A 57,671-nucleotide genomic window follows, 5' to 3' on the forward strand; every position below is an offset into this window, starting at 1 on the left:
GCCCTGCAGGCCGGGCACGATCTGAGCGTGCGGGAGTACTCCCTGCTCGATGTGCTCAGCCGACAGCACGACGGCGAGGGCGGCCATCTGCAGATGAAGCAGGTCGCCGACGCGGTCGTGCTCAGCCAGAGCGCCACCACGCGCCTGGTGACCCGGCTAGAGGACCGCGGACTGCTGGAGCGCTATCTGTGCCCCACCGACCGGCGCGGCATCTACACGAACGTCACGGAGGCGGGCCTGAAGCTCCTGGAGGAGGCCCGTCCGACCAACGACACGGCTCTGCGTGAGGCGCTCGACGAGGCTGCCAAGAACCCCGAACTGGCCCCGCTGGTCCGCGTGGTGGAGACACTGAAGGTGCCCGCATAGGGTGCGGTCATGGGAGATCTTGAAATACGGCGCGCGGTCGCCGAGGACATCCCCGCGATCGTCGCCATGCTCGCGGACGACCCGCTCGGGGCGCAGCGGGAGTCACCGGACGACCTGACCCCGTATCTGACGGCGTACGAGCGGCTCGCCGCGGATCCGAACCAGCACCTGGTCGTGGCCGTGCGCGAGGGCCGCGTCGTCGGGACGCTCCAGCTCACGATCGTTCCGGGGCTGTCCCGGCGCGGCGCCACCAGGTCGATCATCGAGGGCGTACGGGTCCACGCCGACGAGCGAGGCAGTGGGCTCGGCACCCGGTTCATCGAGTGGGCGGTCGAGGAATCACGGCGCCAGGACTGCCGGCTGGTCCAGCTGACGTCGGACGCGACCCGCACGGACGCCCACCGCTTCTACGAGCGGCTGGGATTCACCGCCTCGCACGTGGGCTTCAAGCTCCAGCTCTGAGGGGTGAGGGGCCGTGCCGCACGGTGTTTCACGTGAAACACGGCCCCCATACCGTCCGCTCCGGCCTCAGCCGATCCCCCGCCAGCCGTCCGGGTCCACCCCGCCGGGGACATCGGCACTCTCGTCGTACGGGGTGCGGGTGAACACGAACGAGCCCAGGTCCAGATGGCTCACGGAGCCGTCGGGCCGCCGCACGGCCCGCAGCGTCTCTCCGGCGAAGTAGCCCTCCAGCCCCGTCCAGGTCCCGTCGCCGTCGGCCCGGAAGCGGGAGCGCCGGCCCGCGTTGGCCAGCGGAGCCAGCGAGAGCAGACCGTCGGACGTCAGGCGCAGGGCGAAGGCGCTGGTCCCCCAGTACCACGGCCCGGCCAGCTCCAGCAGCTCCGGCGCGACCTCCCGCAGCGGCTTCCAGGGCTCGGGGATCCGGGGTTCGGCCTCGGCGACGATCCGGACGAGATCGGCGCCCACCGCGGAGATCAGGGGTGCCGAGGTGCAGTTGGTGAGCACCACCGCCGCCACGTCGTCCGCCACGCTGATCGTGAGGTTCGCCAGAAAGCCGGGCAGCGAACCCGAGTGGCCGACGAGCAGCCGGCCGTCCCGATGCTGAACCTGCAGTCCCAGACCGTAGGTGGCCCCGTCGGCGAGATCCGCGGCCTCGGCGGGCGCCGCGGGCGCACGCATCTCTGCAAGGCTCTCGGCGCTCAGCACACGGTCGTCGCCCCGCATCAGGAAGGCCGCGAACCGGGCGAGGTCACCGCTGGTGGACCAGAGCTGGCCGGCGGGCGCCATCAGGCCCAGGTCCTCCAGTGGTTCGGGCAGCATCGCATCGGCCCAGGGGTGCACCGCCCAGCCGCCCGCGTGGGGTGCCTGCTGCCGTCCACCGGTCCGGGTCAGGCCGAGAGGTTCCAGCACCTCGCGCCGCAGCACATCCTCCCAGGGAGCGCCGCGCAGCTTCTCGACGAGCGCGCCGAGCATCGTGTAACCGGGGTTGGAGTAGTGGAACCGCCGGCCCGGTGCGTGCAGGAACGGCCGCTCGCCCAGCACATCCGCGAGCTCGGGGCGCAGTGTTCCCGGAGTGCGCTCCCACCACGGTCCCGGTGTCTCCGCGGCCAAGCCGCCCGTGTGCGCGAGCAGTTCGCGGATCGTCGCCTCTCCGGCGCCGGTGCCCGGCAGGTGCTTCTCCAGCGGATCACCGAGGTCGAGCGCACCCTCGTCCCGCAGCCGGAGCACGAGCACCGCGGTGAACGTCTTGGTGATCGACCCGATCCGGTACTGCACGTTCTCGTCCGGGCCATGGCCGTCGACGCAGGTCCGCGCACCGTGCCACACGGCACGCCCGTCGCGTACGACGGCCGCCACGAGGGACGGGGCACGTCCCTCGGCCTGGGCGACGGCCACACGGTGCAGCAAGGCACGGCGGGTGGCGGGGAGCAGCTCTTCCTGAGGTGGTGTCATGACGCCCAGTCCACCTGCCCGGACCAGCGCCGTCCAGCCGGTTTCGCCGTGAGCGCGCAGCGGCGGCGGGTCAGGTCTGGGCCATGTCCACGAAGCGTGAGTAGTGGCCCTGGAAGGCCACCGTGATGGTCGCGGTGGGACCGTTACGGTGCTTGCCCACGATGATGTCGGCCTCGCCGGCGCGCGGCGACTCCTTCTCGTAGGCGTCCTCGCGGTGCAGCAGGATGACCATGTCGGCGTCCTGCTCGATGGAGCCGGACTCACGCAGGTCGGACACCATCGGCTTCTTGTCGGTGCGCTGCTCGGGGCCACGGTTGAGCTGCGAGAGCGCGATCACCGGGACTTCCAGCTCCTTGGCGAGGAGCTTGAGGTTACGGGACATGTCCGAGACCTCCTGCTGGCGGCTCTCGGCGCGCTTGGAGCCGCCGGACTGCATCAGCTGGAGGTAGTCGATGATCACGAGCTTGATGTCGTTGCGCTGCTTCAGCCGGCGGCACTTCGCGCGGATCTCCATCATCGACAGGTTCGGGGAGTCGTCGATGTAGAGCGGCGCCGAGGACACCTCGGGCATCCGGCGCGCCAGCCGGGTCCAGTCCTCGTCCGTCATCGTGCCCGAGCGCATGTGGTGCAGGGCGACCCGGGCCTCGGCGGACAGCAGACGCATCGCGATCTCGTTGCGGCCCATTTCGAGGGAGAAGATGACGCTCGGCAGGTTGTGCTTGATGGAGGCGGCGCGGGCGAAGTCCAGCGCGAGCGTGGACTTACCCATCGCGGGACGGGCCGCGATGACGATCATCTGGCCCGGATGCAGCCCGTTGGTGAGCGAGTCGAGGTCGGTGAAGCCCGTGGGCACGCCGGTCATCTCGCCGCTGCGCGAGCCGATCGCCTCGATCTCGTCGAGGGCGCCTTCCATGATGTCGCCGAGCGGCAGGTAGTCCTCGCTGGTGCGCTGCTCGGTGACGGCGTAGATCTCCGCCTGGGCGCGGTTGACGATCTCGTCGACGTCGTCGTCGGCCGCGTATCCCATCTGGGTGATGCGGGTGCCCGCCTCGACCAGTCGGCGCAGCACCGCGCGCTCATGGACGATCTCGGCGTAGTACTCGGCGTTCGCGGCCGTCGGGACGGTCTGCACGAGCGTGTGCAGATACGAGGCGCCGCCGACCTTGTTGATCTCGCCGCGCTTGGTCAGCTCGGCGGCGATGGTGATGGGGTCGGCCGGCTCGCCCTTGGCGTAGACGTCGAGGATGGCCTGGAAGATCGTCTCGTGGGCGGGCTTGTAGAAGTCGTGGCCCTTGAGGATCTCCACGACGTCCGCGATGGCGTCCTTGGACAGGAGCATGCCACCGAGGACGGACTGCTCGGCGTTGAGGTCCTGCGGCGGCACCCGCTCGAATGCCTGGCCCGAGCCGTCCCACTCACCGCGGTCGTGCTGCTCGTCGCGGCCGCGCGCCACGTCGCCCCGCCTGCGGGAGGCCGGGAGACGATCACCCGGCCCGCTGTCGGCCCACGGGTCGTCCAAGGGCTCGGAAATGCTCACCGAGCCACCTCCTCCCGTCCGCCGAGCGGACCTCGCCATGCCCCTCTTTTCTACGGCACGGCACTGACAAAACGAGAAGCCCAACTCCGTTTCTGCGCGTCGTTTTTGTGACGGTTTCACGGCCGGCGGACGGAGCGGGCGCCGGACCACGGTAGGCCCCCGGGCAGCGTCAGCCAATCTGGTTATCCACAGGCCATGTGGACGACGGCCCAGATGCTGTGGACAACTCCGCGAAACCTGTGCACGACCCGGTGGACAGCCCTGTGAACAAGCCCCCACCCCTTCCGCGATCAGGCTTCTGACCTGCTGTTTTGCCATCCACCGGCTGTGCAGAAGAAAAACTTCCCCACTCGGCCCAAGATCAGGGCTAACTCTGTGGGCAAGCACACCCACAGTGACGGCGAGTAAGGGTCACACTCCCATTGCATCTCTTACCTGTGGACGATTACATTGGCACGCATGACCCAGGCTCCCGAGATACCCCGGGCCACCCGGCGCCGGCACGACCGAGAGATTCTCGCGCTGGCCGTCCCGGCCTTCGGCGCGCTCGTCGCCGAGCCTCTCTTCCTCATGGCCGACAGCGCGATCGTGGGCCATCTCGGCACCGCCCACCTCGCCGGTCTCGGAGTCGCCTCCGCACTGCTCGCGACAGCCGTCAGCGTCTTCGTCTTCCTCGCCTACGCCACCACCGCCGCCGTCGCCCGCCGGGTCGGCGCGGGCGACCTTCCGGCCGCCATCCGCCAGGGCATGGACGGCATCTGGCTGGCCCTGCTGCTCGGAGCGGGGGTCATCGCCGCCGTCCTGCCCACCGCGGCCCCCCTCGTCGATCTCTTCGGCGCCTCCGAGACAGCCGCCCCGTACGCGACCACCTACCTGCGGATCTCGGCGCTGGGCATCCCGGCCATGCTCGTGGTCCTCGCCGCCACCGGGGTCCTCCGCGGACTGCAGGACACCAAGACACCTCTCTACGTCGCCGTCGCGGGCTTCGTCGCCAACGCCGCCCTCAACGCCGGCCTCGTCTACGGCGCCGACCTCGGCATCGCCGGTTCCGCCTGGGGCACCGTCATCGCCCAGTGGGGCATGGCCGCCGTCTATCTCGTCGTGGTCGTCCGCGGGGCGCGCCGGCACGGAGCCTCCCTGCGCCCCGACGCCGCCGGGATCAAAGCCTCCGCCCACGCCGGTGTGCCCCTGCTGGTACGCACGCTCTCCCTGCGGGCCATCCTGATGATCGCCACGGCCGTCGCGGCCCGCCTCGGCGACGCAGATGTCGCCGCCCACCAGATCATCCTGTCGCTGTGGAGCCTGCTCGCCTTCGCCCTCGATGCCATCGCCATCGCCGGGCAGGCCATCATCGGCCGCTATCTCGGCGCCGGCGACACTCAGGGCGCCCGCGAGGCGTGCCGTCGCATGGTCGAGTGGGGCATTGGAGTCGGCATCGTGCTGGGCGTCCTGGTCGTGGCCGCTCGGCCCGTCTTCCTGCCCCTGTTCACCAGTGATTCCACCGTGACGGACGCCGCACTGCCCGCCCTGATCGTCGTGGCCCTGTCCCAGCCGATCTGCGGTGTGGTCTTCACCCTCGACGGCGTACTGATGGGCGCCGGAGACGGCCCCTATCTCGCCTGGGCGATGCTGCTGACCCTGGCGGTCTTCACCCCGGTCGCACTGCTCGTGCCCACGCTGGGCGGCGGCCTCACCGCCCTCTGGGTCGCGATGACCCTGATGATGGCCGTCCGGATGGCGACCCTGTGGGTGCGCACCCGCTCGGGCCGCTGGCTGGTCACGGGCGCGACACGCTGAGGGCTTGGCCCCGGCGCCGATGAGAACCCCCCGGTCGGGGCCCTCATCCACCGCCGACTCCGGACGCCCCTCTGACAGCCCGCTCAGACGCCCCACGCGGCCGCCTCGAGCCGCACGTTTCACGTGAAACATCCGGCCCGCCCACCGGTCCACGCATGCGAGAGGGGCCGCACCCAGCGGGTGCGGCCCCTCCCTGTCAGCTGTTCAGCCGATCACGGCACTCAGGCCGCGACAACCTCGATGTTGACCTTGGCGGCAACCTCGGGGTGCAGACGCACGGACGTCTCGTGGGCGCCCAGGGTCTTGATCGGCGCGCCGAGCTCGATGCGGCGCTTGTCGACCTCGGGGCCACCGGCAGCCTTGATCGCCGAGGCGACGTCGGCCGGGGTGACGGAACCGAAGAGACGACCGGCGTCGCCGGAGCGGACGGCCAGACGGACCTTCACACCCTCGAGCTGGGCCTTGACAGCGTTGGCCTGCTCGATGGTCTGGATCTCGTGGATCTTGCGAGCACGACGGATCTGCTCGACGTCCTTCTCGCCACCCTTGGTCCAGCGGATCGCGAACTTCCGCGGGATCAGGTAGTTGCGAGCGTAACCGTCCTTGACGTCGACGACGTCGCCCGCGGCACCGAGGCCGGAGACCTCGTGGGTCAGGATGATCTTCATGTGTCGGTCACCCTTCCCTTATCGCGCGGTGGAGGTGTAGGGCAGCAGCGCCATCTCACGGCTGTTCTTGACGGCCGTGGCGACGTCACGCTGGTGCTGCGTGCAGTTGCCGGTCACGCGGCGGGCACGGATCTTGCCGCGGTCGGAAATGAACTTCCGCAGCATGTTCGTGTCCTTGTAGTCCACGTACGTGACCTTGTCCTTGCAGAACGCGCAGACCTTCTTCTTAGGCTTGCGCACAGGCGGCTTCGCCATGGTGTTTCTCCTGTGTGATCAAGAAGTTTGGGTACGGACCCACCCCTGACCCGAGGGTCTAGAAGGGGGGCTCGTCCGAGTAGCCGCCGCCGTTGCCGGAGCCACCGCCCCAGCCGCCGCCACCCTGCTGGCCGCCGGCAGGAGCGCCGGTGGCCCACGGGTCGTCGGCGGGAGCGCCGCCCTGCTGGCCGCCGCCGGAGCCGCCGCCCCAGCCGCCGCCCTGCTGGCCGCCACCGCCGCCGAAGCCGCCGCCACCGCCCTGCGCACCGCGACCGGCGGTCTTGGTGACCTTGGCCGTGGCGTTGCGCAGGCTGGGCCCGACTTCCTCGACGTCCAGCTCGAAGACCGTGCGCTTGACACCCTCGCGGTCCTCATAGGACCGCTGCTTCAGCCGGCCCTGCACGATCACGCGCATGCCTCGCTGGAGCGATTCGGCGACGTGCTCCGCCGCCTGACGCCAGACCGAGCAGGTCAGGAACAGGCTCTCGCCGTCCTTCCACTCGTTCGTCTGGCGGTCGAAGGTGCGGGGAGTGGACGCGACACGGAACTTCGCGACCGCCGCACCGGAGGGGGTGAAGCGCAGCTCGGGGTCATCGACAAGGTTGCCGACGACCGTGATGACGGTCTCGCCTGCCATGGGGGAACCTCTCGGCGGGTTTGCTGCTGGCTGCTTGCGGTACTACTCGAAACCCGAGATCCGTTGAGCGAAGAAGCTCAGTGGGTCTCGGGACGGAGGACCTTGGTCCGGAGGACCGACTCGTTCAGGTTCATCTGGCGGTCGAGCTCCTTGACGACCGCAGGCTCGGCCTGCAGGTCGATGACCGAGTAGATGCCCTCGGGCTTCTTCTTGATCTCGTACGCGAGACGACGACGGCCCCAGGTGTCGACCTTCTCGACCTTTCCGCCACCGTCACGGACGACAGAAAGGAAGTTCTCGATCAGCGGGGAGACAGAGCGCTCCTCGAGATCGGGGTCGAGGATGACCATCACCTCGTAGTGACGCATGTGGAACCCACCTCCTTTGGACTCAGCGGCCACGGTCGTTCCGTGGCAGGAGGGTTGTGATGCGTGAACAACGGTATCGGCCGCCACTGACAATCGGGGGCTCGAACAGAGATCCCCGGCCGCGGCCTGGGCAGACACCGGTGCAGACGGTACAGAGTACCCGCACACCGGCTTCCGGTTGAAATCAGGCCGCCAGGACCGTCAATCTGTACACATCGGGTGTGTATGGCGCTACGATGCGCCGCCTTCCGCAGGAGGTGCCCTCATGGCACAAGCATTGCGACCCAACACCGCCGGATCCCTCTTCGCCACGGACGGCAAGTCCCACCCCCTCCAGGACACGCTGCTCGCCGTGACCCTGGTGCTCGGGGCGATCTCGTTCATCACGGCGATGTTCCACAACCTCCATCTGCTCAGCTCCTGGACGGGTCTGGTGGGGATCTTCACCGGCGCCTACGGGCAGTGGATCTCCGAGACCACCCGTGAGCGCTTCGGACTGATCCTGGGCCTCGGCGCGTGCGCCATCGGCTTCTTCCTCGGCATGGCGCACGGCGGCCTCTTCGGCGGCCTGTGGTGATGCCGGGGACACTCTCCCGGCCCAACCCGGACCACCGCTGAACACCCCGGCAGCCCGCCAGGACCGGGGCGCGGCTGCCGTATGCCCCAGTCGGGGCGCTCGTCGGGCGCAGTAGGCTTCGCGCGAGAGCCGGAGCCCCTGTACCCATGGGGACACACCAGCCCGAGGAGCGCCCCGAATGAGCCTGACCCTGAGGACCATCAGCCGCGAGCAGCATCTGGCATACATCCAGAGCCTGCCGGCGGCGAGTCACATGCAGGTCCCGGCCTGGGCCGATGTCAAGGCGGAATGGCGTTCGGAGAACCTGGGCTGGTTCGACGAGCGCACGGGCGAGCTGGTCGGTGTGGGTCTGGTGCTCTACCGGCAGCTGCCCAAGATCAAGCGCTATCTGGCCTATCTGCCCGAGGGCCCGGTCATCAACTGGTTCGCGCCGAATCTCGACGACTGGATCCAGCCGATGCTGGCGCACCTCAAGCAGCAGGGCGCCTTCTCGGTGAAGATGGGCCCGCCGGTGATCATCCGGCGCTGGGATGCCTCCTCCATCAAGCAGGGCATCCAGAACCCGGACGTGAAGCGCCTGCGGGACATCGAGGCCGACTTCATCGAGCCGCGCGCCTTCGAGGTGGCCGACAAGCTGCGCCGCATGGGCTGGCAGCAGGGCGAGGACGGCGGCGCCGGCTTCGGCGATGTCCAGCCCCGTTATGTCTTCCAGGTGCCGCTGGCCAACCGCTCCCTGGAAGAGGTCCACAAGAACTTCAACCAGCTGTGGCGCCGCAACATCAAGAAGGCCGAGAAGGCCGGTGTCGAGGTCGTCCAGGGCGGCTACCACGACCTTGAGGAATGGCAGCGGCTGTACGAGATCACGGCGGTGCGCGACCACTTCCGGCCCCGCCCGCTGTCGTACTTCCAGCGCATGTGGTCGGCCCTCAACACCGAGGACCCCAACCGGATGCGGCTGTACTTCGCCCGCCACAACGGTGTGAACCTGTCCGCGGCGACGATGCTGATCGTCGGCGGGCACGTCTGGTACTCCTACGGTGCCTCCGACAACATCGGCCGTGAGGTCCGGCCCTCGAACGCGATGCAGTGGCGGATGCTGCGCGACGCCTACGCGCTCGGCGCGAGCGTCTACGACCTGCGCGGCATCTCCGACTCGCTGGACGAGTCCGACCACCTCTTCGGCCTGATCCAGTTCAAGGTGGGCACGGGCGGCCAGGCCGCCGAGTACCTGGGCGAGTGGGACTTCCCGCTCAACAAGCTGCTGCACAAGGCGCTCGACATCTACATGTCCCGCCGCTGATCCGGCTCGCGCCGCTGACCGGGCGTCACGCGCTTCGGTACGGTCGATAGCTCCGATAGCTCCCATACCTCTGATACACCGCAGCCACGAGAAAGGTTCCAGGTCCGGCCATGGCGCTCACGCTCTACGTCGACACCGCGCGCTGGCGGGCGCACCACAAGCACGTGCAGGAGCAGTTCCCAGGGCTCGTCCCGGTCTGCAAGGGCAACGGCTACGGGTTCGGGCACGAGCGGCTGGCGGAGGAGGCCACGCGGCTGGGTGCCGATGTCCTCGCCGTCGGCACGACGTACGAGGCCGCGCGCATCAAGGACTGGTTCGGCGGTGACCTGCTGGTGCTGACGCCCTACCGGCGCGGCGAGGAGCCGGTGCCGCTGCCGGACCGGGTCATCCGCTCGGTGTCGTCGGTCGACGGCGTGTACGGCCTGGTGGGTGCTCGGGTGGTCATCGAGGTGATGTCCTCGATGAAGCGGCACGGCATCAACGAGCAGGATCTGCCGCAGCTGCACGCCGCCATAGAGAACGTCCGCCTCGAAGGCTTCGCGATCCATCTGCCGCTGGACCGCACCGACGGCACGGACGCCGTCGAGGAGGTCATCGGCTGGATGGACCGGCTGCGCGCGGCCCGGCTGCCGCTGCACACCATGTTCGTCAGCCACCTCAAGGCCGAGGAACTGGCCCGGCTGCAGCAGCAGTTCCCGCAGACCCGGTTCCGCGCGCGCATCGGCACGCGACTGTGGCTGGGCGACCACGAGGCGACCGAGTACCGCGGCGCGGTCCTGGACGTCACCCGCGTGGCCAAGGGCGACCGCTTCGGCTACCGCCAGCAGAAGGCCGCCTCCGACGGCTTCCTGGTGGTCGTGGCGGGCGGTACGTCCCACGGCGTGGGCCTGGAGGCGCCGAAGGCGATGCACGGTGTCATGCCGCGCGCCAAGGGTGTCGCCCGGGCCGGTCTGGCCACGGTGAACCGGAACCTTTCTCCGTTCGTCTGGGGCGGCAAGCAGCGCTGGTTCGCCGAGCCGCCGCACATGCAGGTGTCGATCCTGTTCGTGCCGGCGGACGCCCCGGAGCCGCAGGTCGGCGACGAGTTGGTGGCGCATCTGCGGCACACCACCACGCAGTTCGACCGCCTCGTGGACCGCTGAGCCCCGCGCGCAGCGCCCGCTCCGCCGCCCTATAGCTGTACGCAGAAGGCCGTACACGGACGATCCGTGTACGGCCTTCGCGTTGCCGATGCCGATCTGTCAGGGCGAGGCGTCCTTGGTGAGGCCGTTGCCGACGGCCTTCCCGGTGCCCCACTCCACCTGCGGGCCCTCGGCGTGCGCCGCGTGCCGCGGGGGACGGGCCGCGGGGCCGAGGACGAAGACGTCGGGCGCTCCGTCGAGCACCCCGCCCGAGGGGTCGTCGGCGCCGTCACGGCGTACGATGTCCCGCTCCGGCATGAGGATGTCCCGCACCACGACGGCGCACAGATAGACCGTGCCGGCCAGGTGCACCCCGATGGCCCAGTGGTAGCCGTCGGTCGGCAGGCCCTTGTGGGCGTCGCCGCTGGTCGTGTACGCGAGGTACAGCCAGATACCGAGGAAGTAGGCGACCTCGCATGCCTGCCAGATCAGGAAGTCCCGCCACTTGGGCCGGGCGAGTACGGCGAGCGGCACCAGCCAGAGCACGTACTGGGGCGAGTAGACCTTGTTGGTGAGGATGAACGCCGCGACGATCAGAAAGGCCAGCTGGGCGAAGCGGGGCCGGCGCGGGGCGGCCAGTGCGAGGGCGGCGACACCGACGCAGCACAGCAGCACCAGCAGAGTGGCGAGGGTGTTGACGGTCTCGGTCTCCAGCGGGTCCTTGGAGTTCTGCGCCATGATCAGCCAGAAGGAGCCGAAGTCGACGCCCCGCTCCTGGCTGAAGCGGTAGAACTTCGACCACCCCTCGAAGGCGAAGACCATCACCGGCAGGTTCACCACCACCCAGGCCAGAACGGCGCCTCCCAGGGCCGTGCCGAAGTCCCGCCATTTGCCGGCCCGCCAGCACAGCACGAGCAGCGGGCCCAGCAGGAACACGGGATACAGCTTGGCGGCCGTGGCGAGCCCCAGGAGGATGCCGAAGGCGAGGGAGCGGCCCCGCGACCACATCAGCATCGCGGAGGCCGTCAGAGCGACCGCCAGCAGGTCCCAGTTGATGGTGGCGGTCAGCGCGAAGGCGGGCGCCAGGGCGACCAGCAGACCGTCCCAGGGCCGTCGGGCGTGGGTGCGGGTGACGCAGACGGCGATGACCGCCGCGCACGCCATCAGCATTCCGGCGTTGACCATCCAGTACCACTGCTCCTGGTCCTGGATGCTGCCGCTGCCGGGCGTCAGCCAGGCGGCGACCTCCATGAACACGCCGGTCAGCACCGGGTATTCGAGGTACTCCATGTCGCCGGGCAGCCGGTCGAAGTACGGCACCAGGCCGTCGGCGAATCCGCGCCCGTTGTACAGGTGCGGGATGTCGGAGTAGCAGGCGTGGGTGTACTGCGTGCTGGCGCCGAAGAACCAGCCGCCGTTGTAGCAGGGCGCCTTCTGGACCAGGCCGAGGGCGAACATGCCGATGGCCACGAGGGCGATGATCCGCACGGGCGTCCACCAGGACGTCCCCGTCTGGGCATGCCGCCCGAGCGGACCGCCGATCAGCTCGCTGCCGCTCGCGGCGACCGCGTCGGCATGGGTCGGCGACACCGGGTCCGGCCGGCGAGCTTGCGTTCCTTCTGCACTGGGCATGGGGCACATCCTGCCGTAGATGTCTGAGAAAACGGCGAGGGCCGCCGCCCCCGAGTGGGTGCGGCGGCCCGGTGTTTCACGTGAAACACCTTTGCCGGGCGAATCGGCTACTGCGTCTCGTCGCCGGTCGTGCCTTCGAAGAGGCCGCCTCCGTTGCCGTTCCCGTTGCCATTGCCCTCACCGCCGTCACTCGGCGAGGGGGACGGGGACGAGGTGATTCCGCCGTCCGCGCCTCCGATGTCGGTCCCGCCGGTGTCGGTGCCACCGGTGGGCGGCTCCTCATCGCACTTCCACCAGTTGTTGCACGTCTCGGTGGGCGTCGGGCTCGGGGAGGTCGACTGGCTCGGGCTGGGCGTCGGAGTCGGGGACGGGCTCTCCTTCTCCGTCTCGGTCGGCGAGGGAGTCGGCGTCGGCGTCGGCTCGGCGTTGACGACCTCACCGATGGGCTCGGGCTTGGGGAACTTCTTCGCCGGTTCGCCCTTCATCGCCTCGGTCATGTAGTCGTGCCAGATCTCCGACGGGAACGACGAACCGTGGATCGACTCCTGGTCACCGGTTCCGTACATGGGCAGGAACGTACGGTTCTTGATCTTCTCGTCGTCCGGGTACCGGAACATGGTGATCGCGGTGGACAGCTGCGGGGTGTAGCCGACGAACCAGGCCGACTTGTTGTCGTCGGTGGTACCGGTCTTACCGGCCGCCTCCCGGTCGTCCAGCCGCGCGTTCTTACCCGTACCGTCCTCGACCACGGTCTTCAGGACGTCCGTGACGTTGTCGGCGACCTTCGAGGTGAACGCCTGCTCCGTCTGGACCTCGTGCTCGAAGACCGTGCCGTCCTTGCTGGTGACCTTGGTGACCGAGAACGGGTCGCGCTGCTTGCCGCTGGCCGCGAAGGTGGCGTACGAGCCCGCCATGCGGATCGCGCTGGGGTCGGAGATACCGAGGGAGAACGACGGGACCGAGGTACCGGCCAGACTGTCCTCGTGGAGGCCCGCGGCGACCGCGGCCTCCTTGACCTTGTCCAGGCCGACGTCCATGCCGAGCTGCACGAAGGCGGAGTTCACCGACTTCTTCATCGCCCAGCGCAGGTCGATCTTGTAGTCGGGCGCCTCACCCACGGACTCCTTGCCGTCGTTCTCCTGGAGCCACTCCTTGCCCTCTTCGTTGTGCCAGACGGTGCCGTCGTAGTTCTTGATCTTGAGGTTGTTCTTGCCGCTGTACAGGCTCTTCGGAGAGACCAGGGTGCGCTCGTCCTGCGCCTGGACCGGGCCGAGCTCGGGGTCGCGCACGCCCCAGGTCATGGCCGCCGCGAGCACGAAGGGCTTGAACGTCGAACCGACCTGGGCACCGGTCTCGTCGGCGTTGTTGGTGAAGTGCTTGGTGGCGTCCTCACCGCCGTAGATGGCCCTGATGGCACCGGTCTCCGGGTCCACGGAGGCGCCGCCGAACTGGACGTGGGTGTCCTTGTCCGGGCGCTTCTTGGGGTCGATGTTCTCCTTGCGGACCTTCTTGACCGCGTCTTCCAGGGCCTTGACCTTCTTCTTGTCGAAGGTCGTGTAGATCGAGTAACCGCCCTGCTGGAGCTTGTCCTGGGTGATGCCGGTCTCTTCGCTGTGGTTGACGATGTAACCGTTGGCGAGGTCGACGAGGTAACCGATCTGGCCGCTCAGGGCGGTGTTGAAGCGCGGGTTCTGGGTCTTGGGGAGCTCGGTGTACTTGGCGCGCGTGGCCGGGTCGAGGTGGCCGTACTCGACCATCTTCTCCAGCGTGTCCTGCATCTGCCGCAGGGCGCGGCGCTTGTTGGCGTCGGGCGTGGCCGCCTTGTCGATGTTCACGGCGCCCGCCGGGTCGTAGTAGGTGGCGCCCTTCAGGGTGGCGGCGAGGAAGGCGCACTCGCCGGGGTTGAGCTCGGAGGCGTTCTTGTTGAAGTAGGCGCGGGCCGCCGCCTGGATGCCGTACGCGTTACGGCCGTAGTAGGCGGAGTTGAGGTAGCCCTCCAGGATCTTGTCCTTGGTGACCGACGTGCCCACCTTGATGGAGACGAACAGCTCCTTGAACTTGCGGGAGACCGTCTGCGACTGGTCGTTCAGCATCGCGTTCTTCACGTACTGCTGAGTGATCGTCGAGCCGCCCTGGGTCTCACCTCCACGTGCCATGTTGAACATGGCGCGGGCGATGCCCTTGGGGTCGATGCCCTTGTCCGTCCAGAACGTCTTGTTCTCCTGGGAGATGACGGCGTTCTGCATCTCCTTGGGGATCTGCGACAGATTGATGATCTGCCGGTTCGTCTCGCCGCCGGTGGCCACCATCTCGGTGCCGTCGGACCAGTAGTAGACGTTGTTCTGCGCCGTCGCCGCCAACTGCACGTTGGGGACGCTCACCATGGCGTAGCCGATGCCCGCGATCGCGACCAGGCTGCCGAAGAAGGCCAGGCACAGACCGGAGACGAGCTTCCAGGACGGCACCCAGCGCCGCCAGCCGTACTTGCCCGCGCGCGGGTAGTCGATGAACCGCTTGCGACCGGGGGCCGCACCGCGCGCTCGGCCGCGGCCGGGGCCGCCCGGGCCGGGAGCGGCGCGCCGCCCGCCGCGACCGGGGTCGGCCGCACGGCGCCGCCCGCCTCCGCTGCGCTGCGCCGCGCGCCGGGCTTCGGCCCGGCCACCGTACGTACGCTCCTCGCCTCCCGTCCCGTACGCGTCGGAGGGAGATCCGGTGGCGCCTCGCGGTGCCGCACGGCGGCCGGAGGACGAGCCGGACTGCCCGCGTCGGGCCGCGGCGCGTCCGCCTTCCTGCGGCTGCGGCGGTTTGCGGCGGTGCTCGCTCATCGAACGACTACTCCTCGGGCAGGCGCACCTTTCGCGCGCCTGGAAACGGCGGCTGGTTTCCGGTCCCCCCGAAGTACGGACGCGGTCGATGCCGCATTCACCCGTACTGCACCGGGGACCAGGACGTCCCCAGGCGTCACGCGGTTCCCGGCGGTATGCATGCCGCACAGACTACGCACCGCCAAAACCCGCCTAGCCCTGAAGTTCACCCCAAATCAGGCAACTTTCCGCCGACGAATCAGTGATGTGACGCCGCTCACCATTCCCCCTCTTGTCGCACCAGCAACGTCGTTCTATCGTCGTGATGTATCGAGTCGATACATCAGAGCGACATAAAGACCGTCACGGCACCCGTCCACCGGGTCGCGGCAGAGAGGAGGCGACGATGAGCCGGCGTTCCGGGATCCTCGAGTTCGCCGTACTCGGCCTGCTCCGCGAATCGCCCATGCACGGCTATGAGCTGCGCAAGCGGCTCAATACGTCGCTGGGAGTGTTCCGTGCGTTCAGCTACGGGACGCTCTACCCCTGCCTCAAGACGCTGGTCGCCAACGGCTGGTTGATCGAGGAGCCGGGGAGCGCCCCCGAGGACGCCCTGGCCGCGTCCCTCGCGGGCCGGCGCGCCAAGATCGTCTACCGGTTGACGGCGGAAGGCAAGGAGCACTTCGAGCAGCTGCTGTCGCAGACGGGGCCCGACGCGTACGAGGACGAGCACTTCGCCGCCCGCTTCGCCTTCTTCGGGCAGACCTCCCGCGACGTACGCATGCGCGTGCTCGAAGGCCGCCGCAGCCGCCTTGAGGAACGCCTGGAGAAGATGCGCGCCTCGCTCGCGCGCACCCGGGAGCGCCTCGACGACTACACCCTTGAGCTCCAGCGCCACGGAATGGAGTCCGTGGAGCGCGAAGTGCGCTGGCTGAACGAGCTCATCGAGAGCGAGCGGGCCGGACGGGACCTTCGTGGTTCCGGCACCGGGGAGTCCGCTCAGCAGGACACCACATCTGGAGCGACGGGCGGCCTGCCCCGGTCAGGGGACACGCCCCGACCGGATACGCCCGACGACACCGCCACGTGAAGGTCCCAAAAGGGCTTCACCGAGTACACACACAGGGAGCAACCGGAATGGGTTCGGTTCGCGTAGCCATCGTCGGCGTGGGCAACTGCGCCGCGTCGCTGGTGCAGGGCGTCGAGTACTACAAGGACGCCGACCCGGCGTCCAAGGTCCCGGGCCTGATGCACGTCCAGTTCGGCGACTACCACGTCCGTGACGTGGAGTTCGTCGCGGCCTTCGACGTCGACGCGAAGAAGGTCGGCCTCGACCTCGCCGACGCCATCGGCGCCTCCGAGAACAACACCATCAAGATCTGCGACGTGCCCTCCACGGGCGTGACCGTCCAGCGCGGCCACACCCTCGACGGCCTCGGCAAGTACTACCGCGAGACCATCGAGGAGTCCGCCGAGGCTCCGGTCGACGTCGTCCAGGTCCTCAAGGACAAGCAGGTCGACGTCCTGGTCTGCTACCTGCCCGTCGGCTCCGAGGACGCGGCGAAGTTCTACGCCCAGTGCGCCATCGACGCCAAGGTCGCCTTCGTCAACGCCCTGCCGGTCTTCATCGCCGGTACGAAGGAGTGGGCGGACAAGTTCACCGAGGCCGGTGTCCCGATCGTCGGTGACGACATCAAGTCCCAGGTCGGCGCGACCATCACGCACCGCGTCATGGCGAAGCTGTTCGAGGACCGCGGTGTCATCCTCGACCGCACGATGCAGCTGAACGTCGGCGGCAACATGGACTTCAAGAACATGCTCGAGCGCGAGCGCCTGGAGTCCAAGAAGATCTCCAAGACGCAGGCCGTCACCTCCCAGATCCCCGACCGGGACCTCGGCGAGAAGAACGTCCACATCGGCCCGTCCGACTACGTGGCCTGGCTGGACGACCGCAAGTGGGCCTACGTCCGCCTGGAGGGCCGCGCCTTCGGTGACGTCCCGCTGAACCTGGAGTACAAGCTGGAGGTCTGGGACTCCCCGAACTCCGCGGGTGTCATCATCGACGCCCTGCGCGCCGCGAAGATCGCCAAGGACCGCGGCATCGGCGGCCCGATCCTGTCCGCGTCGAGCTACTTCATGAAGAGCCCGCCGGTGCAGTACTTCGACGACGAGGCCCGCGAGAACGTCGAGAAGTTCATCAAGGGCGAGGTCGAGCGCTAAGGCTCCTCCCCTCCCAGGGCTGTTCGAGGGTCCCCGAGGCAATGCGCCCCGGGGACCCTCGCCGTATGTGAGGCTGTGCCCCATGGCCGTCGTACGCGATCTTCGGGTCCTGCTGCGCTTCGGGAACTTCCGGCGCCTGCTCGCCGTACGACTGCTCTCCCAGGGCGCCGACGGTGTGTACCAGGTCGGGCTCGCCACCTACGTCGTCTTCTCCCCGGAGAAGCAGACCTCGGCGACCGCCATCGCCTCCGCCATGGCCGTCCTGCTGCTCCCCTACTCCTTGGTGGGTCCCTTCGCCGGAGTACTGCTCGACCGCTGGCGCCGGCGCCAGGTGTTCGTGCACGGCAATGTGCTGCGCGCCCTGCTGGCGACGGTCACCGCGCTGCTGATCCTCGGCGAGGCGCCGGACTGGCTCTTCTACGTCTCCGCCCTGTGTGTCACCGCCGTCAACCGCTTCGTGCTGTCGGGGCTGTCGGCCGCGCTGCCCCGGGTCGTGGACGGCGAGCGGCTGGTCATGGCCAACTCCCTGTCCCCGACCGCCGGCACGCTCGCCGCGACCGCGGGCGCGGGGCTCGCCTTCGCCGTACGCCTGCTGGTGTCCGACTCCGACGCGGCCGTGGTGCTCCTGGGTGCCACGCTGTATCTGTGCGGGGCGCTCGCCGCGCTGCGCATCCCGCGCGAGCTGCTGGGCCCGGACCCCGCCCTCGTCCGGCCCCGGCTGACGGCTGCCCTCTCGGGCACGCTGCGGGATCTGGCCGCGGGCGTCCGGCACCTGGCCGAACCGCCGCGCCGGGCGGCCGCCTGGGCGCTCGGCGCGATGACCCTGATGCGGTTCTGCTACGGCGCCCTGACGGTGATGGTGCTGATGCTGTGCCGGTACGCCCTGACGTCCGACGAGGACGAGGGGCTGGCGCTGCTGGGCCTGGCGCTCGGCGTGTCGGCGGCCGGGTTCTTCGCCGCGGCCGTGCTGACGCCGTGGGCGGTGGAGCGGCTGGGGGCCGGCGGGTGGATCGCCGGGTGCGCCGCGGCCGCCGCCGTGCTGGAGCCGGCCCTCGGGCTCCCGTTCGCCACCGGTCCGCTGCTGGCGGCCGCCTTCGTCCTCGGGCTCACCACCCAGGGCGCGAAGATCTCCACCGACACCATCGTCCAGTCCTCGGTCGACGACGGCTTCCGCGGCCGGGTCTTCTCGGTCTACGACGTCCTGTTCAACATCGCCTTCGTCGGCGCCGCGGCCGTCGCCGCGCTGATGCTCCCGTCTGACGGCCGCTCCGTGCCGCTCGTCATCACCGTGGCCGCGATCTACGCGACCGTTGCGACGGCTATGACCCGCTTCGGACGCCCCTGAGTGTCACATCAGTGCCACAGAGCCTCTCCTGACCCTGGTGATGTCAGAGGCAGCCGATAACTTACGTGGGTCTTATCCGCTTCTTATGTGCGTCCGTACGACGTCACATCAAGGGGGACCCTCGCATGTCCACTCCGCCGCCCCAGGGCCAGAACCCCTTCGCCCAGGGCCAGAACCCGTACGCCCAGCCTCAGGGTTCCCCGACCCAGGCGCCGTTCCCGCCCCAGGCCGCCGCGCCGGTCCCGCCGCAGCCGCAGAGCCGCCGCTCCAAGTTCAAGATCATCAAGTTCGCCGTCATCGGTGTCGCGGCCCTCACCGCCATCATCGGCGGCTACCTCGGCAGCCGTGACGACGCCGACCAGGCCAAGGTCGGCGACTGCCTGAAGGCCGCTTCCTCCTCCACGGACCGCATGGAGGTCGTGGACTGCACCTCCTCCGAGGCCGAGGCCAAGGTCCTGAAGAAGGTCGACGGTCACTTCACGTCGTTCACCGCCGAGACCGAGTGCCGCAAGGTCAAGGGAGCCACCGGCTTCTACGCCGAGACGGGTGACGGCGACGAGTTCCTGCTCTGCACGTCGGAGGTCTGATCCGCCGACCTGGCTCGACCCCGGTCGCACGCCACGTTTCACGTGAAACATGTCCGTGAAACGACGGAAGGGGCGCCGTGTTTCACGTGAAACATGGCGCCCCTTCGCTGTCCGGACTCTCAGGAGCTCTGCTCCTGGGCCCACCACTCCTTCAACGCCTCCACCGCGGCGTCATGCCCCATCGGGCCGTGCTCCAGCCGGAGCTCCAGCAGATGCTTGTAGGCGCGACCGACCTCGGGGCCCGGCCTCACGCCCAGGATCTCCATGATCTGGTTGCCGTCGAGGTCGGGGCGGATGGCGTCCAGTTCCTCCTGCTCCTTGAGCTGCTCGATGCGCTGCTCCAGGCCGTCGTAGGCGCGGGACAGGGCGGCCGCCTTGCGCTTGTTGCGCGTGGTGCAGTCCGAGCGGGTCAGCTTGTGGAGGCGGTCGAGGAGAGGGCCGGCGTCGCGGACGTAGCGGCGGACGGCGGAGTCCGTCCACTCACCGGTGCCGTAGCCATGGAAGCGCAGGTGAAGCTCGACCAGTCGCGAGACGTCCTTCACCAGCTCGTTGGAGTACTTCAGCGCGGTCATGCGCTTCTTCGTCATCTTGGCGCCGACCACCTCGTGGTGGTGGAAGGAGACACGGCCGTCCTTCTCGAAGCGCCGTGTCCGCGGCTTGCCGATGTCGTGCAGCAGTGCCGCAAGGCGCAGGGTGAGGTCGGGGCCGTCGGTTTCGAGCGCCATGGCCTGCTCCAGGACGATCAGCGTGTGGTCGTAGACGTCCTTGTGGCGGTGGTGCTCGTCGCTCTCCAGCCGCAGCGCCGGCAGCTCGGGCAGTACATGGTCGGCCAGCCCGGTGTCGACCAGCAGGGTCAGGCCCTTGCGGGGATGGGCGGACAGGATGAGCTTGTTCAGTTCGTCCCGCACCCGCTCGGCCGAAACGATCTCGATGCGGCCGGACATCTCCCGCATGGCGGTGACGACCTCGGGAGCCACCTCGAAGTCGAGCTGGGCCGCGAACCGCGCCGCGCGCATCATCCGCAGCGGGTCGTCGGAGAAGGACGCCTCGGGCGTCCCCGGCGTGCGCAGCACCCGGGCCGCCAGGTCGGCCTGGCCGCCGTGCGGGTCGATGAACTTCTTCTCCGGGAGCGCGAGCGCCATCGCGTTCACGGTGAAGTCCCGCCGGACCAGGTCCTCCTCGATGGAGTCGCCGTAGGACACCTCGGGCTTGCGGGAGGTCCGGTCGTACGCCTCGGATCGGTAGGTCGTGACCTCGATCTGGTAGCCGTCCTTCTGCGCGCCGACCGTGCCGAAGGCGATGCCGACGTCCCACACGGCGTCCGCCCAGGGCCGCACGATCTTCAGGACGTCCTCGGGGCGGGCATCGGTAGTGAAGTCCAGGTCGTTGCCGAGCCGGCCGAGGAGCGCGTCCCGTACCGAGCCGCCGACCAGGGCGAGGGAGAACCCGGCCTCCTGGAAACGGCGAGCGAGGTCGTCGGCGACTGGCGCGACCTGCAGCGGCTCGGTCACCGCGCGGTCGTGCTCCGGGGCAATGAGGTGGTCTTCGTTGGCGTTCGGCACAACGTAAGAGGGTACGTGGCCCGAGCGCCGACGGGCGCCTCCATTAAACGGGCACCGGCCCTTCCTACGACAGCCACCGGCCCTTCCTCCGACGGGGCAGCGGTCCCTTCCTCCGACAGGCACCGGCCCTCCGTCCGACAGGACCGGCCCTTCGGCGGTTACAGGCCGTTACGTGCGGTACACGCCCAAAGCCACTGTTGTGATGCATCTCGCCGCAATCGGCGCTCCCGCTGGCCAAGCACCTATAAGGTGCCCGCGCCCGATGCCCGCTGATCTTGTGGAGCACTCCGCGGCACTTCCCCTCAGCGCGCATCGTTACCATGCGTGGACGCACATTGGGACGACCACTGACGACGACGAGGGACGGGCGAGCGCGTGGCCGAGGCGGCAGACTTCCAGGGGACCAGTCCCTCACCTGCCCGCCGCTGGTTGCGGCGCACCGGAGCCCTGCTCACCGCCGCCCCTCTGCTGGCCGGTCTGCTCCAGCTGACCGCCGGCCAGCCCGCACAGGCCGCGGGCCAGACGTCGGCCAAGGACGCCTCCGGCTCCCGTACGGTCTCCGTCTCCCTGGACTCGCTCAGCCCCGCCGTCCCGACCGAGGACGACACGCTGACCGTGTCCGGCACGGTGACCAACAACAGCAAGCAGCCGGTCACCGACGCCCAGGTGGATCTGCTGCTCGGACCCGAGCTGGACACGCGCTCGGGAATCGACGACGCGTACGAGGGCGGCGAGTACGTGGCCGGCGCGGACGGTTCGGAGATCGGCGACGACTACACCCAGAAGCTGCCCGACCTCACCCCCGGAGTCGCGGAGCACTTCAGCATCTCCGTGCCCGTGCAGGAGCTGAACCTGGACCAGGCCGGGATCTACCAGCTCGGCGTCGCGCTGTCCGGCGAGACCCCCGAGCAGCAGTGGGAGCAGGTGCTGGGCTTCCAGCGGACCTTCCTGCCGTGGCAGCCCGGCGAGGCGGACAGCACGACCCGGACGACGTTCCTGTGGCCCCTGATCTCCGACGCCCATATGACCGCGGAGACGGGCTCCAACGAGAAGCAGACCCCGGTCTTCCTCGACGACGGCCTGGCCAAGGAGCTCTCGCCCGGCGGCCGGCTGGAACAGCTGGTGTCGCTCGGCAAGGACCTCGACGTCACCTGGGTGATCGACCCCGACCTGCTGGCCTCCGTCGACGCCATGACCGAGCGCTACGACATCAAGGCGCCGGACGGCACCGTCACACCGGGCCGCAGCCAGGCCGTCGCCAAGCGGTGGCTGTCCGACCTGCAGAAGGCCGTGGAGGGCAAGGAGGTCGTCGCCCTGCCCTTCGGCGACCCGGACCTCGCGTCCCTGGCGCACAACGGCACGAACGTCACCGGTTCGCTCAGCCACCTCAAGGAGGCCACCGACGCCGCCGTGACGACGGTGGGGACGGTCCTGCATGTGAAGGCGTCCACCGACTTCGCCTGGCCGGTCAACGGTGCCGTCGACCCCTCGATCGTCAAGGTCGCCACCTCCGCGGGCGCCGACAAGGTGATCGCGCGCAGCGACAGCCTCCAGGAGACCGACAGCCTGACCTACACGCCGTCCGCGCCCCGCCCCATCGGCGGCGGCACCACCGCGATCGTGGCGGACGCCCGGCTGTCGACGGCGTTCCAGGGCGATCTGACGACGGCGTCGGCGGGCACGCTCGCCGTGCAGCGCTTCCTGGCGCAGAGCCTCGCCGTGAACCTCCAGATCGACAAGCAGCGCAGCATCGTGGTGGCCCCGCAGCGCATGCCGACCGCCAGCCAGGCCCACACCATGGCCCAGGCGTTCGCCGCGCTGCAGGGCAGCTCCTGGTACCAGGCGCAGACCCTCTCGGACACGGCGGCCACCAAGCCGGACCCGGGCGCCAGCACCCGGGTGCCCCCCGCCTCGGACTACCCCACCGCGCTGCGGAGGCAGGAGCTGCCGCGCAGCGCCTTCGTGGACATCGCCACCACGCAGGGGAAGCTCGACAACTTCAAGGTCATCCTCACGGACGAGTCCCGCGTGGTGACCCCGTTCGGCCGGGCCATGAACCGGGAGATGTCCACCTCCTGGCGTGGCCACCGCATCGCGGCGCAGAAGTTCCGCAACGGCGTCCAGAGCTATCTCGACGACCTGGCCGGTCAGGTCGTCCTGATCGAGAAGTCGGAGACCAAGCTCTCCGGGCGCAGCGCCACGATCCCGGTCACCGTGCAGAACAACCTGGTGCAGGACGTCGACAACCTCGTCCTGCGGCTCACCTCCACCAGCCCCAACCGGCTGGAGATCGGCGGCGAGGCGTACGACGAGCAGACGGTGTCCGTCTCCGGCGGCCACAGCCAGTCGGTGAAGTTCACCACCTCCGCCAACGCCAACGGCAAGGTCACGGTGATCGCCCAGCTGTTCACCGAGGACGGCCAGGCATACGGCGAGCCGGTCACCTTCGACGTGAAGGTCACCGAGTTCACCGCCACGGTCATGCTGGTCATCGGCGGCGGTGTGCTGCTGCTCGTCCTGGCAGGCTTCCGGATGTACACCCAGCGCAAGCGCGCGGCCGCCCGCAACGGCGAGGACGCCGACGAGGCGGGCGAGTCCGCCGACGCCGCGGAGAACCCCGAGGGCACCGAGGACCGTCTCACCGAGCAGACGCAGGACTCGGAGGAGTCGGACGCCCGCTCCCGGGCAGGCGAGCCGGAGCAGGCGAGTGACCCGACACCGGACACCGCAGCGGAAAACACGGACCCGTCCGGCACGGGTGAGAGAGTGGACCGTTGAGGATGTCGTGGCCGGTGGGCCCGGGACGATAAGGTGGGGTAACCATGAACGCGCCGTACGACGGTGACCGCGGCCAGGCCGTGGGCGGCCCGGGGCACCCCGAGGGCCCGCCGCCCGAGCACGGCCAGGTACCGGCGCAGCATCCGGCCGACATGTACCTCCAGGACGCCTACGAGCAGGACCCCTACCGGGCGCAGGATCTCGCCGCCCAGGACCCGGTCTCCGAGGCGCTCTACGACCGCGCCGCGCACCCGCCGCCACCCCCCGGCACGTACCCGCAGCAGCCGCTGTACGCCCAGCCGCCGCAGTCGCCGTACGCACCCGACCCGCGCGTGTGGGCCCAGCCCCCCGCCCCCGAGCCGGACGGCGCGACCCAGTACCTGCCCTACGGCGACGACCCGCGCACCACCCAGTACGTCGGCGTCGACGACCTGGTCACCCAGGCCGGCGAGGAGCGCCACGAGCACGACGCCTTCGCGCACCTCTTCCGCGACCAGCAGCAGCACGGCACCCACCCGGAGGCCGGCCACCTCTCCGTGCCCGGCCCCGCCCACGCGCCGTACCCCGGCCAGGCCCCGGCGGCCCCCTACGGAATGCCCCAGGGTCCCGCCCCGCAGCAGGAGGCCCCCACGCCCGCTCCCGCCGAGCCCCTCGAACCCGCCGAGCCCCCCGCCGCCCCGACGCCCGCGCCGAGCAGGGGGAAGAGCGGCCGCGCCGCGAGCCTGCTGAAGTCCAGCGCGGTGATGGCGGCGGGCACGATGGTCTCCCGGCTCACCGGATTCATCCGCTCGGCGATGATCGTCTCCGCGCTGGGCCTGCTGCTGCTCGGCGAGTCGTTCCAGGTGGCCTACCAGCTGCCGACGATGATCTACATCCTGACCGTCGGCGGCGGCCTGAACTCCGTCTTCGTCCCGCAGCTCGTACGGGCGATGAAGGACGACGAGGACGGCGGCGAGGCATACGCCAACCGGCTGCTGACCCTGGTCATGGTGGCCCTCGCGGCGCTCACCGCGGCGGGCATGTTCGCCGCCCCGTACCTGGTCCGCGCCCTGTCGAACCCGCTGGCCTCGAACCCCGCCGCGTTCGACGTGGCCGTGACCTTCACCCGGTACTTCCTGCCCTCGATCTTCTTCATGGGCGTCCATGTGGTGATGGGTCAGATCCTCAACGCCCGCGGCCGTTTCGGCGCGATGATGTGGACCCCGGTCCTGAACAACATCGTCATCATCGTGACGCTGGGCATGTTCCTGTGGGTGTACGGCACCGCCGAGAACTCCGGGATGACCGTCGACAACATCCCGGACGAGGCCATCCGGCTGCTGGGCATCGGCATCCTGCTCGGCCTCGTCGTCCAGGCGCTGGCCATGATCCCCTACCTGCGCGAGACCGGGTTCCGGCTGCGGCTGCGCTTCGACTGGAAGGGCCACGGCCTGGGCAAGGCCGCGAAGCTCGCCAAGTGGACGGTCCTGTTCGTCCTGGCCAACCAGGCCGGCGCCCTGGTGGTCACCCAGCTGGCCACCGCGTCGATCGTCGACTCCGGCGTGGACGGCACCGGCTTCAGCGCCTACGCCAACGCCCAGCTCATCTGGGGACTTCCGCAGGCCATCATCACCGTCTCCCTGATGGCCGCCCTGCTGCCGCGCATCTCCCGCTCGGCCGCCGAGAACGACGCGGGCGCCGTCCGGGACGACATCTCCCAGGGCCTGCGCACGACGGCCGTCGCGATCGTCCCGATCGCCTTCGGGTTCATCGCGCTCGGCATCCCCATGTGCACCCTGATCTTCGGCTCCTCGGGCACCGAGGCCGCCACCAACATGGGCTACATGCTGATGGCGTTCGGCCTCGGCCTGATCCCGTACTCCGTGCAGTACGTCGTCCTGCGCGCCTTCTACGCCTACGAGGACACCCGCACCCCCTTCTACAACACGGTCATCGTGGCCGCCGTCAACGCGAGCGCCTCCGCCCTGTGCTACCTCCTGCTGCCGGCCCGCTGGGCCGTGGCCGGCATGGCCGCCTCCTACGGCCTGGCCTACGTCATCGGCGTGGGCGTCGCCTGGCGGCGGCTGCGCAAGCGGCTCGGTGGCGACCTGGACGGCGCGCGCGTGCTGCGGACGTACGCACGGCTCTGCATCGCCTCCGTCCCGGCGGCGCTGCTCAGCGGCGCGGCCTGCTACGGCATCGCCCAGGCCCTCGGCCTCGGCGTCCTCGGCTCCCTGGCCGCTCTGCTGGCCGGCGGTGCCGTCCTCTTCGGCGTCTTCTTCGTCGCGGCCCGCAGGATGCGCATCGAGGAGCTGAACTCCATGGTCGGCATGGTGCGCGGCCGACTGGGCCGCTGAGGCGGGGAGGTACGCGCACAACCATCGTCCGCCGCTGTGTGTCGTGCACAGCGACGGACTGTGGGCACAATTGGTTTCGGCGTCGGACGGCGCGCAAAGGATGGGGAGGCAGACGACGGTGGCGGATCGGAGCAGGGCTGCCGTCGACGTGGCAGACAACAGCGGCGAGGCGCCGCTGACCGCCGAGGCGGACCAGGCGGGCCAGTCCACGGCCGACGGGGCGGAGCAGACCGGGGAGCGGGACACGGACAAGGACGAGGCACAGGGGAGCGGCGGGACGGAAGGTCCCGGAAAGGTCTCACCGCCCGAGCTGCACAGCGGTCACAAGCTCGCCAGGCGCTACCGCCTGGAGGAGTGCGTCACCCGTCTGGACGGTTTCAGCAGTTGGCGTGCCGTCGACGAGAAACTCCGCCGCGCCGTCGGCGTTCACATCCTGCCCGCGGACCACTCGCGTGCCCGTTCCGTCCTCGCCGCGGCCCGGTCCTCGGCCCTGCTGGGCGACCCCCGTTTCGTCCAGGTCCTCGACGCCGTCGAGGAGAACGACCTCGTGTACGTGGTGCACGAATGGCTGCCCGACGCCACCGAGCTGACCGCGCTGCTCGCCGCCGGCCCCCTCGAACCGCACGACGCCTACCAGTTGGTCAGCCAGATCGCCTCCGCCATGGCCGCCGCCCACCGCGAGGGCCTGGCCCATCTGCGCCTGAACCCCAACGCCGTCCTGCGCACCTCCACCGGTCAGTGGCGCATCCGCGGCCTCGCCGTCAACGCCGCGCTGCGTGGCATCAGCTCCGACTCCCCGCAGCGCACCGACACCGAGTCGATCGGCGCCCTGCTGTACGCCGCCCTCACCCAGCGCTGGCCGTACGAGAACGACGCGTACGGGCTGTCCGGGCTGCCCAAGGACATCGGTCTGATCGCCCCCGACCAGGTACGGGCGGGCGTGCACCGCGGGCTGTCCGAGCTCGCCATGCGGGCCCTCGCCAACGACGGGGCGACGGCCTCGAAGCACGAGGCCGCGTGCACCACGCCGGAGGAACTGGTCAAGGCGATCAGCGAGATGCCCCGCATCCGCCCGCCGGAGCCGGCGTTCACCGCACCGCCCGAGTACCAGCGCACCACCTATCAGCAGGGCACCTACGGCCGCCCGGCACCCCACCCCGGCGTCACCCAGCCGGTGCCCGCCCCGCCGCCCCCGCTGCAGACCCGTACCGGCAAGGCCCTGAAGTGGGCCGTCTCCGCCCTCCTCATCGCCGCCCTCGGCCTGGGCAGCTGGCAGCTCGCGGACGCCCTCATGGAGCGCGGCGGCAAGGCGGAGGACACCAACCGGACGCAGACCACGGAAGACGGCGACAAGAACAAGCCCAAGCCGCTCCAGCCGATCGCCATCACCAACGCGCAGGAGTACGTCGCCGAGGGCAACGCCCAGGCCGCCGAGGACGTGCCCCACACCTACGACGGGGACAGCTCCACCTACTGGCGCACCAAGAGCTACACCGAAGGCCCGGAGCTCGCGCCCTACAAGCCCGGCGTGGGCATCGTCTACGACCTCGGCTCCGCCAAGACGGTCTCGGCCGCCTCGATAGGGCTCCGGTACACCGGCGACCGCACGACGGTCCACCTGTACGCCGTCGACTCGCTGTCCCCGTCCGACCCCCTCGACTCCGCGAAGGAGATCGGAACCGCGACCGCCACCGGGGACTCTCTGACGGTGAAGGCGTCGAAGAAGGCGAAGACGCAGTACGTGCTGCTCTGGATCACGCACGTGCCGTACGCGCCGTACGACGACTACAGCAACGCGGGCTTCAAGCAGGCCATCACCGATGTGAAGTTCACGGGCTGACGTCCACCGCACGGGGAGGCCGGATGGCTGAGGATCCCGGATACGCCGGGGTGAGCGACCAGGACCTGCTCGCCAGGCATGTGTCCGGCGACCCCGAGGCATTCGGCGAGCTCGTGCGTCGGCACCGCGACCGGTTGTGGGCCGTGGCCCTGCGCACGCTGGGGGACCCCGAGGAGGCCGCGGACGCCGTCCAGGACGCGCTGGTCTCCGCCTATCGGGCCGCGCACACCTTCCAGGGCAAGTCGGCCGTCACGACCTGGCTGCACCGCATCACCGTGAACGCCTGCCTCGACCGGGCGCGCAAGGCCGCCTCGCGCAAGACCGCTCCGGTGGACGACACCGAGCGCCTGGAGCAGCTGCTGGAGCCGCACGAGTCGGCCTCGGCGCCGGCCGAGCGCAACGAACTGCACCGGCAGCTGATCGAGGCGCTCGGCACCCTGCCCCCGGATCAGCGGGCCGCCCTCGTCCTGGTGGACATGCAGGGCTACCCCGTCGCCGAGGCCGCCCGCATCCTCGACGTGCCCACCGGGACCGTGAAGAGCCGGTGCGCGCGCGGCAGGGCCAGACTTATGCCGCTCCTCACCCATCTGCGGCCGGAAAGCACCCGAGAGGGCGGTTCGAAGGACGAGGGGCGGAACCGGACGCAGGGGACATCCGTCCCACCCGCAGCGGGACCGCGCTCTGCCGGTCCCGAGGATTCCGGGCCAAGCGACTCAGCTGCAGTGAAGGGCGGAGGTGGGCGAGCGTGACTTCCTCGACGGACACGGCCGGGCACCCGGACGTCGCCGAAATCTCCGACCTCACCGAGGGCCTGCTGCCCCCGTCCCGGAGCACCGACGTACGGCGGCATCTGGAGCAGTGCGAGCTCTGCGCGGACGTCTACGCGTCCCTGGAGGAGATCCGGCAGGCGCTCGGGACACTGCCCGGACCGCCCCGGATGCCCGCCGATGTGGCGGGGCGCATCGACGCGGCGCTGGCCGCGGAAGCGCTCCTCGCCTCGGAGGCCGACGCCGCCGACGCCGCCGGGGCCGACGCCGCCGAACGCCACACCGAGCGCAGCTCCTCCGAGAGCAGTTCCTCTGAGCGCAGCACCTCCGTGCCCGCGGCCTCCGAGCCCACGGCCTCCGAGTCCACGGCCTCCGAGGAGGTGTCGTCCGCTCCCGCGGCGCACTCCGAGGATGACGACCCCCGTGTTTCACGTGAAACATCGCCCGCGCCCGACCGACCCGGCGACCGACCCGCTGATCGCCCCGCCGGCCGCCCTCGGGCCGCCACCGGCCCCGGTCGCAAGGACCGTCGCCCCGGACGCCGTCGGATCGCCGTGCTCGGCGCCGCCTTCACCGCGGCCGCGCTGGGGCTCGGCTCCTTGCTGTTGTCCTCATGGGGAGGCGGATCCCCGTCCGGATCCCCCGAGCACGACGAGCAGACCTCCGCCTCGGACACCTTCGCCCAAGGCACGCTGGAACGCCAGGTCACCGACCTGCTCACCGCGAAGGACAGCATGCGAGGCGGCTCGCGCACTCCACGCAGCCTCGAAGGCGGCCCCTCCATGGAGGGCCACAGCACCAAGGAGTCCCCGAAGGTCTTCCAGCAGCCGACGGTCCCCGAGTGCGTCCGAGAGGGCATCGGCCGCAACACCCCGGCGCTCGCCACCGAGGAGGGCGTCTACAAGGGACGCGAGGCACTGCTCGTCGTCCTGGCTGACACGGCCGACAGCAGCAAGGTCAACGTCTACATCGTCGACGCCGTCTGTGTGCAGCAGGACTCCACGGCCAAGGCGGAGGTTCTGCTGAAGACCTCCTACGACCGTCCCTGAGCCTCACCACGTCTCCCTGACGCCTGGGTGTCGTCCCTTCGTGTGCCCGGACACAGTGGGAATGCGCGCCCCTTAGGATCCGTTGGGTGGGGTGAGAGTTCCGAAAGGAGCTCCCACCGGTCGAACGACGCAGTCCAGAGACGAGGAATCAAGCCGTGAGCGACGTCCGTAACGTGATCATCATCGGCTCCGGGCCCGCCGGCTACACGGCGGCGCTCTACACCGCGCGCGCGTCGCTGAAGCCCCTGGTGTTCGAGGGCGCTGTCACCGCCGGTGGTGCGCTGATGAACACCACCGAGGTGGAGAACTTCCCGGGCTTCCAGGACGGCATCATGGGCCCCGAGCTCATGGACAACATGCGTGCTCAGGCCGAGCGCTTCGGCGCTGAGCTCGTGCCGGACGACATCGTCTCCGTCGATCTGACCGGTGAGATCAAGACGGTCACCGACACCGCGGGCACGGTCCACCAGGCCAAGGCGGTCATCGTCGCCACCGGCTCCCAGCACCGCAAGCTGGGCCTGCCGAACGAGGACGCCCTGTCCGGCCGCGGTGTCTCCTGGTGCGCCACCTGTGACGGCTTCTTCTTCAAGGACCACGACATCGCCGTGATCGGTGGCGGCGACACCGCGATGGAGGAGGCCACCTTCCTCTCGCGCTTCGCCAAGTCCGTGACCATCGTCCACCGCCGGGACACCCTGCGGGCCTCCAAGGCCATGCAGGAGCGTGCCTTCGCCGACCCGAAGATCAAGTTCGTGTGGGACAGCGAGGTCGCCGAGATCCAGGGCGACCAGAAGCTCTCCGGTCTCAAGCTGCGCAACCTCAAGACCGGTGAGCTCTCGGAGCTTCCCGTCACCGGCCTGTTCATCGCGATCGGCCACGACCCGCGCACCGAGCTGTTCAAGGGCCAGCTGGAGCTGGACGAGGAGGGCTACCTGAAGGTGGACGCCCCCTCCACCCGGACGAACCTGACCGGTGTCTTCGCTGCCGGTGACGTCGTGGACCACACCTACCGTCAGGCGATCACCGCGGCCGGTACCGGCTGCTCCGCCGCCCTCGATGCCGAGCGCTTCCTCGCCGCCCTCGCCGACGGCGACAAGGCCGAGCCCGAGAAGACCGCTGTCTGACCCCCCTCCACCCGCCCCACGCACAACCAGTTAAAGGAGCCCCCCGTGGCCGGCAACCTGAAGAACGTCACCGACGACTCCTTCGAGCAGGACGTCCTCAAGAGCGACAAGCCCGTCCTGGTGGACTTCTGGGCCGCCTGGTGCGGTCCGTGCCGCCAGATCGCGCCGTCCCTGGAGGCGATCGCCGCCGAGTACGGCGACAAGATCGAGATCGTCAAGCTGAACATCGACGAGAACCCGGCCACGGCCGCCAAGTACGGCGTTATGTCCATCCCGACGCTGAACGTCTACCAGGGCGGCGAGGTCGCCAAGACCATCGTCGGCGCCAAGCCGAAGGCTGCGATCCTGCGCGACCTTGAGGACTTCATCTCCCAGTGACGCACGGGTGAGACGGAGCGACGTTTCACGTGAAACACGAAGGGGCCGGCCCGCACAGGGCCGGCCCCTTCGTCCTGTCACAGGGGACGCAGCGCCGGTTCCTTCTGCACCGCTCCCAGCAGCCGGTCCAACGCCATCTCCACGTCTTCCTTCCAGGAGAGGGTCGTGCGCAGCTCCAGCCGGAGCCGGGGATGGGTGGGATGCTGCCGCACCGTCTTGAAGCCGACCGCCAGGAGATGGTCGGCGGGCAGCAGACAGGCGGGCTCCTTCCAGCGGGCGTCCCCGAACGCCTCGATCGCCTTGAAGCCCCGCCGCAGCAGATCCTTGGCCACCGTCTGGACCATCACCCGCCCGAGACCCTGCCCCTGGTAGCCGGGCACGATGAAGCCGGTCATCAGCTGTACGGCGTCCGGTGACACAGGGCTCGTCGGAAACGCCGCGGAGCGGGGGACATAAGCGGGTGGCGCGTAGAGCACAAAGCCCACGGGCACGTCGTCGACGTAGACGACCCTGCCGCAGGAGCCCCAGTCCAGCAGCACGGCGGAGATCCACGACTCCTTCTCCAACTCCGACGTACCGGCCTTCACCGCGGCCTCGCCGCTGACGGGGTCCAGCTCCCAGAAGACGCACGAACGGCAGCGCTGGGGGAGATCCTGAAGGTTGTCCAGCGTGAGCGGTGCGAGCCGACGCCCCATGAAGGCTGTTCCTCACTTCCCTCGCCCGCGGCAGCGCGGGCGGCAGGTGGATGATCCCTTCCCGTTCGCATCGTAACCACCCAGCGATTCACTCGATACCGGCAGAAAGCAAAGAGCGAGCCGTGATCCGGTACACACCGGACACGGCTCGCTCCGCCGGCCTGGCCCGCCCCGCACGTCCGGCGTGGCGCGCCCCTGCTCGGCTCAGTCCTCCACGTCGTCGGAGCCGCCCTCCAGAAGGCTCTTCTGGAGAACGGGGCCCTCACCCGGGGCCAGCGTGCCGAGAATGCGCTCAAGGTCTTCGACCGAGGCGAACTCGACCGTGATCTTGCCCTTCTTCTGGCCCAGGTCGACCTTCACACGGGTCTCGAAGCGGTCCGAGAGGCGCGTGGCGAGATCGGACAGCGCCGGGGACAGCCGGGCTCCGGCTCGGGGCTTCTTGGCGCGCGAGGGCTTCTGCTCCCGCGATCCCATCAGCTGCACGATCTCCTCGACCGAGCGCACCGAGAGACCTTCGGCGACGATCCGCTTGGCGAGCTGCTCCTGCTCATCCGGATCCTGGACACCCAGCAGCGCCCGCGCGTGGCCCGCCGACAGCACCCCGGCGGCGACCCGGATCTGGATCGGACGGGAGAGCTTCAGCAGCCGCAGGGTGTTGGTGACCTGCGAGCGGGAACGGCCGATGCGCTCCGCCAGCTCGTCATGAGTGCAGTTGAAGTCCGTCAGCAGCTGGTCGTAGGCGTTCGCCTCTTCGATCGGGTTCAGCTGGGCCCGGTGGAGGTTCTCCAGGAGCGCGTCCACGAGCATCTTGTCGTCGTCCGTGTGCCGGACGATCGCCGGGATGGCCTCAAGCTCCAGCTCCTTGCAGGCCCGCAGGCGGCGCTCACCCATGATGAGCTCATAGCGCCCGGGGCCGGCCTGCCGGACGACGACCGGCTGGAGAAGGCCGACCTCCTTGATGGAGACGACCAGCTCGTGCAGCGCGTCCTCGTCGAAGATCTCACGCGGCTGCTGCGGGTTCGGCGTGATGGCGTCGAGGGGGATCTCCGCGAAGTGCGCTCCGATCGGAGGCGCAGGCAGCTCCGGTGCGGCGGGAGCCTCTGTTTCACGTGAAACAGGCGGAGCCTCGATCAGCTTGCCCGCGGCGATGCCCCGCTCGGACGTCAGGATCGAGAGCCCTGCGGGGGAGGTGGATGCGCCGCCGCCCACCGCCGTCGCAGCCGGTGTCTTCTCCGTCGGGGCAGAGGGGATCAGCGCGCCGAGACCACGGCCCAGTCCCCTTCGTCGCTCGCTCACTGGATCCCCTCCACCATGTTCGGGTTGTTCTGCGCGCCGATGTGGGCGCGGGTCGGGTCGTAGCTGATGCCCACGCCCTTCAGCGCGATCTCTCGCGCCGCTTCAAGATAGGACAGCGCACCGCTCGATCCGGGATCGTAGGTCAGCACCGTCTGCCCATAGCTCGGCGCCTCGGAGATACGGACCGAGCGGGGAATGCTCGTCCGCAGCACCTCGTCGCCGAAGTGGTTGCGCACCTCGTCCGCGACCTGGGACGCCAGCCGCGTCCGGCCGTCGTACATGGTGAGCAGGATCGTCGACACATGCAGGGTCGGGTTGAGATGCCCGCGCACCAGGTCGACGTTGCGCAGCAGCTGGCCCAGGCCCTCCAGCGCGTAGTACTCGCACTGGATGGGGATGAGGACCTCCTGGCCCGCGACGAGCGCATTGACCGTCAACAGACCGAGGGAGGGCGGGCAGTCGATGAGGATGTAGTCCAGCGGCTGCTCATATGCCTGGATGGCCCGCTGAAGCCGGCTCTCCCGAGCCACCAGCGACACCAGCTCGATCTCCGCACCGGCGAGATCGATCGTGGCGGGGGCGCAGAACAGACCCTCGACGTCGGGCACGGGCTGCACGACCTCGGCGAGCGGCTTGCTCTCGATCAACACGTCGTAGATCGACGGGACTTCGGCATGGTGATCGATGCCCAGAGCGGTGGAGGCGTTGCCCTGCGGGTCGAGGTCGATCACCAGGACCCGGGCGCCGTGCAGAGCCAGAGACGCGGCGAGGTTGACGGTGGTCGTCGTCTTGCCGACCCCGCCCTTCTGGTTGGCCACGCAGATGATCCGGGTCTGCTCGGGCCGCGGAAGGCCCTCGCCGGCGCGGCCCAGAGCCTCGACCGCCAACTGGGCGGCACGACCGATGGGGGTGTCGTCCATCGGGGGCGGTGTTTCACGTGAAACATCCATCCCCGGCGACTCGGTACGGGGACCGGGGACCGGATCGGTCATCGGTCCCGCGATGTTGGCGTCGGACCGCAAGGATTCACTCTCCTCGACTTCAGGCTCGCAATGAACAGAGCCTCCCATGTCTTCGGGGTCGTGAACCAGTGAGGCCGGTGCTTCTGTGGAGAAATCCACCTCTGTGGACAACTCCGATCCCGCATCGGGTGAACCATCAGGCTTGTCGAGGGACTCGGAGGGCTTGTCGAGGGAGCCAAGGGGCTTACGGTCGCGAGGTTCGGCCGCGGCGCGGCCCCGGCTGATGATGCCGTGCAGCAGTGAGCGACGTTTCACGTGAAACACGATGCAGCGCACTCACGGCCGAACTGTCGCGACACTCCGTCATGCGTAGGTTGGGCAGCTTATGTGGAGTACGTCGCACGAGACCGACCTCACACCGCCGGAGACCGGCCTCCCCCGCACGAGGCCCCCGCACGTGACCCCCTCACGAGACCGGCCTCGCTCCGCTCAGCGCCGCCGCCGCGCCCGCCCCGTACGCGCAGCCTTCGCCCGCTTGGCCGCGAAACGCACGCCACCGGGACTCTCGCCGACCTCGACCCGCACGACCGTGGACGGCGGATCCACCACGCCCTCGCCCACCTGAAGGATGGACGTGCCCACGGCACCCAGCTTGCTCAGGGCCGTGGCCGCGCTCTTCAGCTCCTCCTCGGCGGTATCGCCCTTGAGGGCGAGCATCTCGCCGTAGGGCCGCAGCAGCGGGATGCCCCAGGTGGCCAGGCGGTCCAGCGGGGCCACCGCCCGGGCCGTGACCACATGGACCGGGGTGAACTTGCCCATGACCTCCTCGGCACGGCCGCGCATCACCGTCACGTGGTCCAGCCCCAGCAGCTCCACGACCTCGGTCAGGAAGGTCGTACGCCGCAGCAGCGGCTCCAGGAGCGTGATCTTCAGATCCTCCCGGACGAGGGCCAGCGGGATACCGGGCAGACCGGCCCCCGAACCGACGTCGCACACGGTGACGCCCTCGGGCACCACCTCGGAGAGCACCGCGCAGTTCAGCAGATGCCGCTCCCACAGGCGGGGCACCTCACGCGGGCCGATCAGACCGCGCTTCACACCCGCCTCGGCGAGCAGCTCCGCATAGCGGACCGCGTCCGCGAAGCGATCGCCGAACACCTCACGTGCCTGCTCGGGCGCAGGGGGGAGCTCCGCTGCCTCCGTCACGGGGACCGTCCTTCCGTACCGCGTCGACGCGCCCAGGCGCCGACACCAGAACCACCAGAACTATCAGGCTGACAAAATTCGGCCCCGCCTGCGCTACAGACGGGGCCGGTGGAGCGTGTGGAGCGATCAGGCAGGCAGTACGACGACGAAGCGCTGCGGCTCCTCGCCCTCGGACTCGCTGCGCAGACCCGCGGCCTTGACCGCGTCGTGCACGACCTTGCGCTCGAACGGCGTCATCGGCTTCAGCTTCACCGGGGAGCCGGTGCTCTTCGCCTCGGCCGCGGCCTTGGCGCCCAGCTCGGCGAGCTCGGTGCGCTTCCTGGCCCGGAAGCCGGCGATGTCCAGCATCAGCCGGCTGCGGTCCCCGGTCTCCCGGTGCACGGCCAGGCGCGTGAGCTCCTGGAGCGCCTCAAGCACCTCGCCGTCCCGGCCGACCAGCTTCTGCAGGTCGCGGCTGCCCGCGTCGCTGATGATCGAGACAGAGGCGCGGTCGCCCTCGACATCCATGTCGATGTCGCCGTCGAGATCGGCGATGTCGAGCAGACCCTCGAGGTAGTCCGCCGCGATCTCGCCCTCCTGCTCCAGGCGGGTCAGGGTGTCTGCACCCTCGGCAGCGGCGGAGGTGGTGCCTTCCGTCACGGGATGGACTCCTTCTTACTTCTTGGACGGGGACTTGGGGCGCTGCGGACCCTTGCGGCCGGACTGCGCCTTGCTGCGGCCACCGGAGCCGGGCTTGGGTGCGGCCTTCTTCTGGGCAGCCGGAGCGGCGTCCTGGGGCGTGTCGGCCTTCTCCAGCGACGTGGGCTCACCGGCCGCCTTGGCGGCGGACTGACGCTGGGACTTCGTCTGCCGCTTGGGCTGCTGGCGCTTGGCCTGACCCGCGGCGGTGGTGACCGGCGTACCGTCCTCGGTCACGGTGGCCACGGCCGTCTCGCTCTTGATCACAGAACCGTCGGCCTGGGCCGCGAGGCCCGCCTTGCTCAGACCGTTGATGAACTTGCGCTCGTACTCGTTGCGGTCCCGGCCCTTGGCGACGATCGCCTTGACGATGACCCGCTCGCTGCGCCGGCGGACCTTGCCGTGGTGCGTGACGTGCTTGGTCAGCCGCTCCAGGTAGGCGGCCTGGGCCTTGGAGCCCGGCGTCGGGTTGTTGCGGATGATGTACATCTGCTGGCCCATGGTCCACACGTTGGTGGTCAGCCAGTAGACGAGGACACCCACGGGGAAGTTGATGCCGAAGACGGCGAAGATGACGGGGAAGACGTACATCAGCATCTTCTGCTGCTGCATGAACGGCGTCTTCACCGTGGTGTCGACGTTCTTCGTCATCAGCTGGCGCTGCGTGTAGAACTGCGACAGCGACATCAGGATGATCATGACCGCGGTGACGATGCGGACGGTCGTGATCGAGGCGTCGAGCGCCTGGGCGTCCGCGGCGCTGTCCGTGAACGTCGAGGCCAGGGGAGCCCCGAAGATGTGGGCCTTCTGCGCGCTGTCCAGCAGGCTCTGGTTGATCGAGCCGATCGTGTCGCCGTTCGCGATGCTGTTCAGCACGTGGTACAGCGCGAAGAAGAACGGCGACTGCGCCAGGATGGGAAGGCACGAGGAGAGCGGGTTGGTACCCGTCTCCTTGTACAGCTTCATCATCTCTTCGGACTGGCGCTGCCGGTCGTTCTTGTAGCGCTCCTGGATCTTCTTCATCTCCGGCTGGAGCGTCTGCATGGCCCGCGTCGCCTTGATCTGCTTCACGAAGAGCGGGATCAGGCAGATCCGGATGACGATCACCAGGGACACGATGGACAGGCCCCAGGCCCAGCCCGTATCAGGTCCGAAGATCGCACCGTACAGCTTGTGGAACTGCACGATGACCCAGGAGACGGGTGTGGTGATGAAGCTGAAGAGGCTGGCAATCGTGTCCACTAATCATGCTCCTTGGGCATGGGACGGAGTCTCTGCGGCCGGGCTCGAAGGACTGGAGGAATTCTGTCCCTCGGTGGCCGGGTCGGCGGCGGAGGGTCCGCCCTTGCGTGCGCGCCAGGCACCGCGCAGCATCTCGTGCCATCGCGGCCGCTTGCGCGGCGGGACATGGTCCACACCGCCCAGCGACCACGGATTGCACCGCAGGATGCGCCAGGCGGTCAGGGCCGTGCCCTTGACCGCACCGTGCCGGTCGATGGCCGTGTAGCCGTAGTGGGAGCACGACGGGTAGTACTTGCACACCGGCCCGAGCAGTGGACTGATCGTCCACTGGTACAGCTTGATCAGCGCCAGCAGCGGGTACTTCATCGCGCGCCCCCTCCCAGCAGCCGCTGCAAGGCGGCGTCCAGGTCTTGGGCCAGCTGTTCGTGGTCGGCGTCGCCCGCACCGGGCAACGCGCGTATCACTACCAGGCTACCGGGGGGCAGCAGGGCCACCCGGTCACGCATCAGATGACGGAGTCTGCGCTTGACCTTGTTGCGCACGACCGCACCGCCCACGGCCTTGCTCACGACGAAACCCGCACGCGTCGGAGGAGCGCTCTCCCCAGGCGCGTGCGGGTCCGTGGCACCGCTTCGTAGGTGGACGACGAGAAGAGGGCGACCGGCCCTGCGTCCTCGTCGTACCGCGGTCGCGAAATCCTCGCGCCGCCTCAGCCGGTTCTCGGTGGGCAGCACGACGCCATGACCTGACCGGTATCAGGCGGACAGACGGGCGCGACCCTTGCTGCGGCGGGACGCCAGAACGGCGCGGCCGGCACGGGTACGCATCCGCAGCCGGAAGCCGTGGGTCTTCGCGCGACGACGGTTGTTCGGCTGGAAGGTGCGCTTGCTCACTCGGGGGCTCCAGAAAGATTCGGTAGTGGCGGGGTGCCGTCCTGGCTGTCACCGTGCGCCCACGAGTAGCTCGCGTTACGCCCGAGTGCACCGCTTTCCGATCACCTAGACGCGATCTGTGCCCATCGGAGGCAGGCGGCAGCAGCCATCGACAACTCGACCTGGTTACGGTACGCGGGGCTACGCCATCCGGTCAAACCAGGGCCCCGTGGGAGACACTGTCCACAGCCTGGGGACAACAACTTGAACCGTACCCGCCGCGCTGACTACCGTGGCTGGACTCCGATTCGTTCCCTTGTCACCCGCCCAGCGGGTTTGTACCTGCCGACCCGCCCCGACCTACATCCCGATCCGTCCCGCAAACCACACGTTCGTGGGACCTGTGAGAGAGCGTGCCCTGTGGCTGACGTACCTGCCGATCTTGCCGCAGTGTGGCCGCGAGTACTCGAGCAGCTTCTCGGTGAGGGCCGTGGGCAGGGTGTCGAGGCCAAGGACGAGCACTGGATCCGCCGCTGCCAGCCGCTCGCGCTGGTCGCCGACACCGCCCTGCTGGCCGTACCGAACGAGTTCGCGAAGAACGTGCTCGAAGGCCGCCTGGCGCCGATCGTGAGCGAGACGCTGAGCCGGGAGTGCGGCCGCCCCATCCGTATCGCGATCACCGTCGACGACACCGCGGGCGACCCCCCGGCCCCGCCGGCACCGCCCGCCCAGCAGTCCCAGCCGCGCTACGAGGAGCCCGAGCCCGCCCCCTACGAGGGCTACGGCCGCCACCGCGCCGAGCCCCTCCCGGGCACCGCCGACCAGCTCCCCCCCGCCCGCGCCGACCAGCTCCCCCCGGCCCGCCCTGCGTACCCCAGCGAGTACCAGCGCCCCGAGCCCGGCGCCTGGCCGCGCCCCGCCCAGGACGAGTACAGCTGGCAGCAGCCCCGCCTCGGCTTCCCCGAGCGCGACCCGTACGCGGACCGCGACGGCTACGCCGACCACGACCCGTACGCCTCGCCCTCCTCGCAGGACACCTACGGCGGCCAGGCCGCCGACGCCTACGGACACAGCGGCCACGAGCCCTACGGCACCGGCTCCCAGGACTCCTACGGCTCACCGGACTACCGCCCGCAGACGCCCGAGCGGCCCGCGTACGAGCAGCGGCCGGACTTCGACGGCGGCCGCGGCGACTACGACCAGCAGGGCGCCCGCCGCGAGCTGCCCGAGCCGCAATCCGGCTCCGGCCCCGCCCACCGCGGCGGCCCCTCGGCCACCGCCGGCGGAGCTCCGGGAACCCCCGGCGCACCGGGCTCGGCGCCCGCGGCCAAGAGCGGACCGGGCGAGCCGACCGCGCGACTGAACCCCAAGTACCTCTTCGACACCTTCGTCATCGGCGCCTCCAACCGCTTCGCGCACGCGGCCGCGGTGGCCGTCGCCGAGGCGCCCGCGAAGGCATACAACCCCCTGTTCATCTACGGGGAGTCGGGCCTCGGCAAGACCCACCTGCTGCACGCCATCGGGCACTACGCGCGCAGCCTCTACCCCGGCACGCGCGTGCGGTACGTGAGCTCGGAGGAGTTCACCAACGAGTTCATCAACTCCATCCGCGACGGCAAGGGCGACAGCTTCCGCAAGCGCTACCGCGAGATGGACATCCTGCTCGTGGACGACATCCAGTTCCTCGCGGACAAGGAGTCGACGCAGGAGGAGTTCTTCCACACCTTCAACACGCTCCACAACGCCAACAAGCAGATCGTGCTGTCCTCCGACCGGCCGCCCAAGCAGCTGGTGACCCTGGAGGACCGGCTGCGGAACCGTTTCGAGTGGGGTCTGATCACCGACGTGCAGCCGCCCGAGCTGGAGACGCGCATCGCGATCCTGCGCAAGAAGGCGGTGCAGGAGCAGCTCAACGCCCCGCCGGAGGTGCTGGAGTTCATCGCCTCCCGGATCTCGCGGAACATCCGTGAGCTGGAGGGCGCGCTGATCCGGGTCACGGCGTTCGCGTCGCTGAACCGGCAGCCGGTGGACCTGGGCCTGACGGAGATCGTGCTGAAGGACCTGATCCCCGGCGGCGAGGACTCCGCGCCGGAGATCACCTCCACGGCCATCATGAGCGCCACGGCGGACTACTTCGGCCTGACCGTCGAGGACCTGTGCGGCACCTCGCGCGGGCGCGCGCTGGTCACGGCTCGGCAGATCGCCATGTACCTGTGCCGGGAGCTGACGGACCTGTCCCTGCCCAAGATCGGCGCGCTGTTCGGCGGCCGGGACCACACCACGGTCATGCACGCCGACCGCAAGATCCGCAACCTGATGGCCGAGCGGCGCTCGATCTACAACCAGGTCACCGAGCTCACCAACCGCATCAAGGCCGGCTGAGCCCTCCGCATCAAGGCCGGCTGACCCGTCCGCATCCAGAACGGCTCACCGTCCACCGCAAGCCGGCTGAGGTCCGCCTCAGAGCCCTTTCACGGCCCTTCACGGCCCTTCACAGCCCCTCGTACGACGCTCCAGGGCGCCCCGGGAACGATTCCCGGGGCGCCCTTCCCGTTTCCCCGGCGTCATCCTCTGTTCGAATCCGGGCGAGGTTACGGCCACTCTCCACAGATTCGGCGACTTTCTTCCGTCCCCAGGGTGGGGACGGGAAAGTTGTCCCGAACTCCATCCACAGACCACCCTGTTGAAGGACCATCAGACCAGGTCAGATGGCTGTGGATTCGTGGACGAACGATATCCACAGGGTGTGGACGAAGAAACAATCCACAGGCTGTGTACAAAGTTTTCCACCGGCAACCCACAGGCTGAGGCCCGTTGTCCCCAATGATCCCCGGCTTCTCCACATGGCTGTCCACTGTTCGGCAACAGGACGCACCCGCCCACCGGGTCGAGTGAAAGGCGTCACACGAGGTTGCCTGTTTGCCCTGTGGGAAAGACGGGGAAAGCTGGGGACGAGTCTGGGGAGAACTCGCCCCTCCCTGTGCATGGCGTGTGCAGAACTTTCTGTTCTCCACAGACGCCCCTGGTTGTCCACCGGCTCCGTCCCCAGGGGATGGGGACAAAATTTGGGCTCTGACCTGCGGAAACGAAGTTATCCACGGTATCCACAGGCCCTACTACTACCGACGACTAGAGAGAGCCCGGGAATCGTTTCGAAGCGGGGCCTGTGCACAACTCGCTCTCCGGCGCTTGTCCGCGGCCCGTCACGACTTGACCCCGAGGGGCACCGACTGTCAGTGGCGTGCGTCAGACTGGTCCCCGGTGTCCTTCCCGTCCCAGGGGCTCGGGACACCGAGACAGACGACGAAGCGAAGCAGGGCGAGAGCGCCGGCAACAGCAGGAGGCGGCTAACCGTGAAGATCCGGGTGGAACGCGACGTACTCGCGGAGGCAGTGGCCTGGGCGGCGCGCAGCCTTCCGGCCCGTCCGCCGGCGCCTGTCCTCGCCGGCCTGCTGCTGAAGGCCGAGGACGGCCAGCTGAGCCTGTCGAGCTTCGACTACGAGGTCTCGGCGCGGGTCAGCGTCGAGGCTGAGGTCGAGGAGGAGGGCACCGTCCTCGTCTCCGGCCGGCTGCTGGCCGACATCTCGCGGGCCCTGCCCAACCGCCCGGTGGAGATTTCCACAGACGGTGTACGGGCGACCGTGGTCTGCGGCTCCTCGCGGTTCACACTCCACACCCTGCCTGTGGAGGAGTACCCGGCGCTGCCGCAGATGCCGAGCGCGACCGGCACCGTCCCCGGCGAGGTCTTCGCCTCCGCCGTCTCCCAGGTGGCCATCGCCGCCGGCCGTGACGACACGCTGCCCGTGCTGACCGGTGTGCGCATCGAGATCGAGGGCGACACTGTCACGCTGGCCTCCACCGACCGCTACCGCTTCGCGGTCCGCGAGTTCCTGTGGAAGCCGGAGAACCCGGACGCCTCCGCGGTCGCCCTGGTGCCCGCCAAGACGCTCCTGGACACCGCCAAGGCCCTCACGAGCGGCGACAGCGTGACGCTGGCGCTGTCCGGCTCGGGCGCGGGCGAGGGTCTGATCGGCTTCGAGGGCGCCGGCCGTCGTACGACGACCCGCCTGCTGGAGGGCGACCTCCCGAAGTACCGCACGCTCTTCCCGACCGAGTTCAACTCCGTCGCCGTGATCGAGACCGCCCCCTTCGTGGAGGCCGTCAAGCGTGTGGCCCTGGTCGCCGAGCGCAACACCCCGGTGCGGCTCAGCTTCGAGCAGGGTGTGCTGATCCTGGAGGCCGGTTCCAGCGACGACGCACAGGCTGTGGAAAGGGTCGACGCCCAGCTGGAGGGCGACGACATCTCGATCGCCTTCAACCCGACCTTCCTGCTGGACGGCCTGAGCGCGATCGACTCCCCGGTGGCGCAGCTGTCGTTCACCACGTCCACCAAGCCCGCGCTGCTCAGCGGCAAGCCGGCGGTCGACGCCGAGGCGGACGAGGCGTACAAGTACCTGATCATGCCGGTGCGGCTGAGCGGCTGACCTGCGCGGAGTTGTCCACAGGCCGTGGACGGAACCTGCCCGGCCTGTGGGGAAACCCGCAGGTGAGGGCGCGGCCGGGGGTGTACGTATGAGCGCGTATGCCCACAGCTGTGCGTGAGGGTCCGGGTTTAGGCTCGGACGTGGGTACGAAGGTGCCTCACACGCCACAGCAACCTAAGGAACAACTGATGGAGCTCGGTCTCGTCGGCCTCGGCAAGATGGGCGGCAACATGCGCGAGCGGATTCGCCGCGCGGGCCACACCGTCATCGGATACGACCGCAACCCGGACCTCGCCGATGTCCACAGCCTGGAAGAGCTTGTGGGCAAGCTCAAGGGTCCGCGCGTGGTCTGGGTGATGGTCCCGGCCGGTGCGGCCACCCAGTCGACGATCGACGAGCTCGCCGAGCTGCTTCAGCCCGGTGACGTGGTGGTGGACGGCGGCAACTCGCGCTGGACGGACGACGAGAAGCACGCCGAGGAGCTGGCCGCCAAGGGCATCGGCTTCGTCGACTGCGGTGTCTCCGGCGGTGTGTGGGGCCTGGAGAACGGCTACGCGCTGATGTACGGCGGCGACCCGGAGAACGTCGCCAAGGTGCAGCCGATCTTCGACGCGCTCAAGCCCGAGGGCGAGTTCGGCTCGGTGCACGCGGGCAAGGTCGGCGCGGGCCACTTCGCGAAGATGGTCCACAACGGCATCGAGTACGCGATGATGCAGGCCTACGCCGAGGGCTGGGAGCTGCTGGAGAAGGTCGACTCCGTGGAGAACGTCCGCGAGGTCTTCCGCTCCTGGCAGGAGGGCACGGTCATCCGCTCCTGGCTGCTGGACCTGGCCGTGAACGCCCTCGACGAGGACGAGCACCTGGACGGCCTGCGCGGCTACGCCCAGGACTCCGGTGAGGGGCGCTGGACGGTGGAGGCCGCGATCGACAACGCGGTCCCGCTCCCGGCGATCACCGCCTCGCTGTTCGCGCGGTTCGCCTCCCGCCAGGAGGACTCCCCGCAGATGAAGATGATCGCCGCGCTGCGCAATCAGTTCGGCGGCCACGCGGTCGAGAAGAAGTAGTCCACAGCCTGGGGAAACCCGGGCCGCACCTGTACGCCGGGGGAGGTCGGCGATCGACATGCACGTGACGCATCTGTCGCTGGCCGACTTCCGCTCCTACGCCCGGGTCGAGGTCCCGCTGGACCCGGGCGTGACGGCCTTCGTCGGCCCCAACGGCCAGGGCAAGACCAACCTCGTCGAGGCGGTCGGCTATCTCGCCACCCTCGGCAGCCATCGCGTCGCCTCCGACGCCCCCCTGGTGCGCATGGGCGCCGACCGGGCGGTGATCCGCGCCCAGGTGAGGCAGGGCGAGCGGCAGCAGCTCATCGAGCTGGAGCTGAACCCCGGCAAGGCCAACCGCGCCCGGATCAACAGGTCGTCGCAGGTCAGACCGCGTGACGTGCTCGGCATCGTGCGGACCGTGCTGTTCGCGCCGGAGGATCTGGCGCTGGTCAAGGGCGATCCCGGTGAGCGGCGCCGGTTCCTGGACGAGCTGATCACCGCGCGCTCCCCGCGCATGGCGGGCGTGCGCTCCGACTACGAGCGGGTGCTCAAGCAGCGCAACACCCTGCTGAAGACGGCCGCGCTCGCCCGCAGGCACGGCGGCCGCTCCATGGACCTGTCCACCCTCGACGTGTGGGACCAGCACCTCGCGCGCGCGGGCGCCGAGCTGCTCGCCCAGCGGCTCGATCTGATCGCGGCGATCCAGCCGCTGGCCGACAAGGCGTACGAGCAGCTGGCGCCGGGCGGCGGCCCGATCGCGCTGGAGTACCGGCCGTCGGCGCAGGGCGAGGCGCACACGCGCGAGGACCTGTACGGCCAGCTGATGGCGGCGCTCACGGACGCCCGCAAGCAGGAGGTCGAGCGGGGCGTCACCCTCGTAGGCCCTCACCGGGACGATCTGGTGCTCAAACTCGGGCAGCTGCCCGCCAAGGGATACGCCTCGCACGGGGAGTCCTGGTCGTACGCGCTGGCGCTGCGGCTCGCCTCCTACGACCTGCTGCGGGCCGAGGGCAACGAGCCGGTGCTGATCCTCGACGACGTGTTCGCCGAGCTGGACGCCCGGCGCCGGGAGCGGCTGGCGGAGCTGGTGGCGCCGGGTGAGCAGGTGCTGGTGACGGCGGCGGTGGACGACGACGTACCGCAGGTGCTGGCCGGGGCGCGGTACGCGGTGTCGGGCGGGACGGTGGAGCGGGTATGACCGCACAGGAGCCGAAGAGGACGCCGGAGCCGTCGGGTGTCGACCTCGCGCGCGTGGCGTTGCGCGCGGCGAAGGAGGCGGCACGCGCGCGGGGCGACGCGGCCCAGCAGAAGAAGCAGGCGCGGCGCGGGGGTGGCCTGCGCTCCGGCGCGCGCGCCGACGGGCGTGATCCGATGGCGCTGGGCGCGGCGATCAACCGGCTGCTCAGCGAGCGCGGCTGGGAGACGCCGGCGGCGGTGGGCGGTGTGATGGGGCGCTGGCCGCAGATCGTCGGGGACGATCTGGCCAAGCACTGTGTGCCGCAGCGGTACGACGAGGACGAGCGGGTGCTGGTCGTGCAGTGCGACTCCACTGCGTGGGCTACGCAGCTTCGGCATCTGGCGCCGGCGTTGGTGGCTCGGCTGAACCAGGATCTGGGGCACGGCGCGGTGCGGATGATCAAGGTGCTCAATCCTGGGGGAGCGTCCCGGCGGTATGGGCCCTTGCGGGCGCCGGGGAGTACGGGGCCCGGCGATACGTACGGGTGAGCGTGTGCCGGGTCGTGTCGTCGGCCGTCCACAGTGCCGTCGTGGTTGATCGCGCCCACGCGGCGGAGCCGCAGATCGATGCAGCCCCGCGCCCCTGGGTACCCCAGTGACCGACTTCACATTGGTGACCCCCGCTCTTCCTCTTCCTTCCCTCGTCGTCCACCCGCACGCGGGTGCGAATCCGTACCTGACCCTGGAGTAGCGAAGGGTTGACGGCCGAAAGCGCTGAGTGGCGCTGTGAGCCTCTTGGAGCCCCCATCCGCATATCGGGAGTCGGGCGAGCCGGGTTCAGGGCGGCACATGAGGACTCAGGTACCGGCAAACCCCCATCAGTGTCAGTGCTACCGGTAGACTGGAAGACAATCCCGCCCCGCGACGCGGGGAGGCCGGGAGAAGCTGAGCAACGCTGATCAAGGCTTACCAACGCAACATGCCGCAGCCGCTCCGGCAAACGCCGACGAGCTCGGCTCGTGCTGTGCCAGAAAGGGCGCTTCGTGGCCGATTCCGGCAACCCCAACGAGAACATTCCGTCCACCGAGGCTCAGGCTGGAGTCGCTGAGGCCTCAGCAGGAGCGTCGTACGACGCCAGTGCCATCACCGTCCTCGAGGGTCTGGACGCGGTCCGCAAGCGGCCGGGCATGTACATCGGCTCGACCGGTGAGCGAGGACTGCACCACCTGGTGTACGAGGTCGTCGACAACTCCGTCGACGAGGCGCTGGCGGGCCACGCGGACACCATCGACGTCACGATCCTCGCCGACGGCGGCGTCCGGGTCGTCGACAACGGCCGCGGCATCCCGGTCGGCATCGTTCCCTCCGAGGGCAAGCCGGCCGTCGAGGTCGTGCTGACGGTGCTGCACGCGGGCGGCAAGTTCGGCGGCGGCGGCTACGCCGTCTCCGGCGGTCTGCACGGCGTCGGCGTCTCCGTGGTGAACGCCCTGTCGACGAAGGTCTCCGTCGAGGTCAGGACCGACGGCCACCGCTGGACGCAGGACTACAAGATGGGCGTGCCGACCGCCCCGCTGGCCCAGCACGAGGCCACCGAGGAGACCGGCACCTCGGTGACGTTCTGGGCCGACCCGGACATCTTCGAGACCACCGAGTACTCCTTCGAGACGCTGTCGCGGCGCTTCCAGGAGATGGCGTTCCTCAACAAGGGCCTGACCATCCGGCTCACCGACGAGCGCGAGTCGGCGAAGGCCACGGCCGGCGCGGACGAGGCGGGCGCGGACGAGAAGGACGAGCCCAAGACCGTCACGTACCACTACGACGGCGGCATCGTCGACTTCGTGAAGTACCTCAACTCCCGCAAGGGAGACATGGTGCACCCCACGGTCATCGACCTGGAGGCGGAGGACAAGGACAAGAGCCTGTCCCTCGAAGTCGCGATGCAGTGGAACAGCGGCTACAGCGAGGGCGTCTACTCCTTCGCGAACATCATCCACACGCACGAGGGCGGCACCCACGAAGAGGGCTTCCGCGCGGCGCTGACCAGCCTGATCAACAAGTACGCGCGCGACAAGAAGCTGCTGCGCGAGAAGGACGACAACCTCACGGGCGACGACATCCGCGAGGGTCTGACGGCGATCATCTCGGTCAAGCTGAGCGAGCCGCAGTTCGAGGGCCAGACCAAGACCAAGCTGGGCAACACCGAGGCGAAGACCTTCGTGCAGAAGGCCGTCTACGAGCACCTCAGCGACTGGCTGGACCGCAACCCGGTCGAGGCCGCGGACATCGTCCGCAAGGGCATCCAGGCGGCCACCGCGCGCGTGGCGGCCCGCAAGGCGCGCGACCTGACCCGCCGCAAGGGCCTGCTGGAGACGGCGTCCCTGCCGGGCAAGCTCTCCGACTGCCAGTCCAACGACCCCACCAAGTGCGAGATCTTCATCGTCGAGGGCGACTCCGCCGGCGGCTCGGCCAAGTCCGGCCGCAACCCCGAGTACCAGGCGATCCTCCCGATCCGCGGCAAGATCCTCAACGTCGAGAAGGCCAGGATCGACAAGATCCTGCAGAACCAGGAGATCCAGGCGCTGATCTCCGCCTTCGGCACGGGTGTGCACGAGGACTTCGACATCGAGAAGCTGCGCTACCACAAGATCATCCTGATGGCGGACGCCGACGTCGACGGCCAGCACATCAACACCCTGCTGCTGACCTTCCTGTTCCGCTTCATGCGGCCGCTGGTCGAGGCCGGGCACGTCTATCTGTCGCGTCCCCCGCTGTACAAGATCAAGTGGGGTCGTGAGGACGTCGAGTACGCCTACTCCGACCGCGAGCGCGACGCCCTGATCGAGATGGGCCGCCAGCGCGGCAAGCGCATCCGCGAGGACTCCATCCAGCGCTTCAAGGGTCTCGGCGAGATGAACGCCGAGGAGCTGCGCGTGACCACCATGGACCAGGAGCACCGGGTCCTCGGCCAGGTCACCCTCGACGACGCCGCCCAGGCCGACGACCTGTTCTCGGTCCTGATGGGCGAGGACGTCGAGGCCCGCCGCCAGTTCATCCAGCGCAACGCCAAGGACGTCCGCTTCCTCGACATCTGAGTCGGTCTCAGCTGACCGCACCAGGAAGGACCCTCACCAGCAATGACCGACGAGAACACTCCTGTGACGCCGGGCGAAGAGGCACTGGCGCTGCGCGTCGAGCCCGTCGGGCTCGAGACCGAGATGCAGCGCTCGTATCTCGACTACGCGATGTCCGTCATCGTCTCCCGCGCGCTGCCGGACGTCCGTGACGGCCTCAAGCCCGTCCACCGCCGCGTCCTGTACGCGATGTACGACGGCGGCTACCGCCCCGAGCGCGGCTTCTACAAGTGCGCGCGCGTGGTTGGCGACGTCATGGGCAACTACCACCCCCACGGCGACTCCTCCATCTACGACGCGCTCGTCCGCCTCGCCCAGCCCTGGGCGATGCGCATGCCGCTCGTCGACTCCAACGGCAACTTCGGCTCGCCGGGCAACGACCCGGCGGCGGCCATGCGCTACACCGAGTGCAAGATGGCGCCGCTGTCGATGGAGATGGTCCGCGACATCGACGAGGAGACCGTCGACTTCACGGACAACTACGACGGCCGCTCCCAGGAGCCGACCGTCCTGCCCTCCCGCTTCCCGAACCTGCTGATCAACGGCTCCGCCGGTATCGCGGTCGGCATGGCGACCAACATCCCGCCGCACAACCTGCGCGAGGTCGCGGCCGGCGCCCAGTGGTACCTGGAGAACCCCGAGGCCAGCCACGAGGAGCTGCTGGACGCGCTGATCGAGCGCATCAAGGGCCCGGACTTCCCGACCGGCGCCCTCGTCGTGGGCCGCAAGGGCATCGAGGAGGCGTACCGCACCGGGCGCGGCTCGATCACCATGCGCGCGGTCGTCGAGGTCGAGGAGATCCAGAACCGCCAGTGCCTGGTGGTCACGGAGCTGCCGTACCAGGTCAACCCCGACAACCTCGCGCAGAAGATCGCCGACCTCGTCAAGGACGGCAAGATCGGCGGCATCGCCGACGTCCGCGACGAGACGTCCTCGCGCACCGGCCAGCGCCTGGTGATCGTCCTGAAGCGGGACGCGGTCGCCAAGGTCGTGCTGAACAACCTCTACAAGCACACCGATCTGCAGACCAACTTCGGCGCCAACATGCTGGCCCTGGTCGACGGCGTGCCGCGCACCCTCTCCCTGGACGCGTTCATCCGTCACTGGGTGCAGCACCAGATCGAGGTCATCGTCCGCCGTACGCGCTTCCGGCTGCGCAAGGCCGAGGAGCGCGCGCACATCCTGCGCGGTCTGCTGAAGGCCCTGGACGCCATCGACGAGGTCATCGCGCTGATCCGGCGCAGCGAGACCGTCGACATCGCGCGCCACGGCCTGATGGACCTGCTGGAGATCGACGAGATCCAGGCCAACGCCATCCTCGAGATGCAGCTGCGCCGCCTCGCCGCCCTGGAGCGCCAGAAGATCGTCCAGGAGCACGACGAGCTCCAGGCGAAGATCAACGAGTACAACGAGATCCTGGCCTCCCCGGTCCGCCAGCGCGGCATCGTCAGCGAGGAGCTGGCGGCGATCGTCGAGAAGTACGGCGACGACCGCAAGACGCAGCTGGTGCCCTACGACGGCGACATGTCCATCGAGGACCTGATCGCCGAGGAGGACATCGTCGTCACCGTCACGCGCGGCGGCTATGTCAAGCGCACCAAGACGGACGACTACCGCGCCCAGAAGCGCGGCGGCAAGGGCGTGCGCGGCGCGAAGCTGAAGGAAGACGACATCGTCGACCACTTCTTCGTCTCCACCACGCACCACTGGCTGCTGTTCTTCACCAACAAGGGCCGCGTCTACCGCGCCAAGGCATACGAGCTGCCCGACGCCGGCCGGGACGCGCGCGGCCAGCACGTCGCCAACCTGCTGGCCTTCCAGCCGGACGAGGCTATCGCCGAGATCCTCGCGATCCGCGACTACGAGGCCGCGCCCTACCTGGTCCTCGCCACCAAGGCGGGCCTGGTGAAGAAGACCCCGCTGAAGGACTACGACTCCCCGCGCTCCGGCGGCGTCATCGCCATCAACCTCCGCGAGCGCGAGGACGGCAGCGACGACGAGCTGATCGGCGCCGAACTGGTCTCCGCCGAGGACGATCTGCTGCTCATCAGCAAGAAGGCGCAGTCGATCCGCTTCACCGCCACGGACGACGCGCTGCGCCCGATGGGCCGCGCCACCTCCGGTGTGAAGGGCATGAGTTTCCGCGAGGGCGACGAGCTGCTCTCGATGAATGTGGTGCGACCCGGTACGTTCGTGTTCACTGCCACCGACGGTGGGTACGCGAAGCGGACCGCTGTCGACGAGTACCGCGTCCAGGGGCGCGGCGGCCTCGGCATCAAGGCCGCCAAGATCGTGGAGGACCGCGGCTCGCTCGTCGGCGCGCTGGTGGTCGAGGAGACCGACGAGATCCTCGCCATCACGCTCGGCGGCGGTGTGATTCGTACGCGAGTCAACGAGGTCAGGGAGACGGGCCGTGACACCATGGGCGTCCAACTGATCAATCTGGGCAAGCGCGATGCCGTGGTCGGCATCGCACGCAACGCCGAGGCAGGGCGCGAGGCGGAGGAGGTCGACGGCGATGTGGCCGTCGACGAGACCGCCGAGGACGCCGTGACCACCGGCACGGACGAGGGTGAGGCGCCCTCGGCCGAGTAGCACGAGGAGTGAGTCATCGTGAGCGGAGCCACGGGCGCCGGATCGTCCGGGACGTCGGCCGGTATCTCGACCGGGACGGACGGCGGCGGCCGTGGCTCCGCCACGAACGCCACCAGCGGTGGGCCCGCTTCTTCCTCCTTCGACACTCATGGATCCCAGGGGGGAACTGTGACGGACACCCAGCAGGCTGCGTCCCCGCTGCCCGGCGAGCGGCAGCCGCAGCAGCCGGCGGGGCCCTACCACCCGCCGCAGGCATACCCGGCCCAGGGCGGGGCGGGCGGCGCCATGCGCAAGCCGCGCACCGGCGCCCGGACCACCCCGAGGGTGCGCAAGGCGCGCCTGAGGGTGGCCAAGGCCGACCCGTGGTCGGTGATGAAGGTCAGCTTCCTGCTGTCCATCGCGCTCGGCATCTGCACCATCGTCGCCGCGGCGGTGCTGTGGATGGTCATGGACGCCATGGGCGTCTTCTCCACGGTCGGCGGCACCATCTCCGAGGCGACCGGCTCGAACGAGTCCAACGGCTTCGACCTGCAGTCGTTCCTGTCGCTGCCCAACGTCCTGATGTTCACGACGATCATCGCGGTCATCGACGTCGTCCTGGCGACGGCGCTGGCCACGCTGGGCGCGTTCATCTACAACCTGTCCGCGGGCTTCGTCGGCGGTGTCGAGCTCACGCTCGCCGAGGACGAGTGAGCGGGTCCCCCGCGGGCCTGCCGAGGACCGATTTTGGGACTGCGCCGGTCGTGCGCTAATCTTCAGGAGTCAGCGCGCGGGACACACACCGCAGAGCGCGGCGGGGCTATAGCTCAGTTGGTTAGAGCGCATCCCTGATAAGGATGAGGCCACAGGTTCAAATCCTGTTAGCCCCACAGCACAAGATCGGGCGTCTCCCTCATGGGAGGCGCCCGATCTGCGTTGGTGCGGCAGGGCGACCGGTCGGCGGTGCGTGGCCCCCCACGCCCGGCACCGGTCCCTCCCCTCGCGGGGACCGGTGCCGGACGGCGGGTTCGTGTCGATCCTGTCGGCGTGGATCGAGCGGCCGGCCGCGGGCCGTTGTCCGGCGCGTGCGCGGCCGCAGCATGATCCTGCCTGCTGAGGCCCCACCGGAGGAGCATCCGGTGTCCGGACCGGGCCTTTACCGCAGGTCAGGTGTATAGAGTGAGTTTTCCGGTCCGGACGTCCAGGTGCGGAGGGAAGCGAGGGTGGACACCTTGAGTACCGACTCAGGGGCACGCACAGCCCTCGCCGAACGCCTCGCCCTGCTGTACCGGGAGGCCGGCAATCCGCCGCTGAAGCGGGTGTCCGAGGCCGTCGCCCGGCTCCAGCGCGTCGACGAACGAGGACGGCCGGTACGGGTCTCCGCGCAGCGCATCAGCGACTGGCGGCGCGCCCGCAACGTACCGGCCCAGTTCGCCGCGCTCGCCGCGGTGCTGCACGTCCTGATACCCCAGGCGCGGCGGCTGAGGCCCACCCCCGTCTCGCCGGGTCTGTACGACCTCGCCCAGTGGCAGCGGCTGTGGGAGAGCGCGGTGGCCGGTCCCGCCGCGCCGGCACAGGAGCCGGAGCAGCCGCAGCCGGTGTCCGGGGTGTGCCCCTACCGGGGGCTCGCCTCCTACCGGCAGCAGGACGCCCGCTGGTTCTTCGGCCGCGAACGCAGCACGGCCGCCCTCGTCGCCCAGCTCGGCGAGGTGGAGGACAGCGGCGGGCTGGTGATGCTGGTCGGCGCCTCCGGTGCGGGCAAGTCCTCGCTGCTGAGCGCCGGCCTGGTGCCCGCCCTGCGCGGGGACGGGGCGCGCACGGTGCTCCAGCTGGTGCCGGGCGCCGATCCGGTCGCCGAGCTGAACCGTCGGGTGCCCGGGCTGTCCGCAGCGGCGGAGCCGGATGCCGCGGACTTCGCGCGCACGGTCCACGAGGCGTTCACCGCCTGGGCCGGGGGAGCGCCGGGCGGGCGGCCGGTGGTCATCGTGGACCAGTTCGAGGAGGCGTTCACGCTCTGCCCCGACGAGCGGGTCCGGCGCACCTTCGTGCGGACGCTGCACGCGGCGGCCTCGCGCGGCCCGTCCGGTGAACCGGCGCCCGTGCTGGTGGTGCTGGGCGTCCGCGCCGACTTCTACGAGCAGTGCCTGGTCCACCCCGAGCTCGCCGACGCGCTCCAGCACCGGCACATGGTGCTCGGGCCGCTGACCAGCGCGGAGCTGCGGGAGGCGGTCGTCGGGCCGGCCAAGGCCGTCGGCCTCGAACTCGAACCCGGCCTCGCCGAGCTGATCGTCCGGGAGGTGAGCGCCGACGGACCGCGCGGCGCCCATGACGCCGGGGTGCTGCCCCTGCTCTCGCACGCCCTGCTCGCCACCTGGCAGCGCCGCAAGGGCGGCCGGCTCACGCTCGCCGGGTACCGCGCGGCCGGCGGCATCCAGGGCGCGGTGGCCGCGACCGCCGAGCGGGCCTGGTCCGGGCTGGACCCGGCGGCCCGCACGGCCGCACGGCTGCTGCTGCTGCGCCTGGTCAGGCTGGGGGAGGACACCCAGGCCACCCGCCGGCGCGGCACCCGGCGGCAGCTGGCCCAGGAGTCGACCGACCCGGACAAGACCGAGGAGTCCCTCGAAGCGCTGGTCCGCGCCCGGCTGGTGACGCTGGACGCCGAGACCGTGGAGATCACCCATGAGGCGCTGCTGCACGCCTGGCCCAGGCTGCGCGACTGGATCGACGAGGACCGCACCGGCAACCTGCTGCGCCAGCGCTTGGAGGAGGACGGCCGGGCCTGGGAGGAGTCCCGCCGCGACAGCGCCCTGCTGTACCGGGGCTCCCGGCTCGAACAGGCGCACGGCTGGGCGAGGTCGTCGGGGGACACGCTGCTGACCCGCAGCGCCGTGGAGTTCCTTCGGGCCTCGGTACGGCTGCGCCGGCGCACGGTGTGGCTGAGCCGGGCCGCGGTGGCGGCGCTGCTGGTGCTGGCGGTGGTGGCCGTCGGCTCGGCGGTGGTGGCGTGGCAGCAGCGGGACGACGCCGTGTTCGCGCATGTGCTGGCCGAGGCGGACCGGGTGCAGTACACCGACCCGTCGCTGTCCGCGCAGCTCGACCTGGTCGCGCACCGGCTGCGCCCCGGCGACGAGGGCACGAACAACCGCCTGGTCTCCATCGTCAACGCCCCCCTGGCCACCCCCCTGGAGGGCCACCGGGGCGCCGTCTACCTGACCAGCTTCCGCCACGACGGGCGGGTCCTGGCCACCGCCAGCTACGACCGCACCGTGCGCCTGTGGGACGTGGCCGACCCCACCCGCCCCGCACCCCTCGGCGAGCCGCTGACCGGGCACACCAGCTGGGTCAGCACGGCCGTCTTCAGCCCCGACGGCACCACCCTGGCCACCGCCTCGGACGACGGCACGATCCGGCTGTGGGACGTCACCCGCCCCGACCGCCCGCGCCCCCTCGGGGGGCCCTTCACCGGCGACGACGGCACCGTCTACCTGCTCGCCTTCAGTCCCGACGGCCGCAGCCTGGCCGCCGCCACGGAAGGCCGCGTGGTGCGGCTGTGGGACCTCACGGACCGGGACCGGCCGCGCCGGCTCGGCGTTTTGACCGGGCACACCGACGCCGTGCGCACCGTCGCCTTCAGCCCCGACGGGCGCACCCTGGCCACCGGCGGCGACGACGACACCGTACGGCTGTGGAGCGCCGCCGACCGGCGCCCGCTCGGCGGGCCGCTGACCGGCCATCACGCCACCGTGCACTCGGTGGCGTTCAGCCCGGACGGCCGCACCCTCGCCTCCGGCAGCTCGGACGACACCGTGCAGCTGTGGGACGTGCGCCGGGCGAAGGCGCTCGGGGCTCCGCTGACCGCGCACACCGGGCCGGTGTGGTCGGTGGCCTTCAGCCCCGACGGGACGATGCTGGCGGCCGGCAGCGCGGACTCCACGGCGAGCCTGTGGAACGTCCGCAACCCGGCCTTCCCCTCCCAGGTCGGCGAGCCGCTGGCGGGCAGCAGCGGGGAGATGTACGCCGTGGGCTTCCACCCCGACGGGCGGACCCTGGCGACGGGCAGCGGGGACAGCAAGGTACGGCTGTGGTCCATCCCGACCTCCGACATGGTGGGCCGGATCGGCGCGTTCCGCCCGGACGGCCGGGTGCTCGCCACGTCCTCGCGCGACGAGCGGGTCCGGCTGTGGGACATACGGCGTCCCGCGCGGCCGGTGCTGCTCGGCAGGCCGTTCCTGCCGGCCGAGGGGGACGCGCAGTCGCTGGCGTTCTCCCCCGACGGCCGCACCCTCGCGGTGGTCACGGGCAGCCGCGCGGTGCAGCTGTGGGACGTCTCCGACCCCGCCCGCCCGGTCCCCCACGGCCGCCCGGTCGCGCTGCGCACCCGGTTCGCCGGACCCAGCACGCTGGCGTTCAGCCCGGACGGCCGCACCCTCGCGACCGCCTACGACGACCGGTCGGTACGGCTGTGGAACGTCACCGACCCGTCCCGCCCCCGCCCCTACGGGCAGCCCCTGGGCGGCCACACCGGCTATGTGAACGCCCTGGTGTTCAGCCCTGACGGACGCACCCTGGCCAGCGGTGGAGCCGACGGCACGATCCGGCTGTGGCGGGTGGCCGACCCGCGCCGCGCCGGGCGCCTCGGCGAGCCGCTGACCGGGCACGCGGGGCCGGTCAACGCGCTGGCCTACAGCCCCGACGGGCGCACGCTGGCCGCCGGCAGCGACGACAACACCGTACGGCTGTGGGACATCGCCGACCCGCTGCGGGCGGCCCCGCTGCCCGCGCTCACCGGGCACACCGAGGCGATCGTCTCCCTGACGTTCAGCCCGGACGGCCACACCCTCGCCTCCGGCGGCAACGACGACACGGTCCGGCTGTGGGACGTGACCGATCCGGGCCGGGCGAGCGCGATCGGGCGGTCCATGAGCCCCAACGCCCGCACCGGCACCTTCCTTTCCTTCAGCCCCGCCAGCCACATGCTCGGCGTCTCCAGCGGCACCGACACGGTGCGGCTGTGGGACCTCGACGTGGACGCGGCCGTGCGGCGCATCTGCGCGGTCACGCGCGGGGTGCTGACACCGGAGAAGTGGGACGAGTATCTGCCGCGGCTGTCGTACTCGGCGCCGTGCGACGAGGAGGAGAGGGACTGAGGGGGAGGGCGTTGCTGGGTGCGGGGTGTGGGGTGCGGCTGGGGCGAGTGGCAGGGTGAGCGGCGGGGTGAGCGGCAGGGTGAGCGGCCCTCTGTCCAGGTGTTGACAGGCTTGTTAGGGTTGTTGTCAGCCCGGTCGCTGGTGCATCCCCCGTCGCCAGCGATCGGGCGCTTTTCGTCTGCGGGCCTGTTCATCTGACGGTGTGCCAGTTACCGTCCGGCCAGTGCTGCCGTGCCTGCGCAGTGCGGTGCCCTGCCTCCCGCCTCCTGCCGAGGGGTGTGCCATGCAGACGTGTCCGTCCAGTCCCCCGCCGCCCGGTGCGCCCCGGTGGGTCGCGATGTTCCACCGGCCGTCCGACGGCTCCTGGAGGGTCGGCGCCGAGTCGCCGCACCGCGGGCCCGTCCTCTATGCCGCGGGTCAGATGGCCCAGACCCTGCGGGCGCGGGGTGCGGCGGCACGGGTGGAGGTGTGGGGGCCGGCGGCGGACGGCGGTGGCTGGCACAGGTTCACGGCGCCCGCTCCGGCCGTGGCGGAGACGCAGGCCGCCGCCGACGCCCCGGCCGCGGAGGGCGGCAAGCTCGCGGAACGGATGGGCGACCGCAGGCAGCAGGTCCTGATGGCCGGGCTCAGCAGGGCCGGCCTGTACGACCTCGGCGCCGAGGACCAGCGGGCCGTGGCGGCGCTCGTGGACCGGCTCGACGAGACCACGCTGCGCCGCGTCGCGCACTGGCTGGCGTCCGCCGGTTCAGCGGGCGGGCCGCTGGGCAGTGACACCTCGTGACCAGCCCAGGCCCTTCCGGACAGGAGCGCGGATGAAGGTGTCCATCGACCAGGAACTCTGTTACGGCTCGGGCGACTGCGTGTACCGGGTGCCGTCCGTCTTCACGGTCGTGGACGGCTTCGGCGCGGTGCTGCCGGGGCGGGAGGACAGCGGGGAGGATCCGTCGGTGCGGGAGGCGGCGGAGAAGTGCCCGTCACAGGCGATACGGATCGAGGGCTGAGGCCGACCTGTCCGGGGCCTCCCGGCCCTGCCGGGTGATCGCCCGGCTCTGTTCGGGGATCTACCGGTCCTGCCCAGGGGGTTCCGGGTGTTCGGGGATCTGCCGGGCCTGTTCGGGGGTCTCCTGGTCCTGGCCAGGGGGTTTTCGGTGTTCGGGGATCTGGCCGGTCCTGTTCGGGGGCTGCCGGTCCTGTTCGGGGGCGTCCCGGTCTGGCCAGGGGGCTCCCGGTGTTCGGGGATCTGCCGGGCCCGTCCGGGTAGCTGCCGGTCCTGCCCAGGGGCCCCGGTACTGTCCGGGATCCCCGGCCCTACGTGGGGATCTCCCAGCGCAGCTCCGCCAGGGCCCGTGCCCTGGCCTCCGCCACGGCCATGCGGGCCGTCCGTTCGGCCGGGTCGACATGTGCCGCCTGGCCGGTCGCCTGGCCGTCCCACTTGCGGTAGAGCAGCCCCGTCTCGGCGGTGAACCACCCCCGGCTCACCGCGTCCAGCGCGAGCAGCAGACCGGTGTCCTCGGAGGCGGGCAGCGCCATCCAGCCGCCGAGGGCGAGCAGCAGCTCACGTCGTACGAAGAGACTGGCCGGGTGGACCGGGGCGCGGAAGTCCCTGGCCTTCCAGGCGGCGAGGACCGTGCCCCGCTCGATCGGTCCGGGCGCCGGATCGCCGGGGAAGCCCACGGTGGAGCCGTCCGGCAGGATGTCCAGCGCCCGCGAGGTCGCCCAGCCGAGGGTGCGGTCCGCCTCCAGGGCGGCCAGATCACGGGCGAGCGCGCCCGGGGTGAGCCGGTCGTCGGCGTCCAGGACCTTCACGTACGCGCCGTCGGCGTACGCCAGCGCGAGCGTGCGCGCGACGCCCGGCCCGCCCGGCCTGCCCTGACGGAACGTCACACGTGAGTCGTCGGGCACACAGGGGGCGACGGCGTCCGTCCTGCCGTCCTCCTGGATCAGCCAGTGCCACTCCCAGCCCGCGGGCAACTCCTGTGCGCACAAAGACGCGTAGGCGTCCCGGAGGAAGGGCGCGGAGGGGGCGTGGACCGCGGTGACGACGGTGATGCGCCGGTGCACGGCCGCATTCACCACCTTTCCAGACGAGTGGTGAACAACAGCTCCGTGCGGTCCGCGGGCAGCACGACGTCGGCGAGGTCCACGACCCGGCCGTGGATGTCGTACGACGTCTTGCGCAGGAGCATCACACAGGCGCCGT

The 57,671-nt window shown here is 70.0% G+C and carries 48 protein-coding genes and 1 tRNA gene (2 of these 49 only partly in view); 29 read left to right on the plus strand and 20 right to left on the minus strand.

Annotated elements, in window-relative coordinates; translation table 11 throughout:
• Both ACSU6M_RS16935 and ACSU6M_RS16940 read left to right on the plus strand, forming a co-directional pair.
• Positions 1–366: the 3' portion of a MarR family winged helix-turn-helix transcriptional regulator gene (locus ACSU6M_RS16935; RefSeq protein WP_437070550.1), read on the plus strand. Its footprint begins 93 nt before the window's first position; only the last 366 of its 459 coding nucleotides appear in the window; its start codon lies beyond the left edge, outside the window; it ends in the stop codon at positions 364–366.
• 9 nt (positions 367–375) lie between these two features.
• Entirely contained in the window at positions 376–828 is a 453-nt protein-coding gene (locus tag ACSU6M_RS16940) for an N-acetyltransferase family protein (protein WP_437070551.1), read from the plus strand.
• Between the two features lie 66 nt (positions 829–894).
• On the opposite strand, the gene ACSU6M_RS16945 is transcribed toward ACSU6M_RS16940, so the two are convergent.
• Together ACSU6M_RS16945 and dnaB are read right to left on the minus strand one after the other, a co-directional pair.
• Entirely contained in the window at positions 895–2,280 is a 1,386-nt protein-coding gene (locus tag ACSU6M_RS16945; RefSeq protein ID WP_437070552.1) for a serine hydrolase domain-containing protein, read from the minus strand.
• Positions 2,281–2,350: 70 nt separating this feature from the next.
• Entirely contained in the window at positions 2,351–3,817 is a 1,467-nt protein-coding gene (gene dnaB / locus ACSU6M_RS16950; protein WP_437070553.1) for a replicative DNA helicase, read from the minus strand.
• Between the two features lie 459 nt (positions 3,818–4,276).
• On the opposite strand from dnaB, the gene ACSU6M_RS16955 reads away from it, so the two are divergent.
• Positions 4,277–5,614 (plus strand): MATE family efflux transporter, encoded by a 1,338-nt coding sequence (locus ACSU6M_RS16955; RefSeq protein ID WP_437070554.1) that lies wholly within the window; start codon positions 4,277–4,279, stop codon positions 5,612–5,614.
• Positions 5,615–5,835: 221 nt separating this feature from the next.
• On the opposite strand, the gene rplI is transcribed toward ACSU6M_RS16955, so the two are convergent.
• The 4 genes from rplI to rpsF all read right to left on the minus strand — a co-directional run bounded on the left by rplI (position 5,836) and on the right by rpsF (position 7,542).
• Complete coding sequence (gene rplI, locus ACSU6M_RS16960) at positions 5,836–6,282, minus strand: 50S ribosomal protein L9 (protein WP_073944741.1); 447 nt, start codon at positions 6,280–6,282, stop codon at positions 5,836–5,838.
• 18 nt (positions 6,283–6,300) lie between these two features.
• Positions 6,301–6,537 carry a 30S ribosomal protein S18 gene (rpsR, locus tag ACSU6M_RS16965; RefSeq protein WP_003949403.1) on the minus strand — a complete coding sequence of 79 codons (237 nt, stop codon included), beginning with the start codon at positions 6,535–6,537 and terminating at the stop codon, positions 6,301–6,303.
• Between the two features lie 58 nt (positions 6,538–6,595).
• A complete protein-coding gene (locus ACSU6M_RS16970) occupies positions 6,596–7,174 on the minus strand; it encodes a single-stranded DNA-binding protein (RefSeq protein WP_437070555.1) in 579 nt (192 codons plus the stop codon).
• A gap of 77 nt (positions 7,175–7,251) precedes the next feature.
• A complete protein-coding gene (rpsF, locus tag ACSU6M_RS16975; RefSeq protein ID WP_009189556.1) occupies positions 7,252–7,542 on the minus strand; it encodes a 30S ribosomal protein S6 in 291 nt (96 codons plus the stop codon).
• Between the two features lie 265 nt (positions 7,543–7,807).
• On the opposite strand from rpsF, the gene ACSU6M_RS16980 reads away from it, so the two are divergent.
• The 3 genes from ACSU6M_RS16980 (at position 7,808) to ACSU6M_RS16990 (ending at position 10,561) form a co-directional block, all read left to right on the plus strand.
• On the plus strand, positions 7,808–8,119 hold the full coding sequence (locus tag ACSU6M_RS16980; RefSeq protein WP_437070556.1) for a hypothetical protein: 312 nt from the start codon (positions 7,808–7,810) through the stop codon (positions 8,117–8,119).
• Positions 8,120–8,297: 178 nt separating this feature from the next.
• Positions 8,298–9,419, plus strand: a complete 1,122-nt coding sequence (femX, locus tag ACSU6M_RS16985; RefSeq protein ID WP_437070557.1) for a peptidoglycan bridge formation glycyltransferase FemX — start codon at positions 8,298–8,300, stop codon at positions 9,417–9,419.
• A gap of 110 nt (positions 9,420–9,529) precedes the next feature.
• Complete coding sequence (locus tag ACSU6M_RS16990) at positions 9,530–10,561, plus strand: alanine racemase (RefSeq protein WP_437070558.1); 1,032 nt, start codon at positions 9,530–9,532, stop codon at positions 10,559–10,561.
• 99 nt (positions 10,562–10,660) lie between these two features.
• Here ACSU6M_RS16990 and ACSU6M_RS16995 read toward each other — a convergent pair whose 3' ends face one another.
• Positions 10,661–12,181: a glycosyltransferase family 87 protein gene (locus ACSU6M_RS16995; protein WP_437070559.1), complete on the minus strand. Its 1,521-nt coding sequence runs from the start codon at positions 12,179–12,181 to the stop codon at positions 10,661–10,663.
• 98 nt (positions 12,182–12,279) lie between these two features.
• The gene (locus ACSU6M_RS17000; protein WP_437070560.1) at positions 12,280–14,997 is read right to left on the minus strand and encodes a transglycosylase domain-containing protein; all 2,718 of its coding nucleotides are present in this window, start codon (positions 14,995–14,997) and stop codon (positions 12,280–12,282) included.
• Positions 14,998–15,382: 385 nt separating this feature from the next.
• Between ACSU6M_RS17000 and ACSU6M_RS17005 the strand changes: the two genes are divergently transcribed.
• The 4 genes from ACSU6M_RS17005 to ACSU6M_RS17020 all read left to right on the plus strand — a co-directional run bounded on the left by ACSU6M_RS17005 (position 15,383) and on the right by ACSU6M_RS17020 (position 19,128).
• A complete protein-coding gene (locus tag ACSU6M_RS17005; RefSeq protein WP_437070561.1) occupies positions 15,383–16,066 on the plus strand; it encodes a helix-turn-helix transcriptional regulator in 684 nt (227 codons plus the stop codon).
• 47 nt (positions 16,067–16,113) lie between these two features.
• Positions 16,114–17,196, plus strand: a complete 1,083-nt coding sequence (locus tag ACSU6M_RS17010) for an inositol-3-phosphate synthase (protein WP_389083188.1) — start codon at positions 16,114–16,116, stop codon at positions 17,194–17,196.
• Between the two features lie 82 nt (positions 17,197–17,278).
• Positions 17,279–18,541: an MFS transporter gene (locus ACSU6M_RS17015; protein WP_437070562.1), complete on the plus strand. Its 1,263-nt coding sequence runs from the start codon at positions 17,279–17,281 to the stop codon at positions 18,539–18,541.
• Between the two features lie 125 nt (positions 18,542–18,666).
• Positions 18,667–19,128: an LppU/SCO3897 family protein gene (locus ACSU6M_RS17020; RefSeq protein WP_437070563.1), complete on the plus strand. Its 462-nt coding sequence runs from the start codon at positions 18,667–18,669 to the stop codon at positions 19,126–19,128.
• A 119-nt stretch (positions 19,129–19,247) separates the two neighbouring features.
• On the opposite strand, the gene ACSU6M_RS17025 is transcribed toward ACSU6M_RS17020, so the two are convergent.
• The gene (locus tag ACSU6M_RS17025) at positions 19,248–20,690 is read right to left on the minus strand and encodes a CCA tRNA nucleotidyltransferase (protein ID WP_437070564.1); all 1,443 of its coding nucleotides are present in this window, start codon (positions 20,688–20,690) and stop codon (positions 19,248–19,250) included.
• Positions 20,691–21,065: 375 nt separating this feature from the next.
• Between ACSU6M_RS17025 and ACSU6M_RS17030 the strand changes: the two genes are divergently transcribed.
• The 7 genes from ACSU6M_RS17030 (at position 21,066) to trxA (ending at position 30,962) form a co-directional block, all read left to right on the plus strand.
• Positions 21,066–23,468 carry a DUF6049 family protein gene (locus ACSU6M_RS17030; protein WP_437070565.1) on the plus strand — a complete coding sequence of 801 codons (2,403 nt, stop codon included), beginning with the start codon at positions 21,066–21,068 and terminating at the stop codon, positions 23,466–23,468.
• Positions 23,469–23,512: 44 nt separating this feature from the next.
• Complete coding sequence (gene murJ, locus ACSU6M_RS17035; RefSeq protein ID WP_437070566.1) at positions 23,513–25,804, plus strand: murein biosynthesis integral membrane protein MurJ; 2,292 nt, start codon at positions 23,513–23,515, stop codon at positions 25,802–25,804.
• A gap of 118 nt (positions 25,805–25,922) precedes the next feature.
• Positions 25,923–27,644, plus strand: coding sequence for a serine/threonine protein kinase (locus tag ACSU6M_RS17040; RefSeq protein ID WP_437070567.1), 1,722 nt, complete (start codon positions 25,923–25,925; stop codon positions 27,642–27,644).
• A 23-nt stretch (positions 27,645–27,667) separates the two neighbouring features.
• On the plus strand, positions 27,668–28,393 hold the full coding sequence (sigM, locus tag ACSU6M_RS17045) for an RNA polymerase sigma factor SigM (protein ID WP_437070568.1): 726 nt from the start codon (positions 27,668–27,670) through the stop codon (positions 28,391–28,393).
• Entirely contained in the window at positions 28,390–29,460 is a 1,071-nt protein-coding gene (locus tag ACSU6M_RS17050; protein WP_437070570.1) for an anti-sigma factor family protein, read from the plus strand. Before sigM ends, ACSU6M_RS17050 begins: the two co-directional genes overlap by 4 nt.
• Before the next feature lie 155 nt (positions 29,461–29,615).
• Positions 29,616–30,584, plus strand: coding sequence for a thioredoxin-disulfide reductase (trxB, locus tag ACSU6M_RS17055; RefSeq protein ID WP_437070572.1), 969 nt, complete (start codon positions 29,616–29,618; stop codon positions 30,582–30,584).
• 45 nt (positions 30,585–30,629) lie between these two features.
• Positions 30,630–30,962 carry a thioredoxin gene (gene trxA / locus ACSU6M_RS17060; protein WP_437070574.1) on the plus strand — a complete coding sequence of 111 codons (333 nt, stop codon included), beginning with the start codon at positions 30,630–30,632 and terminating at the stop codon, positions 30,960–30,962.
• Positions 30,963–31,039: 77 nt separating this feature from the next.
• On the opposite strand, the gene ACSU6M_RS17065 is transcribed toward trxA, so the two are convergent.
• From ACSU6M_RS17065 to rpmH, 9 genes are all read right to left on the minus strand, one after another.
• Positions 31,040–31,657, minus strand: coding sequence for a GNAT family N-acetyltransferase (locus ACSU6M_RS17065; protein ID WP_437070576.1), 618 nt, complete (start codon positions 31,655–31,657; stop codon positions 31,040–31,042).
• Positions 31,658–31,861: 204 nt separating this feature from the next.
• On the minus strand, positions 31,862–32,953 hold the full coding sequence (locus tag ACSU6M_RS17070; protein ID WP_437070578.1) for a ParB/RepB/Spo0J family partition protein: 1,092 nt from the start codon (positions 32,951–32,953) through the stop codon (positions 31,862–31,864).
• Positions 32,950–34,023 (minus strand): ParA family protein, encoded by a 1,074-nt coding sequence (locus tag ACSU6M_RS17075; RefSeq protein WP_437075190.1) that lies wholly within the window; start codon positions 34,021–34,023, stop codon positions 32,950–32,952. Before ACSU6M_RS17075 ends, ACSU6M_RS17070 begins: the two co-directional genes overlap by 4 nt.
• A gap of 381 nt (positions 34,024–34,404) precedes the next feature.
• The gene (gene rsmG / locus ACSU6M_RS17080; RefSeq protein ID WP_437070580.1) at positions 34,405–35,121 is read right to left on the minus strand and encodes a 16S rRNA (guanine(527)-N(7))-methyltransferase RsmG; all 717 of its coding nucleotides are present in this window, start codon (positions 35,119–35,121) and stop codon (positions 34,405–34,407) included.
• Between the two features lie 126 nt (positions 35,122–35,247).
• Positions 35,248–35,760 carry a protein jag gene (locus ACSU6M_RS17085; protein WP_437070582.1) on the minus strand — a complete coding sequence of 171 codons (513 nt, stop codon included), beginning with the start codon at positions 35,758–35,760 and terminating at the stop codon, positions 35,248–35,250.
• A gap of 15 nt (positions 35,761–35,775) precedes the next feature.
• A complete protein-coding gene (gene yidC / locus ACSU6M_RS17090) occupies positions 35,776–37,041 on the minus strand; it encodes a membrane protein insertase YidC (protein WP_437070583.1) in 1,266 nt (421 codons plus the stop codon).
• Between the two features lie 3 nt (positions 37,042–37,044).
• Complete coding sequence (gene yidD / locus ACSU6M_RS17095) at positions 37,045–37,407, minus strand: membrane protein insertion efficiency factor YidD (RefSeq protein WP_437070584.1); 363 nt, start codon at positions 37,405–37,407, stop codon at positions 37,045–37,047.
• Positions 37,404–37,775, minus strand: coding sequence for a ribonuclease P protein component (gene rnpA / locus ACSU6M_RS17100; RefSeq protein ID WP_437070585.1), 372 nt, complete (start codon positions 37,773–37,775; stop codon positions 37,404–37,406). Before rnpA ends, yidD begins: the two co-directional genes overlap by 4 nt.
• A gap of 21 nt (positions 37,776–37,796) precedes the next feature.
• On the minus strand, positions 37,797–37,934 hold the full coding sequence (gene rpmH, locus ACSU6M_RS17105) for a 50S ribosomal protein L34 (RefSeq protein WP_016644655.1): 138 nt from the start codon (positions 37,932–37,934) through the stop codon (positions 37,797–37,799).
• 399 nt (positions 37,935–38,333) lie between these two features.
• Between rpmH and dnaA the strand changes: the two genes are divergently transcribed.
• From dnaA to ACSU6M_RS17165, 12 genes are all read left to right on the plus strand, one after another.
• Complete coding sequence (gene dnaA / locus ACSU6M_RS17110) at positions 38,334–40,295, plus strand: chromosomal replication initiator protein DnaA (RefSeq protein WP_437070586.1); 1,962 nt, start codon at positions 38,334–38,336, stop codon at positions 40,293–40,295.
• 971 nt (positions 40,296–41,266) lie between these two features.
• The gene (dnaN, locus tag ACSU6M_RS17115; protein WP_437070587.1) at positions 41,267–42,397 is read left to right on the plus strand and encodes a DNA polymerase III subunit beta; all 1,131 of its coding nucleotides are present in this window, start codon (positions 41,267–41,269) and stop codon (positions 42,395–42,397) included.
• Between the two features lie 188 nt (positions 42,398–42,585).
• On the plus strand, positions 42,586–43,461 hold the full coding sequence (gnd, locus tag ACSU6M_RS17120; RefSeq protein ID WP_437070589.1) for a phosphogluconate dehydrogenase (NAD(+)-dependent, decarboxylating): 876 nt from the start codon (positions 42,586–42,588) through the stop codon (positions 43,459–43,461).
• A gap of 58 nt (positions 43,462–43,519) precedes the next feature.
• Positions 43,520–44,641, plus strand: coding sequence for a DNA replication/repair protein RecF (gene recF, locus ACSU6M_RS17125; RefSeq protein ID WP_437070590.1), 1,122 nt, complete (start codon positions 43,520–43,522; stop codon positions 44,639–44,641).
• On the plus strand, positions 44,638–45,168 hold the full coding sequence (locus ACSU6M_RS17130) for a DUF721 domain-containing protein (RefSeq protein ID WP_437070591.1): 531 nt from the start codon (positions 44,638–44,640) through the stop codon (positions 45,166–45,168). The genes recF and ACSU6M_RS17130 overlap by 4 nt, the downstream gene beginning before the upstream one ends.
• A gap of 470 nt (positions 45,169–45,638) precedes the next feature.
• On the plus strand, positions 45,639–47,711 hold the full coding sequence (gene gyrB, locus ACSU6M_RS17135) for a DNA topoisomerase (ATP-hydrolyzing) subunit B (RefSeq protein ID WP_437070592.1): 2,073 nt from the start codon (positions 45,639–45,641) through the stop codon (positions 47,709–47,711).
• Positions 47,712–47,753: 42 nt separating this feature from the next.
• Entirely contained in the window at positions 47,754–50,345 is a 2,592-nt protein-coding gene (gyrA, locus tag ACSU6M_RS17140) for a DNA gyrase subunit A (protein ID WP_437070593.1), read from the plus strand.
• 18 nt (positions 50,346–50,363) lie between these two features.
• Positions 50,364–51,038, plus strand: coding sequence for a DUF3566 domain-containing protein (locus ACSU6M_RS17145; RefSeq protein ID WP_437070594.1), 675 nt, complete (start codon positions 50,364–50,366; stop codon positions 51,036–51,038).
• 102 nt (positions 51,039–51,140) lie between these two features.
• A tRNA-Ile gene (locus ACSU6M_RS17150) sits at positions 51,141–51,214 on the plus strand.
• Positions 51,215–51,547: 333 nt separating this feature from the next.
• Positions 51,548–55,471 carry an nSTAND1 domain-containing NTPase gene (locus ACSU6M_RS17155; protein WP_437070595.1) on the plus strand — a complete coding sequence of 1,308 codons (3,924 nt, stop codon included), beginning with the start codon at positions 51,548–51,550 and terminating at the stop codon, positions 55,469–55,471.
• Between the two features lie 283 nt (positions 55,472–55,754).
• Positions 55,755–56,252, plus strand: coding sequence for a hypothetical protein (locus ACSU6M_RS17160; protein ID WP_437070596.1), 498 nt, complete (start codon positions 55,755–55,757; stop codon positions 56,250–56,252).
• Positions 56,253–56,283: 31 nt separating this feature from the next.
• A complete protein-coding gene (locus ACSU6M_RS17165) occupies positions 56,284–56,472 on the plus strand; it encodes a ferredoxin (RefSeq protein ID WP_437070598.1) in 189 nt (62 codons plus the stop codon).
• A gap of 307 nt (positions 56,473–56,779) precedes the next feature.
• On the opposite strand, the gene ACSU6M_RS17170 is transcribed toward ACSU6M_RS17165, so the two are convergent.
• Positions 56,780–57,532: a glycosyltransferase family 2 protein gene (locus ACSU6M_RS17170; RefSeq protein ID WP_437070599.1), complete on the minus strand. Its 753-nt coding sequence runs from the start codon at positions 57,530–57,532 to the stop codon at positions 56,780–56,782.
• An 8-nt stretch (positions 57,533–57,540) separates the two neighbouring features.
• On the minus strand, positions 57,541–57,671 hold the 3' portion of the coding sequence (locus tag ACSU6M_RS17175; protein WP_437070600.1) for a UTRA domain-containing protein. The gene runs 526 nt beyond the window's last position; the window shows 131 of its 657 coding nt (coding positions 527–657); its start codon lies off the right edge, out of view — the gene reads right to left on this strand; the stop codon is at positions 57,541–57,543.

The sequence above is a fragment of the Streptomyces sp. enrichment culture genome (genome assembly GCF_964272895.1).
Lineage (GTDB): Bacteria > Actinomycetota > Actinomycetes > Streptomycetales > Streptomycetaceae > Streptomyces.

Excerpts from the sequence above, each read along its gene's own strand:
- ACSU6M_RS16940 (WP_437070551.1), top strand. The coding sequence starts at position 376 with ATGGGAGATCTTGAAATACGGCGCGCGGTCGCCGAGGACATCCCCGCG.
- ACSU6M_RS16945 (WP_437070552.1), bottom strand. The coding sequence starts at position 2,280 with ATGACACCACCTCAGGAAGAGCTGCTCCCCGCCACCCGCCGTGCCTTG.
- ACSU6M_RS16955 (WP_437070554.1), top strand. The coding sequence starts at position 4,277 with ATGACCCAGGCTCCCGAGATACCCCGGGCCACCCGGCGCCGGCACGAC.
- rplI (WP_073944741.1), bottom strand. The coding sequence starts at position 6,282 with ATGAAGATCATCCTGACCCACGAGGTCTCCGGCCTCGGTGCCGCGGGC.
- rpsR (WP_003949403.1), bottom strand. The coding sequence starts at position 6,537 with ATGGCGAAGCCGCCTGTGCGCAAGCCTAAGAAGAAGGTCTGCGCGTTC.
- ACSU6M_RS16970 (WP_437070555.1), bottom strand. The coding sequence starts at position 7,174 with ATGGCAGGCGAGACCGTCATCACGGTCGTCGGCAACCTTGTCGATGAC.
- rpsF (WP_009189556.1), bottom strand. The coding sequence starts at position 7,542 with ATGCGTCACTACGAGGTGATGGTCATCCTCGACCCCGATCTCGAGGAG.
- ACSU6M_RS16980 (WP_437070556.1), top strand. The coding sequence starts at position 7,808 with ATGGCACAAGCATTGCGACCCAACACCGCCGGATCCCTCTTCGCCACG.
- femX (WP_437070557.1), top strand. The coding sequence starts at position 8,298 with ATGAGCCTGACCCTGAGGACCATCAGCCGCGAGCAGCATCTGGCATAC.
- ACSU6M_RS16990 (WP_437070558.1), top strand. The coding sequence starts at position 9,530 with ATGGCGCTCACGCTCTACGTCGACACCGCGCGCTGGCGGGCGCACCAC.
- ACSU6M_RS16995 (WP_437070559.1), bottom strand. The coding sequence starts at position 12,181 with ATGTGCCCCATGCCCAGTGCAGAAGGAACGCAAGCTCGCCGGCCGGAC.
- ACSU6M_RS17000 (WP_437070560.1), bottom strand. The coding sequence starts at position 14,997 with ATGAGCGAGCACCGCCGCAAACCGCCGCAGCCGCAGGAAGGCGGACGC.
- ACSU6M_RS17005 (WP_437070561.1), top strand. The coding sequence starts at position 15,383 with ATGAGCCGGCGTTCCGGGATCCTCGAGTTCGCCGTACTCGGCCTGCTC.
- ACSU6M_RS17010 (WP_389083188.1), top strand. The coding sequence starts at position 16,114 with ATGGGTTCGGTTCGCGTAGCCATCGTCGGCGTGGGCAACTGCGCCGCG.
- ACSU6M_RS17015 (WP_437070562.1), top strand. The coding sequence starts at position 17,279 with ATGGCCGTCGTACGCGATCTTCGGGTCCTGCTGCGCTTCGGGAACTTC.
- ACSU6M_RS17020 (WP_437070563.1), top strand. The coding sequence starts at position 18,667 with ATGTCCACTCCGCCGCCCCAGGGCCAGAACCCCTTCGCCCAGGGCCAG.
- murJ (WP_437070566.1), top strand. The coding sequence starts at position 23,513 with ATGAACGCGCCGTACGACGGTGACCGCGGCCAGGCCGTGGGCGGCCCG.
- sigM (WP_437070568.1), top strand. The coding sequence starts at position 27,668 with ATGGCTGAGGATCCCGGATACGCCGGGGTGAGCGACCAGGACCTGCTC.
- ACSU6M_RS17065 (WP_437070576.1), bottom strand. The coding sequence starts at position 31,657 with ATGGGGCGTCGGCTCGCACCGCTCACGCTGGACAACCTTCAGGATCTC.
- ACSU6M_RS17075 (WP_437075190.1), bottom strand. The coding sequence starts at position 34,023 with ATGGGAGGCTCTGTTCATTGCGAGCCTGAAGTCGAGGAGAGTGAATCC.
- yidD (WP_437070584.1), bottom strand. The coding sequence starts at position 37,407 with ATGAAGTACCCGCTGCTGGCGCTGATCAAGCTGTACCAGTGGACGATC.
- gnd (WP_437070589.1), top strand. The coding sequence starts at position 42,586 with ATGGAGCTCGGTCTCGTCGGCCTCGGCAAGATGGGCGGCAACATGCGC.
- recF (WP_437070590.1), top strand. The coding sequence starts at position 43,520 with ATGCACGTGACGCATCTGTCGCTGGCCGACTTCCGCTCCTACGCCCGG.
- ACSU6M_RS17130 (WP_437070591.1), top strand. The coding sequence starts at position 44,638 with ATGACCGCACAGGAGCCGAAGAGGACGCCGGAGCCGTCGGGTGTCGAC.
- gyrA (WP_437070593.1), top strand. The coding sequence starts at position 47,754 with ATGACCGACGAGAACACTCCTGTGACGCCGGGCGAAGAGGCACTGGCG.
- ACSU6M_RS17160 (WP_437070596.1), top strand. The coding sequence starts at position 55,755 with ATGCAGACGTGTCCGTCCAGTCCCCCGCCGCCCGGTGCGCCCCGGTGG.
- ACSU6M_RS17165 (WP_437070598.1), top strand. The coding sequence starts at position 56,284 with ATGAAGGTGTCCATCGACCAGGAACTCTGTTACGGCTCGGGCGACTGC.